The organism is Streptomyces sp. NPDC048604 (assembly GCF_043199435.1).
Classification (GTDB): domain Bacteria; phylum Actinomycetota; class Actinomycetes; order Streptomycetales; family Streptomycetaceae; genus Streptomyces.
This window is the reverse complement of the sequence record NZ_JBICVX010000014.1, coordinates 1-54,362: the sequence shown is the minus strand read 5'-3', so window position 1 is coordinate 54,362 and position 54,362 is coordinate 1. Positions and strand designations below refer to the sequence as shown.

The window sequence follows — 54,362 nt, the reverse complement described above, 5'->3', positions numbered from 1 at the left end:
TGAAGGGGCTCATGCGGACGGCCTCCCGTGGTGCGGGCGAGCGTGCGAGGGCGGACTCCGTCCTGAGCGTATCACTCGGCCGTGACTGTCGTCACGATCACGCGATACTGCGGCTCGGGCCGGCCGCCTCCGAGGCCGCGAAGTACCCCCGGTAAGGTTGAAAACAGGACGTCCTGGACGGCGAAGTCACGGCCGGAGGAGACGCCCCTCGCGCACCCGCCCCCGGCGCGCCCCCCACCCGGCCCGAACGGATCCGTCATGGACGCAAGCGCCCCGCCCCCCACCTGGCGGTTCGAGCTGCCGCACACCACCGCGGCCGTCCCCATGGCCCGGTGTCTGGTCCGCACCGCCCTCGCCTCGCTCGACACCGGCCCCTGCGAGGACACGGCGGAGCTGCTGACCGCCGAGCTCGTGGCCAACGCCGTCGAGCACACGGCCGGCACGGGCCCGCTCGAGCTGGTCCTGGAGCTGCGCGAGACCGGCTGTCACGTCGAGGTGCACGATCCCCTGCCCGCACGGCCGGGCGAGCTGATCGCCCCGGGGCCGGTCGAGCCGCCGGACCCGTGGCAGGAGCACGGCCGGGGGCTGATGCTGATCCGTACGCTCAGTGCGGCCTGCGGACACCGGCCGACCGACCGGGGCAAGGCGGTCTGGTTCCGGCTGCCCCGGGTGCCGGCGCAGCGGCGGCGTACGGCGGTCTGAAGCCTGGCCGTGCGGCTCAGGCGGTCGGGCCGGCCATCGTGGCGACCAGGACGGCCTTGATCGTGTGCATCCGGTTCTCGGCCTCGTCGAAGACCACGGAGTGGGCGGACTCGAAGACCTCGTCGGTGACCTCCAGCTCGGCCAGGCCGTGCCGCTCGTGGATCTCCCGGCCGACGGCCGTGCCCAGGTCGTGGAAGGCCGGCAGACAGTGCAGGAACTTCACGTCCGGGTTGCCGGTGGCGCGCAGCACGTCCATGGTCACCGCGTACGGCGCGAGCGCCGCGATCCGCTCGTCCCAGACCTCCTTGGGCTCCCCCATGGACACCCACACGTCGGTGGCCACGAAGTCCGCGCCGCGCACGCCCTCCGCGACGTCCTCGGTCAGCGTGATCCGCGCGCCGCTGGCCTCGGCCAGCCCCTGCGCCCGCTCGACGATCTCGTCCGTCGGCCAGTACGCCTGCGGGGCCACGATCCGCACGTCCATGCCGAGCAGCGCGCCGGTCACCAGGTACGAGTTGCCCATGTTGAAGCGGGCGTCGCCGAGGTACGCGAAGGTCAGCTCGGAGAGCGGCTTCTCGGAGTGCTCGGTCATCGTGAGCACGTCGGCGAGCATCTGGGTGGGGTGCCAGTCGTCGGTGAGCCCGTTGAAGACCGGGACGCCCGCGTACGCGGCCAGGTCCTCGACGGCGGTCTGGCTGTCGCCCCGGTACTCGATCCCGTCGAACATCCGGCCGAGGACCCGGGCGGTGTCCTTCACCGACTCCTTGTGCCCCATCTGGGAGGCCGCGGGGTCGAGGTAGGTGGTGAACGCACCCTGGTCGGCGGCGGCGACCTCGAAGGCGCAGCGGGTGCGGGTCGAGGTCTTCTCGAAGATCAGCGCGATGTTCTTGCCCCGCAGCCGCGGGACCTCCGTCCCGGCCTTCTTGGCCGCCTTCAGCTCGGCGGCGAGCGCGATCAGGCCGCGGAACTCCTCGGCGGTGAAGTCCAGCTCCTTGAGGAAGTGGCGGCCGATGAGGTTCGTGGCCATGGTGGCGCTCCTGGTTTCCGATGACGGGACCATGGAATTCTATACATGACTCAGCATTCTTATACGGTGAGCTGCGCTACACCTTCCTCTCCCCTCCGGCCGTCCCTTTCTCCCCCGCTACACCGCGTCCCGCTCCACCGGACAGCTCATGCAGCGCGGGCCGCCGCGGCCCCGGCCCAGCTCGCTGCCGGGGATCTCGATCACCTCGATGCCCTGCTTGCGCAGGTGGGTGTTGGTGGTGACGTTCCGCTCGTACGCCACGACCACGCCCGGCTCCACGGCCAGCACGTTGCAGCCGTCGTCCCACTGCTCGCGCTCGGCGGAGTGCACGTCCTGCGTCGGCGTCAGCACCCGGATCCCGGTGAGCCCGAGAGCGGCCGCGATCGCGCTGTGCATCTGCTCCGGCGGATGGTCGCTGACCTGCAGCGTCTGCGCGCCCGCGCCCGGCTCGATGGTGTACGAGCGGAGCATGCCGAGGCCCTCGTACTGGGTGAAGGTGTCCTTGTCGACCATCGTCATGACCGTGTCCAGGTGCATGAACGCCCGCCGCTTCGGCATGTCGAGGGCCACGATCGTCCGGGCGGAGCCGGCCGCGAACATCCCGCGGGCCAGCATCTCGACGGCCTGCGGGGTGGTGCGCTCGCTCATGCCGATGAGCACCGCGCCGTTGCCGATGACCAGGACGTCGCCGCCCTCGATGGTGGACGGGTAGTCGGCCTGGCCCTCCGTCCAGTGGTGGAACGGCCCGGCCTCGGGGCCGGTGAACAGCGGATGGTGCTTGTAGATCGCCTCGAAGTGCACGGTCTCGCGCTGCCGGGCGGGCAGCCGCATCGCGTTGATGGCCACGCCGTCGTAGATCCAAGCGGATGTGTCCCGGGTGAAGAGGTGGTTGGGCAGCGGGCCGAGGAGGAAGTCGTCCAGGTCCATCACATGGAAGCGGACGGAGCTGGGCTCGGTGTGCCCGGCCAGGAACTCCCGCTTCGTCATGCCGCCGATCAGCGCCTCGACGAGCTCCTGGGTGTCCATCGCGTCGAACACGGCACGCAGATGCTCGGTGGCGAGCGGGCCGTACTGCTTCTCGTCGAACACCCGGTCAAGGACGAGAGCGCGCGCCTCGGGGATCTCCAGGGTCTCGCGCAGCAGGTCGCCGAAGAGGTGCACGGCGACGCCCCGGTCCCGCAGGACGTCCGCGAACCCGTCGTGCTCCTGGCGGGCCCGGCGGACCCAGAGCACGTCGTCGAAGAGCAGGGCGTCCTTGTTGGACGGAGTGAGCCGCTTCAGCTCAAGGTCCGGGCGGTGCAGGATGACGCGGCGCAGCCGCCCGGTCTCGGAATCGACGTGGAATCCCATGCGCCCATCCTGGCCGAGCCGGGCGGCGAACCGCTATCGCACCGCGATCAGAACGATGACGAGCAGGAAGACGAGAAGCAGCCCGCCCACCAGGGCGAACACCAGGTTTCGGTCATGTCGGGGCAGAGGATCGGCTGGATAGCGAGGTGGGGCCGCCGGAGCCGGGGGGCACCGCCGGCGGGTCGTACCCCTGGGCGTGAGGTGGCGGTGGGCCGTCCCCCGTCGACGGTCCACCGCCGGTCTCGGACCCCGCGTGCAGCACCGCGCCGTGCTCGTCGAGCGGGGGCGCGGGCCGGCGGGGGATGTGGAACCAGGCGTTCTCGTCGGTCTCCCCGGAACGCACCCGGGCCGGCCGGTAATGGCCCGGTTCCACGTAGCGGCCGCCCTCGACGACCACGTTGTCGTACAGCCGGCCGGAGACCACGACGAGCAGGTCCGCCGTCGGGTCGGCGGTCATGATCTCCTGGGCGGTGGGGCAGTCGCACAGCCGGCAGGCCAGGTCCACGGCGCGGCCGACGAGTCCGCGGCCGTCGTCGAGGACGAGTCCGGCGTGCATGCCGACGCGCAGCCTGAGCCGCTGCTCGCGGCCGGCGTTGTACGCGCGCAGGCATTCGTAGAGCGTGTCGATCCAGCGGCCGACCATGAGGGTGGGCGGCATGTCGGGGCGGAGCGCGCCGAGGATGCCGTCGCCGCGGTCCTCCTGGCGGACGGCGCCGGGTTCGAGGCCGACGGCGGCGTACGCCTCGCCGAACGCCTCGTACATGGCCGGGCGCAGCCGCCTCCTGGCGTCCGTGCCCGGCGTCCCGGAGCCCACGGCCTCCCCGAAGACGACGAGTCTGTGGAGGGCTCCGGCGCCGGCTTCCGTATCCGTGATGACTCCCGCACTGCTCACTCGGATCTCTCCCTGCTGCTCCGGACAGAGCGCGGCCACGGGTGTCTCGTGTGCGTGTGGTCCCACCTCGGTCGCCGTGCGCAGTCACCGTGTTGACGCTGCGTCACGCAGTGGGGTGAAGAACGCTAGGCGGTGGCGATGATCCGCGCAACGAGCACGAGGGGCGCAGGGGAGCGCCGTGATCGGCGTCCCTGCGCCCCCCGTGGGACGTGGTGCTTCAGAGCCTCGGATCGACCGGTTCGGACTCCAGTGCCAGTACGGCGAACACGGCTTCGTGGATCCGCCAGAGCGGCTCGCCGGCGGCGAGCCGGTCCAGCGCCTCCAGGCCCAGGGCGTACTCGCGCAGGGCGAGCGAACGCTTGTGCCCGAGCGAGCGGTTGCGCAGCCGCTCCAGGTTCTCCGGACGGGTGTACTCCGGTCCGTAGATGATCCGCAGGTACTCCCGGCCGCGCACCTTGACGCCCGGCTGCACGAGCCCGCCCTTCTCGTCCCGGACCAGGGCCGCGAGCGGCTTGACGACCATGCCCTCGCCGCCGGCCGCGGTCAGCTCCTGCCACCAGTCGACGCCGGCCCGCAGGGAGGCCTCGTTGCCGGTGTCGACGACGAGCCGGCGGGTGACCTGGAGCAGACCCGTCGGGTCGTGCTCGACGAGCCGGTCCAGCCAGGCCAGCTGCTCGTCGTGCGGACGGTCGGCCAGCGAGCGGCCGCGGACGGCGAGCAGCTGGAACGGCGCGAAGCGCACACCGTCGAGCCCCTCCGTGGGCCAGCAGTAGCGCCGGTACGCCTCCGTGAACGCGGCCGCGTCCGCGGCCCGTTCGCGCTGCCGGTCCGCGAGGGCGGCGGTGTCCGCGCCGCGGGCTGCGGCGGCCTCCAGGGCGGCGAGCGCACCGGGGAACACCGCGCCCGCGGCGGCGCCGACGGCCGCGTACTGGTTGCGCAGCAGCCCGCCGGCCTTCAGCGACCAGGGCATCAGCTCGCCGTCGAGCAGCAGCCAGTCCGTGTCCAGCTCCTCCCAGAGCCCGGCGGCGGTCACGGCGGCGCGCAACCGCTCCAGGACCTGCTCGGTCACGGCCGGATCGTCGAAGAACGGCCGTCCGGTCCGGGTGTGCAGCGCGCCGGTCGGGCCGTCGTCGCCCACGCCGAAGCGTTCGCGGGCGGTGGCGGCGTCCTTGCAGACCAGGGCGACGGCCCGGGAGCCCATGTGCTTCTCCTCGCACACGACCCTTCCGACGCCGCCCGCGCGGTACTGCGCGAACGCCTCGGCCGGGTGCTCCAGGTAGCCGTCCTCCTTCGAGGTGGCCGTGGGCGCCATGGTCGGCGGCAGGTAGGCGAGCAGCCTCGGATCGACGGCGAACCGGCTCATGACCTCGAGCGCGGCCGCCGCGTTCTCCTCGCGGACGTTGACGTTGCCGAGCTGCCGGGTCTCGACGATCCGGCGGCCGTGCACGTCGGCCAGGTCCAGCGGCCGGCCCTGGTGGCCGCCGGGGGCCTCGACGGCCAGCGGGCGGGCGGGCTCGTACCAGACCTTCTCGGCGGGCACGTCGACGAGTTCGCGCTCCGGCCAGCGCAGCGCGGTCATCCTGCCGCCGAACACGGCTCCGGTGTCCAGGCAGATGGTGTTGTTGATCCAGGACGTGCTGGGCACCGGTGTGTGGCCGTACACCACCGTGGCGCGGCCGCGGTACTCCTCCGCCCACGGGTAGCGCACGGGCAGCCCGAACTCGTCGGTCTCGCCGGTGGTGTCGCCGTACAGGGCGTGCGAGCGGACCCGGCCGGAGGTGCGGCCGTGGTACTTCTCCGGCAGTCCGGCGTGGCAGACCACCAGCCGGCCCTCGTCGAGGACGTAGTGGCTGACGAGCCCGTCGATGAACGCGGCCACCTCGGCCCGGAACTCCTCGCTCTCCCGGCCGAGCTGCTCGATGGTCTCGGCGAGGCCGTGGGTCTCCTGGACCTTGCGGCCCTTGAGCCAGCGCCCCAGCTTGTTCTCGTGGTTGCCGGGCACACAGAGCGCGTCGCCGGCGGCGACCATGGACATCACGCGGCGCAGCACGCCGGGGCTGTCGGGGCCGCGGTCGACGAGGTCGCCGACGAAAACGGCGGTGCGGCCCTCGGGGTGGTGTCCGTCCACATAGCCGAGCTTCGCGAGCAGGGTCTCCAGCTCGGAGCGGCAGCCGTGGATGTCGCCGATGACGTCGAACGGCCCGGTGAGGTGGCGCAGGTCGTTGAACCGCTTCTCCAGGACGACCTCGGCGGCCTCGGCCTCCTCGACGGTGCGCAGCACGTGCACCTTGCGGAAGCCCTCGCGCTCCAGGCCGCGCAGCGAGCGGTGCAGTTCGCGGCGGTGCCGCTGCACGACCTGCCGGGGCAGGTGGGCGCGGTCGGGCCGGGCGGCGTTGCGCTCGACGCACACGGACTCGGGCATGTCGAGGACGATCGCGATGGGCAGCACGTCGTGCTCGCGGGCGAGCTGGACCAGCTGCCGGCGGGCCTCCTTCTGCACGCTGGTGGCGTCGACGACGGTGAGCCGGCCGGCCGCGAGCCGCTTGCCGGCGATGTAGTGCAGGACGTCGAAGGCGTCGCGGCTGGCGCTCTGGTCGTTCTCGTCGTCGGCGACGAGCCCGCGGCAGAAGTCGGAGGAGATGACCTCGGTGGGCTTGAAGTGCTTGCGGGCGAAGGTCGACTTGCCGGAGCCGCTGGCGCCGACGAGCACGACGAGGGACAGGTCGGTGACGGGCAGGACGCGGCCGTCCGGAACGTCGGCGTCGGTCGTATCGGTCGTGGTGGTCATGCGACTCGGTCCTCCTTCTTCGTGTCGTCGTTCCGGCCCGCGTTCAGGGTGAACACGGCCATCTGGGTCGGCGGTCCGACCTCCGGGTCGTCGGGCCCGACGGGCACGAACCCGACCTGGTAGCCGTGCTGTCCGGCGACGCGGTCGGCCCAGGCGCGGAACTCCTCGCGGGTCCACTCGAAGCGGTGGTCGCCGTGCCGGACGTGTCCGGCGGGCAGCGACTCCCAGCGCACGTTGTACTCGACGTTCGGCGTGGTCACGAGCACCGTCCGGGGCCGTGCCGAGCCGAACACCGCGTACTCCAGGGCGGGCAGCCGCGGCAGGTCGACGTGCTCGATCACCTCGCTGAGCACGGCCGCGTCATAGCCGGTGAGCCGCTTGTCGGTGTACGCGAGCGAGCCCTGCATCAGCTTGACGCGCGCGGCCTGCCGCTCGCCCATCCGCTCCAGGCGGAGCCGGCGGGCGGCGATCGCCAGCGCCCGGGCGGACACGTCGAGACCGACGATCTCGGTGAACCGGACGTCCTTGAGCAGCGCCTGCACCAACTGACCCTGCCCGCAGCCGAGATCGAGCACCCGCCCGGCCTCCGCCGTGCGCAGCGCGGCCAGGATCGCCTCCCGGCGCTGCTCGGCCAGCGGCACCGGCTGCTCCTCGGTGTCCGTGGTCTCGTCCACCGCGTTGTCGACGTCCTCGACCTCGAGGTCGTCGGCCTCGGCGAGCCGGACCAGTTCCAGTCGCTCCATCGCCTGCCGGGTCAGGCCCCAGCGCCGCGACAGATAGCGGCTGGTGATCAGCTTCTGCTCGGGGTGGCCGGCGAGCCAGCCGTCCCCGGCGCGCAGCAGCTTGTCCACCTCGTCGGGGGCGACCCAGTAGTGCTTGGCGTCGTCCAGGACCGGCAGCAGCACGTACAGCTGGCGCAGCGCCTCGGAGAGCCGCAGCTCCCCTTCCAGGACGAGCCGGACGTACCGGGAGTCGCCCCACTCGGGGAACGCGCCGTCCAGCGGCACCGGTTCGGCCGTGACCGTGCTCCAGCCCAGCGGCGCGAACAGCCGCCGCACCAGCTCCGCACCGCCGCGGGCCGGCAGCGCCGGCACCTCGATGCGCAGCGGCAGCGGCTCCGCCGCCCGCTCCGGGCGCTGCTCGCACGTGCCGCGCAGCGCGGTCTTGAAGACCGAGCTGAGCGCGACCGCCAGCAGCGACGAGGCGGCGTAGGGCCGGTCGTTCACGTACTGCGCGAGCGCCGCGTCCGGGGCGCCGCCCCGGCCCTTGCCGCGGCCGGCGCGGACCAGGGCCACCGGGTCGACCTCCAGGAGCAGTGCGGCCGTGCACCGCTCCACGGTCGCCTCGGGGTACAGCACATGAGCGGTGCCGTGCGCGGTGGAGAACCGCTGGGCCTTGTCGGGATGCTTGTGCAGCAGAAAGCCGAGGTCGGTCGCGGGTCGCTCTGAAGTACCGGTGGTACTGATCGTCAGGAACACACGTCCGAGTATTGCCCTCCTTCCCTAAGGCGACCAGGGGTTTTCCGCCACGGTGGCCAGTTCGGCGATCCGGTCGGGCCCGACCCGGCAGCAGCCGCCGATGAGCCGCGCCCCGGCCGCCGCCCACTGCCCGGCCCGCCGGGGGTCGAACGTCCCAGCGCCCCGCCATGCGCGCTCCCGCGCGTCCCACACCTCCCCACTGTTCGGATAGACCACGACCGGTTTCCCGGTCGCCCGCGCGGCGAGTTCCACCGCCGGCCCGACGTCGGCCGGTTCGCAGCAGTTCACCCCGACCGCCGTCACCTCTTCCACGCCCGCGGCAAGCGCGAACGCCTCCGCGAGGTCCTGCCCCGCCCGGGTCCGCCCGCCCGCAACGGTGTACGTCAGCCACACCGGCACCCCGCACCCGGCCGCGGCCCGCAGCAGCGCCTCCGCCTCGTCGGCGTCCGGCACCGTCTCCAGCGCCAGCACGTCCGGCCCGGCGGCCGCCAGCGCCTCGATCCGCGGCCGGTGGAACCGCTCCAGCTCCCGCACGCTCAGCCCGTACCGCCCGCGGTACTCGCTGCCGTCCGCGAGCATCGCCCCGTACGGCCCGACCGACCCGGCCACCCACACCTCCCCGGCGGCCCGGTCGCCGGCCGCCCGGGCCAGCTCCACGCTCCGCGCCAGCAGCCGGGCCGCCTCCGGCCGGCCGATCCCCCGGTGCGCGAAGCCCTCGAAGGTGGCCTGGTAGCTGGCCGTGATCAGAACCCGCGCTCCGGCCCTGACATAGGCCGTGTGCGCGGCCTCGATCTGCTCCGGCCCGTCGGCGAGCAGCCGCGCGGACCACAGCTCGTCGGACAGGTCGCAGCCCTGCGCCTCCAACTGGTTGGAGAGTCCGCCGTCGAGGGTGAGGACCTCCCCGGCGAGCGCGTCGGCCAGTGCACGGACGGGACGCATCGGCTCAGCCCAGCTGGGACTGGACCTGACCGGAGATCAGCTCCAGTTGGTCCAGGTCGGACAGGTCCAGGACCTGGAGGTAGATCCGGGACGAGCCGATCGCGCCGTACCGGCCGATCTTGTCCACGACCTCGGCGGGCGTGCCCGCGAGCCCGTTCGCCTTCAGCTCCTCCACCTCGCGCCCGATCGCCGCGGCCCGCCGGGCGACCTCAGCGTCGTCCTTGCCGACGCAGACCACCAGGGCGTTGGAGTACACCAGGTCGTCCGCGGAGCGGCCCGCTTCCTGCGCCGCCGCCCGCACCCGTCCGAACTGCCGCTCGCTGTCCTCGACCGAGCCGAAGGGGATGTTGAACTCGTCCGCGTACCGGGCGGCGAGCCGCGGGGTGCGGCTGGCGCCGTGGCCGCCGATGAGCACCGGAACCTTCGCCTGCGCCGGCTTGGGCAGCGCCGGCGAGTCGGTGAGCCGGTAGTACGCACCCTCGTACGAGAACGTCTTGCCGACCTCGGTCTCCCACAGCCCGGTGACGATCGCCAGCTGCTCCTCCAGCCGGCCGATCTTCTCCTTGGGGAACGGGATGCCGTACGCGTGGTGCTCCTCCTCGAACCAGCCCGCGCCCAGGCCCAGTTCGATCCGGCCGCCGGACATCCGGTCCACCTGCGCGACCTGGATGGCCAGGACGCCGGGGAGCCGGAAGGTGCCGGCGGTCATCAGGGTGCCGAGCCGGATCCGCTTGGTCTCCCGGGCCAGTCCGGCCAGGGTGATCCAGGCGTCGGTCGGACCGGGCAGCCCGTCGCCGGAGCCCATCCGGAGGTAGTGATCCGAGCGGAAGAAGGCGTCGAAGCCGAGGTCCTCGGTGGCCTTGGCGACGGCGAGAAGGGTGTCGTAGTCGGCCCCCTGCTGGGGCTCGGTGAAAATCCGAAGATCCATACCTCCATCCTGCACGTGTCCGCCCCGTGCCGCCGTCGTCGCCGCGGGGCGCGTCAACCTCTGCGTCAGCGGCCGGCCCGCCGCTGCCCGGTCGAGTGAATATCCGACCACCTGGCGGGCCGCGTCCGGCCCGGCCAGTGACCCTCCGCAGTCGCCCGTCGTTGGCTCGGGCGGAGCCGGACCGCCCGGCCCGCGTGCCGGCGGCCGCTGCCGACGCGTCGTACGTTCCTGTGGCCTTCCCGCTGGTGGGAGGGCCTGCGCCGAGGAGGCAGCCATGTCCCAGGAAGCCGCGCCCGATCGGGCGACGCCACAGCACCCGGTGCAGCGGACCGTGCAGCAGTCGATGCAGCAGTCCGTGCCCGAGCAGAAGAGCGGCGGCGCCCCCAAGGGTCTGCTGCAGCAGATGGAGGAGCTGATGGCAGCGCTCAACGCCGACCTGAACCAGCTCGACGCCGAGCTGCAGTCCTCGGCCGAGCGCTCCCCGTCCCCCGCCGACGACGACGGCCGCTGACCGGCACGGCGCCGCCGCCCCGGTCATGACGGTCCCGCCGGCGAGTCCGCCGGGTCGGCGCGGCCCCGTGCCGCATCGGGCGGCCTGCCGCGCTCGCGCACGGTGAGCCGACGCAGCATGCCGCGCACCCGGTCGTTGGACTCGTCGGCGGCGTCGATCGCCTCGATGCACTGCCAGTAGAGCCCTTCCTCGTCGGTGTCGCAGGCGACCCCCACGAGGGCGATGCCGACCTCTCCGAGCAGCGCGCTCAGCGCGTTCAACGCCGTGCGCACATCCGTCACTTCCGACAGCCGGTCGGCACGCGGCACTCCGGTGCGCAGCACCGCGTGGTCCAGGACTCCCCATCCGCCGCCGATCTCGCTCAGCGCCCGTGCCTCGCCGCGCAGCTCCAGCGGTCCGCGGACCGCGAGATGACTGCCGATCGCCTGGGCGAGTGCCTGGGCCTGCCAGGCCTCCGCCACGATGTCCAGGGCCGCACGGCTCTGCGCCAGTGCGTGCCGTCCCGCCGCGATCAGTCGCTCCGCTTCCATGTACGCCGCCCCCGTTCGTACGACTTACTGCTCACTGAGTCCACTACCCAGCGTGAGGGCGTACGAGCACAAAAGCCAGAGGAATTCGGAAATCTGTGGACAGGAGGCTCGATCGGCAAAAGCGGCTCACTCCGAAGAGTGACTGCCCTCCCCCGTGACGGGGCGTGCGCCCCCTCCCGAGCGCCGTCCGGCCGGGAAGCGCACCTCGTTCCGGTCGATCTTCGCCGCCAGCGCGGCCAGCACGTCGACGCCCAACACCTCGCAGAACTGCAGCAGATAGGCCAGCACATCGGCGACCTCGTCCTCCACGCGATGCGCCGAGTCCGGGTCCTCCATCACCCGCGCCGCCTGCTCCGGTGTCAGCCACTGGAAGATCTCCAGGAGTTCGGCCGCCTCCACGCTCAGCGCCGCCGCCAGGTTCTTCGGCGTGTGGTACGGCTCCCAACCCCGCGCCCGCGCGAACTCGGCCAGCCTCCGTTGCAGTCCCGCCACATCCAGTTCCGTCACGCCTCCAGGTCTACCACCGTGACGCCCGGCAGCTCCCGCGCCCGGGCCGCCGTGGCCGCCCCGGCCGTCCCCACCAGCCGCAGATGACCGCCGGCGCAGATCTCGGCGGCCAGTGCGAGCAGTTCGCCGGACTGCCGCGGATCCAGCCCGCGGTCGAAGCCGTCCGCGAGCACGGTCAGACTCTGCAGCGCGTCCGGCACTTCGGCCACCTGGTCCACCGCGAGCACCCCCGGCCCCGTCAACAGGACCAACGCGAGAGCCAGGTACCGGAGTTCCCCCTCGCCGAGCCGCTCCAGCGGCGTGCCCACGGCGCCCCGGCCGTCCCGGGCGAGCACCGCCCGCACCCGCCCGTCGGCCAGTTCCTCGACGTCGAGCCCGGCCACCGGCCCGGCGCAGCCGCCGCGCGCCACGGCCGCGAGCCGGGCGTGCCGCATCCGGCATCCGGTCCGGGTCCGGTGCAGTACCTCCGCCAGGTTGTCGCAGCCGCGCCGCAGCCTGCCCTCGCCGCGCGCCGCGGGAACGCGCATCCGGTGCGGCTGCGGGTCGCAGGCGAAGACGGAACGCAGCCCGACGACGACCTGTTCGGCGGCGGCCAGCACCTGCCGCTGCCCCTCCGTCTTCCCCGCGACCCGCAGCGGCAGCAGGGCGGTGCCGAGCACGTCGTCCGGGAACGGGGCGCGGGTCACGGGCACCGCGCCAGCCGTGTGCCACTCGGCCTGCACGCTGCTGCGCCCCGGATCCCGCAGCGCGGTCGTCAGCAGCGTCCGGTCGCCGAGCGTCAACCGCTCGCCGACGACGCGGAGTTCCGGCTCCGCCTGGATTGCGAGTTCGAGCCGGGCCGGGCCGGCCGGACCGTCGACCGTGCAGCCGATGCGGAAGCCGCGCCGCCCCTGCGCGTCCGGCCCTGCGCTCTCGGGGACGCAGCCGGCCGGATCCGGGAAGATCCGTCCGAGCTCGTCGCCCGCGCCGAGCCTGGCCAGCGCCTCGTACGCCTGGAGCACGCCGGACTTGCCACTGCCGCTCGCCCCCGCGAACAGCGTCACCGGCCCGATCGGAAAGACCGCCGAGCGATGCGCCTTGAAGGCGGACAGCCGCACTTCGGTGACGGTGGGACGGGAGATGGGCAAGGGGCGGGTGGCGTCCATGGACACGGACCGTAGGGCGGCCGCCGCACGCCGAACCGTTCCACCGTGCCCACCTTCCACCGTACGAGGGACGAGATCCCGCTGGGCCTCCCCCTACGAGTCCCCTACGCCTCCTCCTACGCCCCCTACGCCTCCGCCGCGCCCTCGACCTCGGTGCCGGCCGGGGCGAGCAGGAAGACGTTGCGGTCCACCCGGTGCATCCCGCTGCCCAGGCCGAAGACGACGCCGCTGCTGAAGTCGAGGATCCGCTTGGCCACGTCCGGGTCCGCGCTCGTCAGGTCGAGCAGCACGGGGATCTGGGCGATGAGGTAGTCCGCGACCTCGCGGGCGTCGGCGAAGACCTGGACGCGGAGCACCACCATCCGGCGCTGCTCGACCGTCTCGTAGCGGTCGGGGATCATGTCGTGGTCGACCCTGGACGGCCATTCGTCACGTCCGCGCAGCGGCAGGACCTGGGCGAGGCCCTCCCACTGCTCGTCGGTGACGTCGTACCTCTCGTACCTACTCATGCGCCCATCCTCGCGTCCCTCACCCGTTCGGCCCAACAGCGACACGACCCCGCCGCCGGCCGAAACAAGATCATCGCGCCTGGTGCCGCACGCCCTCCGCCGTCACCCCCGGTGAACTATCTTGGGCAGAAGCGTGACACAGAGGGAGGCACCCCGTGCCATCAGATCAGCAGGCGCGCGCGCAGGCCGCCGCGATCACCCCGGGCAGACGTCCGGGCGGACGACCACCCGCGTCCGAGTCGGAAGCGGCCCCCGCGGACCGGGTCCGGGCCCTGTTCGGCGGCCACCGCCTGTCCCCGGGCCAGCGGCGCATCGCGCAGTACATGACGGACCACCTCACCGAGGCGGCTTTCCTGTCGATCACGGATCTCGCGGAGCGGGTGGGCGTGAGCCAGCCCTCGGTGACGCGGTTCGCGACCTCGCTGGGCTTCAGCGGCTTCCCGGCGCTGCGCGAGGCGCTGCAGCCGATCGCGCTGAGCGCGGTGGCCGCCGCGCCCGAGGCCGCCGATCTGCGGACGGACCGCGGCAACGAGCTGCAGGCCGCCGTGGACGCGGAGATCGACAACCTGGAGTCGCTGCGCCGGGTCCTCGCGGACACCGACCAGGTGCTCGACGTCGGCCGTGAGCTGGCGCGCTCGATGCCGCTGACGGTGCTCGGCCTGCGGATCTCGGTGTCGCTCGCGGAGTACTTCGCGTACGCGGCCCGGCGCATCCACCCCGATGTGCGGGTGGTGACACGGGGCGGCAGCGTCTCGTACGACACGCTGCTGCAGTCCCGGGAGGCGGGCGGCAGCTGGGTGCTGGCGTTCGCGATGCCGCGGCACGCGCAGGAGACGCTGGCGGCGCTGCGGGCGGCGCGGCGGATAGGGCTGAAGATCGCGCTGATCACCGATCTGGCGCACGGTCCACTGGTGGAGGAGGCCGACGCGGTCTTCACGGCGGCCACGGGGTCGAGGCTGGTGTTCGACTCGTACGCGGCGCCGCAGCTGGTGGCGGCCTCGCTGCTTCAGGCGATGGCGGACGCCGATCCGGAACGGACCCAGCGACGCCTGGAGGGATACGAGCAGGCCGCGGAGCAGCACAGCTTCTTCCTGGACGACTGAACGACTGGACGACTGAGGGCCGGAACCGGCGGGACGGACGCGGGGTTCACGGCCCATATTCAGACTCTCGAACAGAATGAAATTTTTCATTCCCTTGCTTACTCGACAGTATATATATTTACTGTCCAGGACACCGGGCCTCTACCGACCCCCCTCCTCATCCGTCGGACCCCTGGTGTCCTCCGCGGCGGCCCTGGCCAACCCCTGGGCCGGGCCGCCGCGCCCCTCCCGTACCCCGTCGGAAACGGACAACGATGTCCCCGAACTTCTTCGCCGTCGGCGACGCCGACTGGCCCTCGCAGGTCCGGCCCCCCGGCAACCGCGACTGGGAGCGCACCGCCACCCGCTGGCTGCGCGAACTCCTGCCGGCCCGCTACGCCGGCTACTCCCCGCTCTCCCGCCACCCCGTCCTGCTCGCGCGGCACGCGCAGCTCCAGATCCAGCAGGAGATCCGGACGGTGCGGGTGGCCCTGCAGACCTCGCGGGCGGAACTGCCCGCGCTCGGTGTGCCGGTCCCCGTGATCGAGAACGCGATCCAGATGTACGCAATCGAGCTCGACCATCTCGGACGGCTGGCCCGCAGCGTCCGCCTCGTGACCGAGGCGCTGCGCACGGGCGGCACAGGCGGCACGGCCCGGGACGGCGGGCCGGCGCGTGTCGAGGTCAGGCCGCGAGCGACAGTTCCTGACGCAGCACGATCGCGTTGAGGCGCAGCCCGAACGGCACCACGTCCGTCAGCTCCAGGGCCTCGGCCCGGGCCCGGTCCACGCCCAGCGTCACGTCGATGCAGAACGCGATGGCGTACAGGTGCCGGCCGGTCTCCTCGTCCTGGAGGGCGAAGAACAGATCCCGGTAGTAACTCGTGCGGTCGGGGCCCTCGTCGTAGTACGCGAGCCCCGGCCCGCCCTGCTGCGCGGCGAGGCCGGTGAACGCCGTCACGAGCTCCTGCTCGACGGTCTCCCAGAAGCCCGCCTCGGCGAACTCCTGCGGCAGGGCCTGCCGGACGGCCTCCTTCAGCGACATCACCATCACCATGACGGGGGCGTTCTCCTGGAGTCCCCAGCCCCGGACCATCCGCACGATCTCGCTGTCGGGGACGGCGGCGGCCGCCTCCCTGATGTGCTCGAAGTCGAAGTTGACGGTCGCCGGGGCGATCGCCTCCTGGAACAACCGGTCGACGGCGCGGGCCTGTTCGAGGTGCTCCTCGCCCACCTCGATGACGGTCCTGAAACTCGCGGCCATGCTTCCTCCTGCGGGTACGACTGCGGGTGCAGCGGTGATCGGGAGCGGTCAGTATGCCGATCACCGCGGCCGAGGAGCAGTGCCGTCCCGCGTGGCGGACGCCCGCCGCAGGAGCAGGTCAGGTGACCAGGTGTTCGCCGTTGACCCAGGCGCTCGCGTAGGCGAACAAGCCGTACGAGACCATGCGAACCGGGCCGGCGTAGTAGCGGTAGTTGCCGTCGTCCTGATGGCTGAGCCCGCCGTCGGCCCGGACGATCTGGACGGCGGTGGGCAGGTAGACACCCCAGTACGCGTCGGTGTGATAGACGATCGCGCAGTAGTTGGCGCCCTCTTTGTACAGTCGCAGCTTGCCCTTGTTCCCCGTGGCGGAGGCGAAGAGCGTCCCGCCGCATTCCCCCGCCGCCTGCGCCGTCCCCGTGGCCGCCGTCGTGAGCCCGGCGGTCATCAGCAGCGCGGCGAGCGTCGCCGCCGCTCGTCTCGTCCTCATGCCACGTCCCCCTGTGAGTCGGTGTCGGTCTCGGTGGGGCACCGGTCTACCGCCTGCCGCCGGCGAAGCGAATCGTTCCGCCCGGGCATGGCCGGAACGACGCTCAGGAGCGTCCTGGAAGCATCGGGAAGTGACGCTCCGTCATATGGCCGGGTGCAGCGTCGCCTCGCCCGTGACCGTGATGCCGACGCGGTCGCCCGGCCGGGCCGGGATCGGGCCCGGGGACCGTACCGTCAGCGGTTCCGCGAGGCCGTCGACCGAGACGGCCAGGAGCGCGTCGTGCCCGAGGAAGCGGACGTCCGTCACCGTGCCCTTGGCGGGGGCCGCGTCCACGGCGGTGACCTGGAGCTGCTCGGGGCGCAGCAGGACCGTGCCCAACGTGAGCCCGGCGGGCGCCGAGTCGAGCGGGATGGTGCCGAGGGCGGTACGGACCGCGTCCCGCTCGGCCTCGCCGGGCAGGAAGACGGCGTCGCCGACGAAGGAGGCCACCCACGGGTCGGCCGGCCGGCGGTACAGCTCCTCCGGCGCCGCGCACTGGGCGACCCGGCCCTCGCGGAGCACGGCGACCAGGTCGGCGGTGGACAGCGCCTCCTGCTGGTCGTGGGTGACCAGCACCGCGGTCGCTTCGGTGGCCCGGAGCACGGCGCGGACATCGGCCCGTACGGCCTCGCGCAGCCCGGTGTCCAGCGCGCTGAACGGCTCGTCGAGCAGCACGAGGTGGGGTTCGGGGGCGAGCGCGCGGGCCAGCGAGACGCGCTGCTGCTGGCCGCCGGAGAGCTCGTGCGGCATGCGGTCGCCGTAGCCGGCGAGGCCGACCAGGTCCAGCATGTCCGACACCCTGGAGCGCTTCACGGCCCGGTCGGCTCCGGTGAGGCCGAAGGCGATGTTGCGGGCCACGCTCAGGTGCGGGAAGAGCGCGCCCTCCTGCGGCACGATGCCGATCCGCCGCCGCTCGGGCGGCAGGTGGACGCCGGGGCCGCCGAGCGTCCGCCCGGCGACCGTCACGGTCCCCTCGTCGGCGCGCAGGAAGCCGGCGACGACCCGCAGCAGCGTCGTCTTGCCGCAGCCGGAGGGCCCGAGGACGGCGGTGAGCGCGCCGCCCGGCACGGTCAGGTCGAGCCCGTCGAGGACCGGCGCGGCGCCCGGGCCGTACGCCTTGACCACGCCGGCCACCTGAAGGTCGTTCATGAGCGGTGCCTTCCGAGGAGGTAGGAGGGGATGGCGGCCAGCAGGATCAGCGCGGCGGCGTACGGGGCCGCGGCGGCGAACGAGCCGGTGCCGGTCTCCGTCCAGAGCCGGGTGGCCAGGGTGTCCATGCCGGTGGGGCGCAGCAGCAGGGTGGCGGGGAGTTCCTTCATGCAGACGACGAAGGTGAGCGCCGCCCCGGCCGCGATGCCGGGCGCGGCGAGCGGCACGGTCACCTCGCGGAGCACGCCGAAGGGCGTACGGCCGAGGGCGCGGGCGACGTCGTCGAGGACGGGCGGCGCCTGGAGCACCGCGGCCCGGGTGGCGGCCACCGCGACGGGCAGGAAGAGCACCGCGTACGCGCAGATCAGCAGCGGCGTCTCCTGGTAGAGCGGACGCGCGTACCGCACGGCGAAGAACACCATCGCGAGCGCGACGGTGATCCCGGGCACCGCGTGGCCCGCGTACGCGGCCTGTTCGAGCAGGTGGGCGAGGCGGCCGCGGTGGCGGGCGGCGATCACGCCGACCGGCAGCGCGAGCGCCGTGGTCAGCGCCGCGCCGCCGGCGGCGACGCCGAGGGTGGTGAGCGCGGCGGAGGTGAGGCCGGCCGGGTCCCAGGTGGCGGAGGTGCCGACGACGAGCCAGTAGCCGAGGACGGTGAGCGGGAAGCCGACGGCCGCGGCGACGAGGCCGCCGCACCAGCCGAGCGCGACCGCCCGCCACCGGCCGAGGGCGGCCGGCACGGCCCGGCGCGCGGTGCCGGTTCCGGTGCGGGCGTAGTCGGCGCGGCCGCGGGTGCGGGTCTCGGCGTAGACCAGCGCGACGGTCATGACGACGAGGACGGCGCTGAGCGCGGCGGCCGGGGTGCGGTCGAAGCTGGCCCGGTACGAGGTGTAGATGCCGAGGGTGAAGGTGTCGTACCGCATGAGCGAGACGGCGCCGAAGTCGGAGAGCACGTACAGCGCGACGAGCAGTCCGCCGCCCGCGGCGGCGGGCCGCAGCTGCGGCAGGGTGACGCGCAGGAAGGTGCGCAGCGGGCCGTGGCCGAGGGACCGGGCGACCTCCTCGTGCCCGGGGTCGGTGCCGCGCAGTGCGGCGGCGACCGGCAGGTACACGTACGGGAAGCTGGCCAGGGTGAGCGCGAGCGCGGAGCCGGTGTAGCCGGCCAGCGACGGCGCGGCGGACAGCCAGGCGAAGGCGGTCACGTAACTGGGCACCGCCAGCGGCAGGGTGACGAGCACGGACCAGGCGCGGGCGCCGGGCAGGGCGGTGCGGACCGTGAGCCAGGCCAGCGAGACGCCGATGACCAGGCAGGCCGCGACGACGGTCACCGTCAGGGCGAGGCTGCGCAGCAGGAGTTCGGCGGTGCGGTCGTCGGCGACGACGTCCCAGGCGTACGCCGGGCCGTGTTCGAGCGCGCGGACGGCCAGATAGCCCAGCGGCAGCACGGCGAGCAGGGCGGCCGCCACGGCGGGCACGATCAGGATCCAGCCGGGCCGGCTTCCGGCGCGCCGCCGCCCGGCGGGCGCGGGTGCGCTCGCCGGGCGGGGGTCGCGACGGGCCGGGGCGGAACGCTCCGGTGAGGTCACGTCAGACCAGTCCGACTTCCTGGAGCATGGCCAGGGTCTGCTTGAGGGAGTCCAGCCTGCCGAGGTCGATCTTCGGCGGCTGGAGGCTCTCCAGCGGCGGAACGCCCTCGGCGGTCTTCACGCCGGCGGCCAGCGGGTACTCCTTGGTCTCCTGCGCGAAGTACTCCTGCGCCTCGGCGGAGAGGAAGTAGTCGACGGCCTTCTGGGCGAACGCGGCCTGCTTCTTGTCCGCGCCCTTGAGGATGCCGACTCCGGCGACGTTGACGAGGCCGCCCGGGTCGCCCTTGGGCAGGTAGTGGACCTTGGCCTTGAGCTTGTCCGCGCCCTTCTCGGCGGCCTGCTCGTACCAGTAGTAGTGGTTGATCAGACCGAGCGAGACCTCGCCCTTGTCGACCGCCTCGAGGACCTTGAGGTTGTTCTCGTACTTCTTCGGCTCGTTGGCCTTCAGGCCCTTGAGCCAGGTGCGGGCGGCGTCCTCGCCCTCCAGGACGCGCATGCCGGTGACGAAGGCCTGGAAGGAGGCGTTGGTCGGGACGAAGCCGATCTTGCCCTTCCACTCCGGCTTCACCAGCTCGTGGACGCTGTTCGGCGGGGTGGGGACCTGGCCCGGGTTGTAGGCGAGGACGCGGACACGGCCGCTGACGCCGGTCCAGTCGCCGGCGGCGCCGCGGTGGGCCGGTGCGACCTTGTTCAGCGTGGCCTGCGGCAGCGGGGCGAGGCGCTGCTCCGTGGAGAGCGCGCCGAGGGCTCCGGCGTCCTGGGAGAGGAAGAGTCCCGCCTCGGTCTTGTCGCCCTCTTCGAGGAGCTGGGCGGAGAGCTCGGCGCTGTCGCCGTAGCGGACCTCGACGTTGGCGCCGAGGTGCTTCTCCAGCTTCTCGATCAGCGGCTTCACGAGGTTCTCGTTGCGGCCGGAGTAGATGACCAGGTCGGCCGGTTCGTCGCTGCCGCAGGCGGCGAGGGTCGGACCGAGCAGGACGGCCGCGGCGAGCGCGGTGAGCGTGCGGGCCAGGGGGCGGCGCATGGAGTCGGGTTGCCTTCCTGCGGAACCAACGGATACGGAATTAATAAGGTAAAGCTAACCTAAGGGTCAAGCCACCTGTGATAACGAACCTGTCGCGATCACCCAACCGGAATGGACTCCCCCTCTTCTCGATTAGGAAAGGCTTACCTACTATCCGCCTGTGACGCTCCTCCCCTCGCCGCCCGCCCGCGGCAGCCTGCTCCCCCTCGCCGCCGGCCTCGCGCTGCACGGCGACCGCACCGCCCTGGTCACCGCCGACGGCTCCCTCACCTACCGTGAGCTGGCCGAACGCGTCGACCGGACAGCGGCCCGGCTCGGCGCCGGCCGCCGGCTCGTGCTGCTCCCCGGAGCCAACGACGTGGCGGCGCTCGTCGTCCACCTGGCCGCGCTCTCCGCGGGACACCCGGTGCTCCTCGTGCCGGGCGACCACCCCGAGGCCGTGGCCGCGCTGATCGAGGCGTACGACCCGGACGTCGTCGTCCGCCCGGAGCCCGGCGAATGGCGCATCGAGGAGCGGCGCACCGGATCCGCCCATGTCTTCCACCCGGACCTCGCGCTCCTGCTGAGCACCTCCGGCTCCACCGGCTCCCCCAAGCTGGTCCGGCTGTCGTACGAGAACCTGCAGGCCAACGCCGAGTCGATCGCCGCGTACCTGGGCATCCGCGAGACCGACCGGGCCGCGACGACCCTGCCGATGCACTACTGCTACGGCCTGTCGGTGCTGCACAGCCATCTGCTGCGCGGCGCGGGCCTGGTCCTGACGGGCCTTTCGGTCGCCGACGCCTGCTTCTGGGACCTGTTCCGGTCCGCCCGCGGCACCGCGCTCGCCGGCGTGCCGTACACCTTCGACCTGCTCGACCGGGTCGGCTTCGCCGACATGGACCTGCCCCATCTGCGGTACGTCACCCAGGCCGGCGGCCGGCTCGCGCCCGAACGCGTCGTCCACTACGCCGAACTGGGGCAGCGGCGCGGCTGGGACCTTTACGTGATGTACGGCCAGACCGAGGCGACCGCGCGGATGGCGTACCTGCCGCCGGAGCGGGCCGTCACCTGTCCCGGGGCGATCGGGATACCGGTCCCCGGCGGCTCGTTCACGCTCGAACCGCTGCCGGACGAGGAGACGGCGGCCGGGGTCGGCGAGCTGGTCTACGCGGGCCCCAACGTCATGCTCGGCTACGCCCACACTGCCGACGACCTCGCGCTCGGCCGCACCGTCGACGTGCTGCGCACCGGCGACCTGGCCCGGCGCACCGACGACGGGCTGTACGAGATCGTCGGCCGGCGCTCCCGCTTCCTCAAGATCCTCGGCCTGCGCATCGACCCGCAGCAGGTGGAGGCGATGCTCGACCGGCACGGGGTGCGGGCGCTGTGCGCAGGCGACGACGAGCGGATCGCCGTCGCGGCGGCCCGCCGGCCCGGCTGGGACGTACGGCGGATCCGGCGCCGGGTCACGCAGGAGTGCGGGCTGCCGGCCCGGGCCGTGGACGTGCGGCTCGTCGACGAACTGCCCCGGCTGGCGAACGGGAAGCCGGACTACACGGCGGTACGGGACGTGCCGCGCGCCCCGGCCCCGGTCGCGGACTCCGGCGGCGCGTCCACCGAGGACCTCTGCGCGCTGTACGCCCGGGTCCTGGACCGCACCGACGTCACCCCGGACAGCTCGTTCGTGGGCCTGGGCGGCGACTCGCTCTCGTACGTGGAGATGTCCGTCCAGCTGGAGGAACGCCTCGGCCATCTACCCCCGGGCTGGCACACCGCCCCGATCCGCGAACTGAAGCGCTCCGCACGCCGCCGGCGCGCCATGGAGACCAGCGTCGCGCTGCGCGCCCTCGCCATCGTGGCCGTCGTCGGCACCCACATCCGGCTCTTCGAGATCCGGGGCGGCGCCCATCTGCTGCTCGCCGTCGCCGGGTTCAACTTCGCCCGCTTCCTGCTCACCTCCGCCGAACGCCGCGACCGGCTGCGCCGCACCGGCCGCGGCATCGCGCGGATCGCCCTGCCCTCCATGGCGTGGACCGCCTTCGCTCTCCTGGTGAGCGACGACTACGACCTCGGCAACCTGCTGCTCCTGCACAATCTGCTCAATCCGCAGGACATGGGGTCGGGCATCCATCTGTGGTTCGTCGAGGCACTCGTCTACATCCTGCTGACGATGGTGCTGCTGTTCGCCGTCCCGGCCGTCGACCGGGCGGAGCGGCGCTTCCCGTACGGGCTTCCGCTCGCCCTCGTCGGGCTCGGCCTGCTCACCCGCTACGAGCTGATCGGCCTGCCCGACCGCACCCAGATCACCGACGCGGTCACCGTGTTCTGGCTGTTCGCCCTCGGCTGGGCGGCGGCGCGGAGCCGCACGCAGTGGCAGCGGCTCCTGGTCACGTGCGCCGGCCTCGCGACCGTACCGGGCTTCTTCCCGGACGAACCGCGGCGCGAGGCCTTCGTGATGGCCGGGTTCGCGCTCCTGGTCTGGCTCCCGACGCTGCCGAGCACCCGGCGGCTCAACCAGCTCGCCGGGCTGCTCGCGGGCAGTTCGCTCTCCATCTACCTGACGCACTGGCAGATCTACCCGCTCTTCGACCAGATCTCGGAGCCGCTGGCCCTGGTGATGTCCCTGGTCTTCGGCGTCGCGTACGCGTGGGCCGTGGCGGGGCTGATCCGGCGCTTCCCGGAGTTCGTCGCGTCCGTCAGACGCGGGTCAGGGTCGCTGCTCCGAAGGAGACGTCGAAGCGGTCGCACCAGATGCTGACGCTGCGGTAGTCGGACCAGTCGACGCCGGCGGGGAGCGGGTAGTTCTGGTCGCCCTTGTTGCCCTTGAGCTCGGCGAGGTCGGTGTGGCGCCCGTCGTCGAAGACGCGCCAGCCGGCCACGCCCTTCTTGACCGGCGCGTCGCTCAGGAAGACGTGCAGGTCGGGCCCGTTGCTGGTGTCGAGCCCCTCGATCCGCAGCGTGTGACTGCCGTCGGCGAGCCGGACGACCTTGGCGGTGCCCTCGGTCCGGTGCTCGTGACTGACGAAGGCGCCCTGGGCGACGGTGACCGGACCCATGGCCGGGGCGCTCGGGGCGTTCGGGGCGTTCGGGGCCTTCGGGGCGGGCCGGGCCGCCGGGGCGCTCGCGGTGGGCAGCGCCTCGTCGACGGTCTCGTCGACGAACAACGCCCACGGCTGGAACCACACCAGCCCGCCGGCCACGACCACCGCCGCCGCCACGGCGACCCACCACCACTTCTTGGCAACGCGCCCCACGACGCACCTCCCGACTTCGCTGTGCTGACTTCCGCTGTGCTGTCTGTTCCTACGGCCATCCAACGCGACGCGGGGCGGGGACGGGAGGTCCGGCGGGATGACGGAAGTGTTACGGCGGCGGGCCGACCGGACTCGGGCAGTCTCCCGTCAGCCCGCCGCCGTCGGCAGCGTGACCTCGAAGCGGCAGCCGCCGGTGACGTTGCGGACCTCCGCCCGGCCCGCGTGGGCCTCGACGATGCCCCGGACGATGGCGAGGCCGAGACCCGCCCCGGCCGGAGGCGTACGGGCCTGCGTACCGCGCCAGCCGGTGTCGAAGACGCGCGGCAGGTCCTCGTCGGGGATGCCGCCGCAGCCGTCGGTGACGGACAGCACGACCGCGTCGGCGCGGCGTTCGGCGGCTACGGCGACCGTGCCGTCGGCCGGGGTGTGCCGGATCGCGTTGACGAGGAGGTTCGCGAGGACCCGCGTCATCTCCCGGCCGTCCACCTCAACCGGCACCGCCTCGACCTCCTCCCCCACCAGCCGCACCCCGTGCTCGCGGGCCAGCGGATCGGCCCCGCTCAGGGCGTCGCCGACCAGGTCGTACACGGACACCCGGCTCGGGGTGAGGGCGAGCGCGCCGGCGTGGATGCGGGAGAGCTCGAAGAGGTCGGTGACCATGGCGGTGAGCCGTTCGACCTCGGTGCGGATCTGCCGGTGGTACCGGGCGGGATCGGCGGCCACCCCGTCCTCCAGGGCCTCCGCCATGGCCCGCAGCCCGGCCAGCGGGGTGCGCAGATCGTGCGAGATCCAGGCGACGAGCTCGCGGCGGGAGGCTTCGAGGGAGCGCTCGCGTTCCCGCGACGCGTCCAGTTTCGCGCTGGTGGCGGCCAGTTCGCGGGTGAGCGCGGCGAGTTCGGCGGTGGTGGCCGCGCCGTCCGGGGCGGAGAAGCTGCCGTCCTCGCCGAAGTCGCGGGCGGCGACGGCGAGGGCGCGGCTGCGCGCCACCACCCAGCGGCCGAGGACGAGCGCGGTGCCGAGCGAGACGAGCGCCGCCATGGCGACGACGACGGTCACCACCCACAGGTCGTGCGCGGACAGGAACATCGCCCGGGCGACGGCGAGCGTGCCGGCGAGCATCGCGGTCACGGTGACCGCCGCGACCACGGTCAGCGAGACGGCGACGGAGCGGTGGCGGACCAGACGCAGCACGACGGCTCCGGCGAGCCCCGCGCAGACCGCGCCGCCGAGCGCGAACAGGGCGATGAGCAGAAGATCCGTCACCGCACGTCCTCCCCGGTCGGGTGCAGACCCTCCGGTTCGAAGCGGTAGCCCACCCCCCACACCGTCCGGATGAGCCGGGGGCGGGCCGGATCGTCCTCGATCTTGGCGCGCAGCCGCCGTACGTGGACGGTCACGGTCGACAGGTCGCCGAAGTCCCAGCCCCAGACCCGCCGCATCAGGTCCTCCCGGGTGTGCGCGGCACCCGGCTGCTCCATGAAGTGCGCGAGGAGGTCGAACTCCCGGAGAGTGAGGGCGAGTTCGCGGCCGGCGCGAGTGGCCCGGCGGGTCGCCGGCTCGACGACGAGGTCCCCGGCGCGCAGCGCGGGACGGCCGACGGGCTGCGCCGCCCGCCGGGTGCGGCGCAGGACGGACCCGACCCGCAGCACCAGCTCGCGCGGGCTGAAGGGCTTGGTCACGTAGTCGTCCGCGCCGACTTCGAGGCCGGTGATCCGGTCCTCCTCGTCGCCCCGCGCGGTCAGCATGATCACCGGTACGGGCCCGGACTCGCGCAGCCGGCGGCACACTTCGAGCCCGTCCAGGCCGGGCAGCATCAGGTCCAGAACGACCAGATCCGGCCACCGCTCGCCGGCGCGCCGCAGCGCCTCGTGCCCGTCCCCGGCCCGCTCGACGGCGAAGCCGTCCCGCTCCAGGTACTGGGCGACCACCTCGGCCACCGTCGGATCGTCGTCCACGACCAGGACCCGGGCCGTCCGCTCGGGCGCATCGTGCTCACTCATGCCGCACAGGGTCGCATGCGGTGTCGACCGCGGTGCGGGGTGGAAGGGACGCTCCATGCGCCGACGACTGCTGACTGACGCCTACCGCACGCTCGTACCGCCCCGGGACGACCCGCACGGCCCCCTGCCTCCCCTGATGCTCACCCTCACCGTCGTGACCGGGCTGGTCGACGCGGTCAGCTATCTGGCCCTCGGGCATGTCTTCGTCGCCAACATGACGGGAAACGTGGTCTTCCTGGGTTTCGCCCTGGCGGGAGACACGAGTCTGTCGGCGTCGGCCTCCCTGGTCGCGCTGGCGTCGTTCCTGGCGGGCGCGGTCGGCGGCGGCCGGTTCGGCACACGGTTCGCGGAGCACCGTGGCCGGCTGCTGGCCGCCGCCACGGCGGTGCAGGCGGTGCTGGTCGCGGTCACGGTGGCCGTCGCCGCAGCCGCCGGCGGGGAGGCGTCGACGGCGGTCCGGTACACCCTGATCGTGTTCCTCGGCCTCGCGATGGGCCTGCAGAACGCGGCGGCCCGGCGCCTCGGCGTCCCCGACCTGACCACGACCGTGCTCACCCAGACCCTGACCGGCCTCGCAGCGGATTCCGCAGCCGCCCGCCCCGGCCGCCCCGCCCGCCGGCTGCTGTCGGTCCTGGCGATGTTCCTCGGCGCCCTGGCCGGCGCCGCACTCCTCTTGCACGGCCGCCTCGAACTCGTCCTGGGCCTGGCCCTGCTGCTGGTGACGTTCACGTCCGTACTGACCCGGCGCCTCTCCGCGCGGGAGGGGGCACACTGGTCCCGCCCACCGTCGTGACCCTGGTGCAGGAGTCCCCATGTCCAAGCCCCGTTTCGCCGTCCTCGGAGCCGGAAGCATCGGCTGTCATCTCGGCGGCCGGCTCGCCGCGGCGGGGTACGAGGTGGCGTTCATCGGCCGCCCCGCCGCCATGGAGGTCCTGCGGGACCGGGGCCTGACCCTCACCGGCTCCGCCCGCGAACCGATCCACCTTCCCCCGGACCGCCTGACCCTGGCGACATCTCCCGAAGCGGCCGTGGACGCGGACTACGTCCTGGTCACCGTGAAGACCGCCGGCACGGAGCCCGCCGCCGCGTCTCTGGCCCCGCACCTCGGCCCGGACGCCACGGTGGTCAGCTTCCAGAACGGACTGCACAACCCCGCCACCCTGCGCACCGCGCTGCCCGGCCACAGGGTCCTGGCCGGGATGGTCCCCTACAACGTGGTCCAGTCCGAGCCGGGCACCGTGCACCAGGGCATGCCCGGCAGGCTCATGACGGAACCGGACGACACCCTGCACACCGCCCTCCGCACCGCGGGCCTCGCGGCCGAGGCCCGCACGGACATGGCCGAAGTGCAGCACGCCAAGCTGCTGATGAACCTCAACAACGCGATCAACGCCCTCTCCGGGCTCCCGCTCCGCGACCAGCTCGGCCAACGGGCCTACCGCCGCTGCCTCGCCCTCTGCCAGCGCGAGGCCCTCGCCGCGTACCGCGCCGCCGGCATCACCCCCGCCCGCCTCGGCCCCACGGCCCCGGGCGTCACCCCGTACGTCCTGTCCCTGCCCGACGCCCTGTTCCGCCGCGTGGCGGCCGCCGCCCTCCGCATCGACGCCCACGCGCGCTCGTCGATGTGGGAGGACCTCCAGCGCGGCCGCCCCACCGAGATCGACTCCCTCCAGGGCGAGATCGTCACCCTGGCCGCGGCCCACGGCCTCCCGGCCCCCGCCAACACCCGCCTGACCGCCCTCGTCCGCGAGGCGGAATCCGCCCCGCGAACCTGGACCGGGCCGGACCTCCTCGCCGAACTGCGCGCGGCTCGCTGATCGGTCTCAGCCCATAGCCCTCAGCCGAGGAAGTGGAACCCGGGCCTGGGGTGCATGAGGAAGTCGTGGTGGGAGATGTTCCAGGCGTACGCGCCGGCGAGGGCGAACGCCACGCGGTCACCCGCGCGCAGGCCCGGTGCCGGAACCTGCCGGGCCAGCAGGTCCTTGGGGGTGCACAGCTGCCCCGTCAGGGTGACCGGGCCGGTTCCGGCGGCGGGGCGGGGCCACGGGTGGGGCCAGGCGTCCACGGGCAGGACCGAGCAGGGCTGGTCGTGCCCCTTGGTCGCCGGGGTGCGCAGGTGGTGGGTGCCTCCGCGCACGACGGCGAACTCCTCGCCGTGGCTGCGCTTCACGTCCAGGACCTCGGTGGCGTACCAGCCGCAGTAGGCGGTGAGCGCCCGGCCCGGCTCGATGCGCAGGGTGAGGTCCGGATGGTCCTCCGCGAGCCGGGCGAGTCCCTTGCCGTAGGTGGACCAGTCGTACCGGCGGTCGGGGGTGGTGTAGTCGACGTGCATACCGCCGCCGACGTTGACCTCGGTGAGCCGGACGCGGTGGCGGGCGGCGAGCCCGGTGGCCCAGTGGACCACGGACTCGGCGACGCCGAGCTCCTCCTCCGCCTCCAGGCCGCTGGCCAGATGGGCGTGGACGCCCAGGAGCCGCAGGTGCGGAAGCGTGCCGCCGGTCAGCAGGGCGAAGGCGGCGTCGGCGTCGGCGGGATCGAGGCCGAACGGCGTCGGCCGGCCGCCCATGGCGAGGGAGCTGCCCTCCAGGGAGGCCGCGGACAGCGGCAGGTTGAACCTGAGAAGGACGCCGACGGGCGTGTCGGGGTCCCGGCGGGCGGCCAGGTCGGCGAGGACGTGCAGCTCGTGAAGGCTCTCGACGTGGAAGCGTTCCACTCCGAGGTCCAGGGCCGCTGCGATCTCGGCCGGCGTCTTGCCGGGCCCGCCGAACGCCAGGGGCCGGCCGGGCACGGCGCGACCCACGTGGGCGAGTTCGCCGCCCGAGGAGACCTCGAATCCGTCGACGTACGGCGAGAGCGCGCCGAGCAGTTCCGGTTCCGGGTTGGCCTTGGCCGCGTAGTACAGCTCGACGCACTCGGGCAGCGCGTCCCGTGCGGCGGCGGCGTGCTCGCGCAGCGCCGCCAGGTCGTAGACGTAGGCGGGCAGGGCGTCGGAGGGCAGGTCGAGGATGTGCTCGCGCACCGCGCGGGACGGGACGTTCATCGGGCGTGGCTCCACGAGTCGTCGGACGCTCCGGACAGGACGTCCTCGGCGAAAGGGGAGGGAAGACGGACGTACCCCGCTTCCCGGTCGGCCTTGCGCTCCCAGCGGGTGAGCAGGTTGGCCTTGGCCGGCAGCGGCACGCCGGCGAGGAGCGCGGCGAGCCGGGGCGGGCAGCCGTGGTGGTCGGCGTACGCCTGCAGGGTCGCGCGGACCTCCGCCCACAACGCGGGCTCGGTCTCGGGGTGCAGGTCGGCGACCGCGGCCAGCACTTCGGCGATGTGGTTGACGAACAGGCAGTACACGACGCGGTCCCAGCCGCGCTCCGCGTCGTACGTCATCGGGCCGGCCACGTCGGCGGGCAGCGCGGCCAGGGTGTCGGCGTGGTGCTCGGGCACCAGTTTGGTGCCCTCCAGGTCCCGGAAGAGCACCTGGGCGGGCATGCCGTCGTCGTCGACGCAGACGACCACGTTCTGCAGATGGGGCTCCAGGACCAGGCCGTGGTCGAAGTAGGCGGCCAGGACCGGCGGGACGAGGAGCCTGAGGTACGCGGCCCACCAGTCGACCGCGCAGCCGGGGCCCGCGCCGTCGAGGAGGCGGGAGAGATGGCCGGGGCCGCTCGGGTACTCGTCGGCGACGGCGGCGGCGAGCAGCGGGGTGGTCCCGGGCAGCATCCGCTGGGCGAGCCCCTCGCGGACGATCACGCCGAAGCCTTCGAGCAGACCGCGGTCCGGGCCGCCGTCGGGGCCGGGGAGGGCGAGGCTGCGGTACGCGGGCTCGCGGAGCATGGCACTGCCGGGGAAGCGCTCGGTGAGTTCGTCGAGCACGGGCGCCAGGAGCCGGGTCAGGGCGACGGCGCCGCTCAGCTCGTAACTCGCGTTCTTCCGAAGACAGTTGGTGATGCGGATGTTCAGACTGAACTTGAGGAAGGTGGCGCCGTCGTACAGGGTGCGGACCGAGGCCGTGGCGGCGAAGGGGTCTCCCCCGGTGCCGAGGTCCAGGATGTCGCCGCGGTCGAGGGCGGCGCGCAGGGCGGGGTGGCCGCTGAGCATCTCGTACTGCCAGGGGTGCGCGGGCAGCAGCCGGTAGCCCTCCGGCACCCGGTCGTCGGCGAGAGCGTCGAGGGGTGCGGTGGCCGCGCGTTCGACGGCCTCCTCGACGATCAGGCTCTCCCGGACGGCGAGAAGGCGCAGCGCGAAGGCGGCGCCGGCCTCGGGGGCGTACGCGAGCCAGGAGTCGGCGTCGCCGGTGCGGGCCTTCGGGGTGGGGTGGAAGCGGTGGCCGAAGAGCAGGGACTGCTCGGAGGCGAGGTAGACGTCCGGAACGGAGGGCGCTGCCGTCCCGTGCGGAACGGAGGGGGCGGCAGTCCCCGACGCGCGGACGGCGAGCGCGGCCGACACGGCCTGGTGGCTGGAGGCGATCTGGTCGCGGAACTCCTCGTTGCGCACGCCGGTCCGCAACGACAGTTCCACCTGGACGTGCTCGGCGAGGCGTCGCCAGTCGATGCGCTCCCACCCGCCGCCGCGCTGCTCGTGGACGGGGCCGGTGAAGCGGTGCGCGCCGAGCAGGGACGTACGGCGCAGTGCCACGCGCAGCAGCACCCCTCGGCGGGGCAGCCGCAGCAGGAGGTGGCCGTCGCTCGCGGCCGTCTGGTGCTCCGGTCCGGAGACCTCGCGCAGCAGGCAGTTGAGGAGGGTGTGCGCCACGACGGTGTCCGCGTCGGGCAGTTCGGCGGGACCGGCGGGGCGGGGGGCAGTGCCCTGGGTGCGGGGCAGCGACATCAACGGCTCCAGCGAGTGCGGAGGGGGTTCACAAGGGGAAAGACGGTGGGAACGATCGTGGCCAGGGCCACGGCGGTGCCCGTCAGGACCGGGGCGGCCGGTCCGAAGAAGCCGTTGCCGGCCGCGGCGGCGACGCCCGCCGCGACCGCACCGGCCTTCGAGAAGAACTCGAGCGAGCCGAACATGCCGCCCGGCGCCCGGCCCTTGGCGCAGTCGGCGGCCAGCACGGACAGGCAGACGAGCCCGAGGGTCAGACCGGCGCCGAGGACGAGCCGCACGGCGGTGAGCGCGGGCAGCGAGTCGGCCACGCCGTGGCCGGCGAGCCCGAGCGCGATGCAGAGGAAGCCGAGGGCGAGCCCGGGCCGGGGGCGGTGGTGGAACGCCCGGTGCACGGCCAGCGCCGTGACCAGGTAGCACAGGTGCGGCAGCGCGAACAGCACGCCGGAGACGGCGGGAGAGGTGCCGGGGAGCCGCTCCTCGATCAGCGAGACGAGGTACGGGAAGGAGATGACGGTGGAGAAGACGAAGGCGAACTCGAGGGCGTAGAGGGCCCGTAGAGAGGCGGTCGGGGCAGTCGCCGTCTCCTGCGCCGCCGCCTCCGGCCCCTGTACCGCCGGCTCCTGCGCCGCCGTCTTCTCCGGCGTCTCCCGCACCGCCGGCGTCCCGGCGTGCCCGCCCCGCGACTCCGGCAGCGCGCAGATCAGCAGGGCGGCGGTGAGCGGGAGCACGGCCAGCAGGGCGTACTGACGGTGGGGCGAAAGCCAGGGCGACAGGGAGCCGACGACGATCGGCGCGACGACCAGCGCGGCGCGCGCCGCGCCTTGCATCAGGGTGAGCGCCTTCGACAGGGCGTTGCCCTCCAGCGCCGCACCGAGATAGCCGTTGGATGCGGCGAACGTGCCGCCGAGGATGCCCTGCAGGACGAGCGCCGCGGTGAAGGCCGCGATCGAGTCGGCCCAGCCGGCGAGCAGGAACGACACGGCGAGTCCGAGCTGGGCGCGTAACAGCAGCCGCTTGCGGCCGTAGCGGTCCGCGAGCCGGCCCCACAAGGGCGCGCCGACGGCCCCGAACACGGTCGGGACGATGTAGAGCACCCCGGCCCAGCGGGCGGTCGGGTCGCCCAGCTCGGGCAGGATCTCGGTGAGGAAGGGGGGCAGGCCGAGGGCCGCGAAGGACGCCACGAAGTAGCAGCCGGCCACGGCGTGCACCTGCCGGCGCGCGAGCGCGGGATCCGTGGCGGCTGCGACGGGGGTGAGGGCGCCGTGCGGGGCGGCGGCGGTGGCGCTCATCGTCCGGCCGCCCTCAGGTAGTTGGGACCGGTGGTGTAGTGCTTGTTGATGTCGGCGGCGCCCGACCGCTCCTTGGACAGCAGTGTTCCGGCGGTGACCATGGCCTTGACCGGGAGTTCCGGCGCGTCCAGGACCGCGGCGCGAAGCACGGCACCGAGCTCGCCGGAACCGGTGCCGAGCCGCTCGACGGCCTCGGCGAGCCGGTCCCGCACCAGGTCCAGGAGGGTGGTGAGGGGGGCGCGGCTGTGACGGGCCAGGCCGAAGGCGTAGGCGCCCGCGCACAGGTGCACGGTGATGGTGGAGAACAGGTCGGTCAGGGGCCGGTCGTCGTCGCCGAAGATGCGCGCGTCGTCGAACGCGGCCGGGCCGGGGGCGTCGGCGCCCAGAGTGTCGTACAGGCGTCGGGTGTTGATGCGCGGGCCGTCGTTGTCCTTCAGCAGCAGCCGGAGCCGGGTGCCGCCCCCGTCCTGCCGGTCGAGGACGAGCGAGATGTTCTGCTGGTGCGACTCCAGCGCGATGCCGTGGCCGAACAGCGTGGTCTGCCAGTCGAACAGCAGGGTGAGCACGGCGTCGAGCAGCGCCACCGGGTCCGATGCGTAGAACCGGTCCGCGAGGTGGTCGATCACCAGCCGGTTCCCGGGGGCCTCGGCCAGCAGCGCCGCCATGGGAACGACGACCGCGTCGTCGAGCCCGGCCGGGTAGCGGCGGCACAGGACGGCGAGGAGCTCGTGCCCGGCGTGCGCGTACACGGTCTCGTCGGCGTGCAGGATCGTTTCGCGGAACCGCGGTTCCCGGGCGATCACGGCCTCGACGAGCCGCTGCCCCGCCGCGCCGTCCACGAGCGTCCCGGGCTTGATGGTGCGCCGGTTGCGCAGGCCCAGGGTGGCGGTGGCGAGCGGCAGTTTGAGGTGCAGGGACGGGTCGTCGGCCAGCGCGACGGTACGCATCGACAGCGTCGGCACGGCCTCCAGGTACGGGCGCGGGGCGCGTACCGCGTCACCGTCGAGACCGGCAGCACGCAGGGCATCCGTCAGAGGTTGATGTGCCATCAGCGGGTGGACGGGCAGGGCGAGATGGGTCCGGGAGAGTTCCGGCAGCCCCAGGTCGGCCGGCGAGGGCCAGAGGGCGGGCAGGCTCGCGGAGCAGCCCGGGACGGTGACGGCCTCGTGCGGCACGGCGACCCAGTGCAGGGCGATGCAGGGATGGAACTCGGGCGCGTACGACCGCACCTGGTCGTCGTCCAGGCCCGAGCGTCCCCGGGCGGTGGGGTACACGGGGTGGTCGAGTCGCGCGGCGAGCGTGTCGTGTGCGAGTCCGCCGGAGTAGCCGGTCCAGCGGGCCGGGTCGTCCCCGTACGCGGAGACGAGCCGCGCGGCGGTCTCCTCGCGGGTGCGCTCGTGGAGCCGCATGGTGGCGAGGGTCTGCCGGCACTCCTCCGCGTAGGCGTCGAAGCCGGCGTGGTCGACCGGCTCGGCCAGCACCTTGAGGGCGCCGACGATCTCGTCGTACGTGGTGAGCGGCGCGCCGTCCGACTCCCGGACGAGGAGCGGCAGTCGGGCCGCGTACGCGCTCTGGAAGCCGTCCTCGGCGACCGGCAGCAGCATTGCTTCTCCGTCGCCGTCGGGGCGCCGCAGCCAGGTGCCGTCCGTCCGCTCGACGAGGGTGCTCCGGCTGCGCAGCCCCACGACGTCCTCGCGGAGCAGCGCGGACAGGACCCGCAGGAGAAGGTCCCGCTCCGTGCCGCTGGCACTCCGGCCGTACGCCGTCTCCGTCACGGCCGTCACGGGGCGATCTCCCAGCGCTCGGCGGCCAGGAAGTCCTCCACGGCCCGGTCGACGGCGGCCTGGTCGGTGCCGGTGGCGCGCAGGACGCCGAGGTAGTCGCGGTTGGTGTGGTGGAGTTCGTGCCGTTCGCCGAGCTCGCGCAGCGGACGGTACGCCAGCGTGACGCCGTCGGTGACGCGGTCGATGGGGCCCGGCGCGGAGACGAGCGTTCCGGCGGTCTCGGCGCAGGGGTACTCCAGGCGGGCGGCGCCGTCGGTGCGGGCGCCGAGGTCCGCGGGGAGCGGTTCGCCGAGGTGGGCACGGAGGATGTGCTCGAAGAGCGGGATGCCCAGGAGCTGGGCGAGCAGCAGGTCGCACTGGTCGCCGATGGCCCGGTAGTTGACCTCGATGATGCGGGCCCGGCCCTCGTGGACGACGAACTCGGTGTGGCAGGCGCCGAGGCCGACGCCGAGGGCGTCGAGCTGGGCGAGGATCTGTCCGACCACGGGCTCGGGGTGCGCGGGGACGAAGGTCAGACGCTCCTCGATGAAGTACGGGGGCGGCGACAGCTCGGTGTGGAAGCCGCCGAGGACGTGCCGGACGCGTCCGTCGCCGAGCGTCTCCAGGGTGTACAGCTCACCGGCCAGGAACTCCTCCACGACCAGCGCGGCCCCGGGCCGGCGGGCCTGTATCTCCTTGCAGCGCAGGAGCAGTTCCGCCGCGTTCGCGGCCAGGACGACGTCCTCGCTGGCGACCCCCTCGCGAGGCTTGACCACGCAGGGGTAGGGCACGTCGAGCTCGGCGAGCCCGGACGGATCCTGGCCGGCGGGGAGTTCGGTGGACCAGACGGTGTCGGCGCCGGTCAGGGCCAGGTGGCGGCGCAGGTGCGCCTTGTCCTTGGCGCGCAGCGCGGCCCGCCAGTCCTTGGCGGGCAGGCCGAAGTACTCGGCGGCCAGCGCGGCCTGCGTCTGGAGGTGGTCGCTGTTGGTGAAGACCGCGTCGGGCCGGTGGTGGGTGGAGATCCGGGTGATGACGGCGCGGAAGTCCCGCACGTCGCACTCCAGGACCTCGATGTCCGGGTGGGTCCGGCGGTGGGGGCCGGGCTTGTCCGTCAGGACCGTGACGTCGAGACCGAGCCGGGCCGCCGCGGGGAGGAACCCCTCGGTGACCGAGTCGGTGGGATTCAGGGCGAGCAGGTACAGCCGCATGGGGATGCCGGGGCCTTCCGGAGGGGGGACGTGGGGCGACGGGGCAGGCGGGCACGGCGGTGCCCACGCGGCACCGCAACGGAGAGTTTAGGTTAGGCAACCCTAAGGAATCAACCAGGCCTCGAAGGCCAACTGCCTTACAGGCAGGGCCTGATGGGGGTGTCGATCTTGCCCACGGCAGCTTACCGCTAAGGTAAGCCTGACCTCACTTACTTGCGTGAAGGAGCTCCGATGAGCAAGGGCCCGGGGTCGTGGTCCGCCGCTGCGGACACGGCCGGGCGCGTCGCCCTCGGGGAGGCGTCCACCCTCACCGACACCTACCGACGCGTCATCGCCTGCTGCGACGCGCTCGACGCACGGATCGTCGAGGCGGGCGCGCCGGACGAACCCACCGCCCTGTGGCCCGACGGCGCCCTCCTGGCCGACGACCAGGGCGTACTGGACTCCTTCGTCGACGCCTCGGCGGCCCGCATCACCGCACGGCACGGCCGCACCCCGCGCAGGGACGTGGCCGCCTCCCGGGCGCTGCACGACTACCTCTGGTCCGTCGGCCTGCTGATGAGCGGGGCCTGGTACCTGGACCGGCGCGTGCCGCGCCTCGCGCCGCGCGACATTCGCGTGGACCTGGCGACGGGCACGATCGGCATCACTCCCGCGCAGCACTTCGCCTGCCTGCCGGACGACCCCGCGGCGGGCGGCGCCGACGCCCGGATCGTGGGGCACGAGGAAGCGCTGCGGGCCGAGTTGCGGGCCGCGGTGGTCCACCACATGGGTCCGCTGCTGACAGCGATCGGCCCGACCGTCCGGCGCGGGCCGCGGGCCCTGTGGGGCATGGTGGCCGACGACCTGATCTCCGGCGTCTGGTACCTCGGCCGGATGCTCGGCCAGGAGGAGCGATCGGTGCGGGCGGCGACCGAGCTGCTTCCGACCGCGGTCCCGCCGTTCCCCGGAGGGGCCGATTTCCGTCGCCTCACAGCGCGGGACGGCCGCCGGCACCCGACCCGTACCCGCCTCGGCTGTTGCCTGTACTACACGATCGAGCCGGACCGGGCGTGCCTGACCTGCCCGAGGACCTGCGACGCCGAGCGGCTGCGGCGGCTCGAGGACGAGGCCTGAGCGCACACGGCGACGGGCCGACGCCGGCGGTCGTACGCTCGCGTACGCCGCCGGGCGCCGGCCCGTCGTGGGTCACTTCACCGGGCTGCTTCGCCCGGTTACTTCGCCGGGTTACTTCGCCGGGTTACTTCGCCGGGTCGACCTTGAAGAGCTTCGCCATGTCGTCGAGCACCAGATCGGCGCCCTGGAGCGAGACGGAGGTCATCCACGTCGCGTCCTCGACCTCGTGGACGTTGCCCTTCTGAACGGCGTTCAGGCGCTTCCACAGCGGGTTGGCGAGGAACTTCTTCTTGCGCTCCTCACCGCCCGAGAAGGTCGTCATGAAGATGTGGTCGGCGTCCGCCTGCGCGATCTGCTCCTCGCTGATCTCGATGTTGAACTCCTTCTGGTCCTGCTGGTTGGCAGGCCGGGCGAGTCCCATGTCGGTGAGGATGATGCCGCTGAAGGTCTTCGGCAGGTAGATGCGGGTCGGGCCGTCGAGGAACCGGACCAGGGAGTACGTCTGCTTGGGGCTCTTGGCGTTGATCGCGGCGCCGATCTTCTTGGCGCGCGTCTCGTAGGCGGTCAGCTTCGCCTTCGCCTTCTCCTCCTCGCCCAGCACCTGGCCGAGGAACGTGACGTTCTCCTTCCAGATCGGGCCGGTGGTCTTCACGAAGACGGTCGGGGCGATCTTGTTCAGCTGCTCGTACAGGTCTTCGTGACGCACCGTCGCCGACACGATGAGGTCCGGCTTGAGGGCGGCGATCGCCTCCAGGTTCGGGCTGTCCATCGGCCCGACGTCCTTGGTGTCCTTCACGGCGTCACCGAGGTACGGGGGGAAGCCCTTCTGGTCGCGGTACGAGCCGATGCCGCCCACCAGCGGAGCGTCCAGCGCGACGATCGCCTCGACGAGGCTGTTGTCCAGCGCCACGACGCGCTGGGGCTTCTTCTTGATCTCGGCCTTGCCCTTGTCGTGGGCGATCGTGCGCGGGAAGCCCTTCTCGGAGGCGGCGGCCGGCTTGTCGGCGGCGGGCTTGTCGGCGCCGCCCCCACCGCCGCAGGCGGCCACGGAGAAGGCCAGAGCGGCGGTGAGCAGGGCAGCGGCGAACCGGCCGGGCCGGCGGCGCTGAACGAGGGTGTTCATGGATCTCCCCAATACGGAGTGTCGCTTAGGCAAGGCTTACCTTTGACGGCGCTGCGAGGATAGCGTCTCTCCGTGACCGGATCCACACGGTCCGGCACTCCTGTACAGAGTCGTTAAGGCATGCCTTACCTTGTGCAGGTGTCTGTGAAGCCCGTCGCCGAAGGGGCGGCCGCCCCGCCACTGCCCGCCGCACCACCTCCGCAAAGCCCGCGAGTTGGGGCGCGCACCCTCGTCGCGGCGCTCCTCACGGCCGCGCTGTTCGCCGCCGTCTGCGCCTCGTTGGCCATCGGCACGAAGTCCGTCCCGCTCTCCGACGTCCTGCACGCGATGGTCGGCGGCACGGACGGCGACGCCGTCGTGATCCGTGAACTGCGCATGCCCCGCACCTTCCTGGGCCTGCTCGTCGGCCTCGCGCTCGGCGCCGCCGGAGCCGTCGCCCAGGACATCACCCGCAATCCGCTGGGCGACCCCGGCCTCATCGGCATCAGCGCGGGCGGCTCGTTCGCGGTGGCCGCGGGCATCGGCGCGTTCGGGCTGACCAGTTCGTACCAGTACATCTGGTTCGCCTTCCTCGGCGGCGCGCTCGCGGGCCTGCTCGCGTACGCGGTCGGCGGCACCGGCTACGGCGGTGCCACGCCCGCCAAGCTGGCCCTGGCGGGCGCCGCCGTCACCGTGCTCCTCGACGCCGGCACCAACACGCTGGTCCTGCTCGACGTCCGCACCCTGGACCAGTACCGGTTCTGGGCCGTCGGCTCCCTGGCCGGACGGGACGCCCAACTCGGCGTCGAATTGCTGCCGTTCGTCGCCGTGGGCCTGCTGCTCGCGATCGGGCTGAGCGGCCGGCTCAACGCCCTCGCCCTCGGCGACGACCTCGCCACCACCCTCGGCACCAAGGTCCGCTCCACCCGCGCGCTCGGCGCCGTCGCGGTCATCCTGCTCACCGGCGCCGCGGTGGCCGCGGCCGGTCCCGTCACCTTCGTCGGCCTGGTCGTCCCGCACGTCGTCCGCGCGTTCACCGGGCCCGACGCCCGCTGGCTGGTGCCCTGTTCGGCGCTCGGCGGGGCCACGCTGATGCTCGCCGCCGACGTCGTCGGACGCATGGTCGCGCGCCCCGGTGAACTGGAGGCGGGCGTGGTCACCGCGATGCTCGGCGCCCCGTTCCTCGCCCTGCTGGTCAAGCGGGGCAAGCTCAAGGAGCACACCCGATGAGCATCCTCCGCCTCGAACTCGGCCCGTTCGGCGCGGCCCTGCGCCTCCGGGTGGCCCTCACCGTCCTCACGCTGGTCCTGGTGGGCTTCGCGGGCCTGGTGGCCTCGGTGTCGCTCGGCACGTACGCGATCCCCGTCGACGAGGTCCTGAACGCGGTCCTCGGCACCGGCGACGGCGCCGCCGACCTGATCATCCACGAACTGCGGCTGCCCCGCGCCCTCACGGCCCTGCTCGTCGGGGCCGCGTTCGGCCTGGCCGGCGCGGTCTACCAGGCCGTGACCCGGAACCCGCTGGCGAGCCCCGACCTCATCGGCATCTCGGCCGGCGCCGGAGTCGGCGCGGTGGGCGCCATCCTGATCGGCGGGGTCACCGCCGCCGGCGCGGGCACCTTCGCCGCGGTTCCGTTCGGCGCACTCGTCGGCGCGCTGACCACCTCGGCCGCGATCTACCTCCTGGCCTTCCGGGACGGCACGATCACCGGCTACCGGTTCGTACTCGTCGGCATCGCCGCGAACGGCGCGCTCGTCGCCCTCACGCGGTGGATGCTCGCCCGCGCCGACATCGACCAGGCCTCCCGGGCGATGGTGTGGCTCACCGGCAGCCTCAACGGCCGTGGCTACGAGCACGTCCAGTGGGCGGGCCTCGCCCTCGCGGTGCTGCTCCCGCTGACCGTCGCCCTGGCCCGCCCGTACCAACTCCTCCAGTACGACGACGACACCGCGCGCAGCCTCGGCGTCCCGCTGCGGCACGCCCGGATCGCGCTGCTCGTCCTCGCCACCTGCCTGACCGCCCTGGCGACCTCCGCCGCCGGCCCGATCGCGTTCATCGCCCTCGGCGCCCCGCAGATCGCCCGCCGGCTCGCGGGAACCTCCGGCATCCCGATGCTGTGCAGCGCGCTCACCGGCGCCGTGCTGCTGATCCTCGCCGACCTCGCCGCGCGGACCGCGCTGGCCCCGACCGAACTGCCCGTCGGAGTGCTCACCGGCGCCGTCGGCGCCCCGTACCTACTGCTGCTCCTCGCCCGCACCAACCGGGCCGGAAAGGGAGGCTGACATGACGGCCGACACGACCTCACAGCCCAAGCTCGCCGAAGCCGCGGCCGCCGCCCTGACCGGCACCGGCCTGCGCCTCGGCTACGGCGACCGCGTCGTCTCCCAGGACCTGGACCTGACCGTCCCCGCCGGGAAGGTCACCGCGCTCGTCGGCCCCAACGCCTGCGGCAAGTCCACCGCCCTGCGCGCCCTCGCCCGGCTCCTCAAGCCCTCCGACGGCGCCGTCCACCTGAACGGCGACGACATCGCCGGCCTGTCCGCGCGCGAGTTCGCCCTGCGGCTCGCCCTGCTGCCCCAGACGCCCAGCGCCCCCGACGGCATCACCGTCCGCGACCTCGTGGCCCGCGGCCGCACCCCGCACCAGCGCTGGTGGCGCCAGTGGTCGTCCGCCGACGAGGCCGCCGTCGACGCCGCCCTGACGGCGACCGGGGCCGCGGACCTGGCGACCCGTTCCATCGACGAGCTCTCCGGGGGCCAGCGCCAGCGCGTCTGGATCGCGATGGCCCTGGCCCAGGACACCCCGGTGCTCCTGCTCGACGAGCCGACGACGTACCTGGACCTGGCCCACCAGGTCGACGTCCTCGAACTCGTCGCCGAACTCAACCGCACCGACGGGCGCACGGTGGTGATGGTCCTTCACGAACTGAACCTCGCCTGCCGCTACGCCGACCACCTGATCGCCATGCGCGACGGCGACGTGGTGGCCGCGGGCGCACCCTCGGAGGTCGTCACACCCGACCTGGTCCAGGACGTCTTCGGCCTGCGCACCACGGTCATCCCCTGCCCCGTCGCCGGCACCCCCCTGGTCGTCCCGGAGGGAGGCCGCCGGACGGAACGGGTCTGACGGGGCCCTTGGTGCGCGGGCCGTGGCTGACGGACGGTCAGTCGAGAGCCGTGGCGGAGTAGCCGGCCGTGGCGATGGCGGCGGTGATCAGCTCGGCCGGGACGGGGCGGTCGAGTTCGACCACCGTGCGTTCGGCGCGCACGTCCGTGGTGCTGCTCGTGACGCCCGGGAGTTCTTCGATCTCGTCGTCGATGAGCAGGCCGCAGCTGTTGCAGTGCATGCCGGTGACGGCGAATTCGAGGCCCTCGGCGGGTCAGCCGCCGATCTGGAGGGTGGTCGGGGCGGCGCAGCAGCCACCGCCGTCATCGGCTACCTGCGCGGCCTCGGGCCGGTCGAAGAGGCCGGCGCCGCCGCAGGCCCCGGTCTCCGGCAGGACCAGCTCGACTCGCTCCGCGGACTCGCGGTCGCCGGCGATCGCGGCGACGACGGAGCGGACCTGCTCGTATCCGGTGAGGGCGAGGAAGGTCGGGGCCCGGCCGTAGGACTTCATGCCGACGAGGTAGACCCGGGGCTCGGGGTGGGAGAGCTCCTTCACGCCGTGGGGCTGGACGGTGCCGCAGGAGTGCTGGTTCGGGTCGATCAGCGGAGCGAGCCCGACCGGGGCCTGGAGGCGTTCGTCGAGGCCCAGGCGGAGCTCGCCGAGGAAGGAGAGGTCGGGACGGAAGCCGGTCAGGACGACGACCTCGTCGACCGGGTCGAGCCGCCGGCCGTCCTCGGCCACGAGGACCGGGCGGCCGTCGCCGTCGCACTCGACCGCCTCCGTACGGAAGCCGGTGACGGCGTCCGCGTACCCCTCGTCGAGGGCGGCCTTCGCGGCGAGGCCGAGGGCGCCGCGCGCCGGCAGCTGGTCGGCGGCGCCGCCGAAGGTGGATCCGGAGATGCCGCGGCGCAGGATCCAGGCGGCGTGCGTGCCGGCGCCCTCCTCGGTCTTCGCGAGATCGGCGAGGGAAGCGAGCGCGGTGAAGGCGGAGGCGCCGGAGCCGAGCACAGCGGTCCGCTTCCCGGCGTAACGGGCCCGTGCGGCGGGGTCCTCGAGGTCGGGGACGCGATAGGAGATCCGGGCGGCCGCCGCGCGCTCGCCGAGCGCCGGGAGCCCGTCGCCGCCGGCCGGGCTCGGGACGGCCCACGTACCGGAGGCGTCGATGACGGCGCGGGCGAGGATCCGCTCCTCGCGGCCGTCGGCGTACCGCACGTGGACGGTGAAGGGCTGGTTCTCGCGGTCGGCGTCGACGACGCGGTCCCGGCCCGAGCGGGAGACGCCGACGACCCGGGCGTCCACGCGCACCTTGTCACCGAGGACGTCCGCGAGCGGCTGGAGGTACTTCTCCGCCCAGTCGCCGCCGGTCGGGTACGTCCCCGCCTCCGGCTTCATTCAGCCGGTCGGGGCGAGGAGCTTCTCGGCGGCCGCGTCGGTGACCTCGCCCCACGGCGAGAAGAGCCGTACGTGCGCCCACTCGCGCACCGCCGCGCCCGCTCGGGAGCCCGCCTCCAGGACCAGCGGCTCCAGGCCGCGGTCCACGAGATGGGCGGCGGCGGCCAGGCCGACGGGCCCGGCCCCGATGACCACGACGGGAAGGTGCGAGGTGGCACTGATGCTCATGACGATTCCCTCGTGTTTCGATGTCCGTCGATGTCCTGGCTCCCAGCATGACCCCTGCTTCGACGGCCGGCAACATAGACACTCATCTATTCGATATGTGCCAACATAGACGTATGTCGATTACGAAGGCGTTGCCGCTGCTGGAGTCGGAAGCCGCCGCACCGCCCTGCTGCCCGCCGCTGAACGAGCGGCCGCTGACGGCCGAGGAGGCCGAGCGAACCGCCGTCATGTTCAAGGCGCTCGGTGACCCGGTCCGGCTGCGGCTCTTCTCCTCCGTCGCCTCGCACGAGGGCGGCGAGGCCTGCGTCTGCGACATCTCCGACGTCGGCGTCTCGCAGCCCACCGTCTCCCACCACCTGAAGAAGCTGAAGGAGGCCGGACTGCTCTCCTCCGAGCGGCGGGGCACCTGGGTCTACTACCGCGTCGAGCCCGCCGTCCTCGCGGCCATGGGGCAGCTGCTGAGCAAGGCCGCCACGGCGTAGTCCGAGGAGAGTTCTTTCGACGGAAGGGAACCCCGATGAGTACCTGGGTACCGGACTCCTGCACCCTGCCCACGAGCGAGCAGCCGCTGCGGGTGGCCGAGTTCGACGCCTTGTTCGCCGAGCGTCTGACGGACCTGTCCCGGCCGGACCGGCTCCGGCTGCGGCTGGTGCTCGCCGGTGGTGACGATGTGGAGGAGGCGGTGCGCGACCTGGTCGCGCGTGAGAGCGGCTGCTGCTCGTTCTTCACCTTCGCCGTCAGCCCCGGCCCGGAGCGGATCCAGCTGGACGTCTCCGTCGACGGCGCGCACGAGGCCGTGCTGGACGCGCTCCAGGAGCGGGCCGCCGCAGGACGTCACCCGGCCCGCTGAGGAGCAGCGGTACGGGCCGCCAGTAGGCTCACGCATCATGACCGTCGCACGTTCCGTCGCCCTGTTCGTCCTCGCCGCCCTCTTCGAGATCGGCGGCGCCTGGCTCGTCTGGCAGGGCATCCGCGAGCACAAGGGCTGGATCTGGGTCGGCGCCGGAGTCATCGCGCTCGGCCTGTACGGAGTGGTCGCGACCTGGCAGCACGACGAGAACTTCGGCCGCATCCTCGCCGCCTACGGCGGCATCTTCGTGGCGGGGTCCATCGCCTGGGGCATGGTCGCCGACGGCTACCGCCCCGACCGCTACGACGTCATCGGCGCCCTGGTCTGCCTCGCCGGCATGGCCGTCATCATGTACGCGCCCCGCAGCCACTGACCTTCGCCATGGCGCGAACGCAGTCAGGCGCCTCAACCACCCGCGCCGAGGGTGAGCTGACGATGGTGGAAGTCGAAGTGCCGGGTGGGGTACCGGTAGAGGTCCGCGAGGGTCATGAACTCCTGGAAGAACGGGTCCCACCGCACCGGAAAGTGCATGCCCCGCGCCAGATCGCGCTCGGACTCCCTCGCGAGCCGCCGCTGCAGCGACCCGGTGATCCGGTCGAAGGCGACGCCCATCCGTCGGGGCCCGAAGACCTTCACCGCCCCGCACGGCCCGAGGTAGTTGATGGCGTCGAACGGTCGCGTCCCCGCGTTCAGCACCCCGGCGAAGCCCTCGCTCGCGCTCCGCGGCAGCCGGCTGAAGCCGCGTACGAGGCCCAGCAGGACCCGGGTGACGAGGTAGCCGAAGAGCATGTGCCACAGCAGCTGCCCGTTGGTCCACCGGGTGCCGCTGGTCGGGCGGGCGAGGTCGGCCGCCGTCGCCCCGTCCAGGAGCGCGTGGAAAGTCCGGCGCGCCCCGGCGTACTCGTCGAGGACGGCCTGCCGGTCCCAGCCCCACTCTGAACGCTCGCCCATCATCACTCCACTCCGGGCCTGGATGATTCCCGCCCGGATGCACCGTGGAACCCGATGCTCTCGTTCAGCCCTCGGCGAGCAGCGGTCCGAAGGTCTGTGTCGCGAGGGCGACGGCCTCGGCCTGGCCGGTGATGCGGCCGGGGATACCGGGGTGGCGGCGCGCCCACGTCTCGGCGGTGGCACGGTCGGCGAAGAAGTTCAGGGCGTCGCAGCACACATCGGCCGCCGGGCCTTGACCCGGTCGCCGGCCGACGAAGACGACCGCGTCCTCGGGCTCCCACCGTGCCGTGCCGCCGGTGAAGGAGACCGTGACCGGGTGGCCGCTGACGGGGTCGGCCGAGGCGACCCGGATGTCCTGGCCGAGCATCGCGGCGATGCCGAGGGCGTCGATCGCGCACATCGACCACGCTTCCACCCCGTCGCCGAGCGTGACCCGGTGCGGCGTCTCGACCGCGGAGAAGGGGTACGCGGCTCGCACCCCGCCTTCGGCGTCGAGGACGAGGAAGTCCTCGGCGTCCAGCTCGGCAAGGACGTCGCGGGCGTTGCGGCCGGCCTCGGCGGCGACCGCTTCGAGATCGGACGCGTTCGGCGCGGCGCCGGTCGTGGCGAAGTGCCGCAGCACGGCCTGGTGGACGGCGCGCATCCCGCGCTCGGCGGGGGCGCGCCGGCCACGTCCCGCCCGCCCGATCGGATCAAGGAGCTCGTCGTCGCAGCACTCCTCCGCACCGGCGAGCACCCTCCGCAGCGCTCCGACGCCGGGCGCCCCGGCGGCCCGGCCCTCCTCGTCCCGGTACAGACGGCAGGAGACACTGGCCGGCGCGCCCGGCACGGCGAACGGGTCGGCGCCGTCGACGAGGACGGTCGGCGACCCGGTCATCCCCCACCGCGCGGCCTCCGCCTCGTCCCGTACCTCCACCAGCTCCACCTCCGCCTCGCGGCCGTCCAGCGCGGCGGTGATCCGCTCCAGTACGAGGGGGGCGTGGGGGCAGTCCGGGACGGTCAGCACGGTGATCCTCGGGGCGTTCATACGGCGACCGTAGACCTTCCAGTGCACTGGAAGGTCAAGTCGTACGCTGACGGTATGCGCATCGGAGAGCTCGCCGCGAAGGCGGGGCTGTCGACCAAGACGATCCGCTTCTACGAGCAGGCGGGCCTGCTGCCCAAGCCCCCGCGCACGTCCGGCGGCTACCGGGACTACCCGGAGCAGGCCGCCGGCCGGCTCCACTTCGTCCGCGACGCCCAGACCGCCGGGCTCACCCTCGCCGAGATCCGCTCGGTCCTCGCCCTGCGCGACAGCGGCCAGGCCCCGTGCGCCCAGGTCGGCACGCTCATCGACCAGCACCTCGCCGCGATCGAACTCCGCCTGACCGAGCTGCGCGAGGCCCGCGCCGCCCTGCGTGAGCTGGCCCGCCGGGCCGCCGTGACCGACCCGGACACATGCACGGACGGCGACATCTGCACCATCCTCACGCGCCCCGCCGGCTCACTCGGCGGTCTCGGCGGCCGTCGTCCTGCCGCTGCCGCGCACGAAGATGACGGCGACGAGGGCCAGGCCCACGGCCGTGCCGATCAGCTGCATGCCGATGAAGGCGGGGACGGAGGCGGGGGCGATGCCGGCGAAGGTGTCGGTGAAGGCGCGTCCGATCGTCACCGCCGGGTTGGCGAAGGACGTGGATGAGGTGAACCAGTAGGCGGCGCCGATGTACGAGGCGACGGCGACGGGCGCGAAACGGAGGCGGTCCGTACGGGTCAGGCCGAAGATCAGCAGGATCAGACCGGCGGTCGCCACGACCTCACCGAGCAGGAGGTTCCCGGCGGAACGGTCGTGCGCCGACCACTCCACCAGCGGCTCGCCGAACATCGCGTCCGCGAGCACCGCTCCGGCGACGGCGCCGACGATCTGGGAGGGGACGTGGACGGCGAGCTCGCGGGCGTTCACGCCCGCACCGCCGCGGCGGGCGGTCCACCACTCGGCCAAGGTGACGGCCGGATTGAAGTGCGCGCCGGACACCGGCCCGAACAAGACGATCAGGACGCCGAGGCCGAAGACGGTGGCGGTGGAATTGGCGAGGAGTTGCAGCGCGACGTCGTCGGTCAGCCGGGTGGCCTGGATGCCCGAGCCGACGACGATCGCCACCAGGGCGGCGGTCCCGACGAACTCGGCGGCGGCGCGGGCGATCAGGGGCGTACGGGGCGGGGTGGCGCCGGGCGCGGGCTGCGGGAGCACGTCGGCGGCTACGGCCTCGCTCGCGGCGGGCTCGGTGGCGGTCACGGGCAGGCTCTCTTGGCGTCGGCGTTGGCGCGGGCGGTGGCCGCCAGGTCGGCGAACTGGCCGGCGAGCGTGTCGATGACGTCCGGCTTGAGCCGGTAGTAGGTGAACCGGCCGCAGGGCTCCGTCTCCACGACCCCCGCCTCGCGCAGCACCTTCAGGTGGTTGGAGAGGTTGGTCTGCTTGGCACCGGTCTCCTCCACGAGATGGGTGGTGCACAGCGTCTCGCGGGCGAGCAGGGTCACGATCTGGAGGCGCAGGGGGTCACCCAGTACGCGAATCAGATCAGTATCGACTGACGTCATCATGGGCTGATACTGTCACATCATCCGGCGCTGATACCAGCCTGGGCTGACCTCGTTGAATCCAGGGAAGACCGAGGAACCGATGACCGCTCCGCTCGCCTCCGTGCTCTTCGTCTGCGTCCACAACGCCGGCCGCTCCCAGATGGCCGCCGGGTTCCTCGGCCACCTGGCCGGCGACCGGATCGAGGTCCGCTCCGCCGGCTCGCTCCCGGGCGACCGGGTCAACCCGGCCGCCGTCGAGGCCATGGCCGAGGTCGGCGTCGACATCTCCGGCCGGAAGCCGAAGGTCCTGACCACCGAGGCCGTCCAGGCGTCCGACTACGTCATCACCATGGGCTGCGGCGACGCCTGCCCGGTCTTCCCCGGCAAGAAGTACCTCGACTGGGCCCTCGAAGACCCGGCCGGCCAGGGCGTCGAGGCCGTCCGCCCGATCCGCGACCAGATCAGGGTCCTCATCGAGGGCCTCATCGCCGAGATCGACGCGGCTCGCTGACCCGCCTGACCGGGCACGCCGCTCATACGTCTCGCGACCGCAGCATCGCGCCGCCGGCCGCCAGCGCGCCGGTGGCCCACAGGGCCACCACGCCGAGGCCTTCCCAGGGACCGATCGGGAGCCGGTCGACACCGACCGTCGTCTGGACGGACAGCCCGGCGGTCATGGGGGCGATCTGCTGGAGGAGCCGCTGCCAGTCCGGGTCCGTGATCACCTGGGTGAGGATCGGGAAGAAGAAGAGCAGCCCCAGAACGATCCCGATCGCCGTCGCCGAGTTCCGCACGATCAGAGCGATGCCGAGGCCGAGCAGCCCGATCAGAGCGAGGTAGAGGACGGATCCCACGGCGGCGCGCAGCGTCTCCGGGTCGGCCGGCGACATCGGCGCGTACCCGTGCGCCTCGGTGAAGCCCCGGCCCGGCTGCACCAACCCGCCGACCAGCAGCGATCCGAGGACACCGACGACGCCGGTCACCAGCGTCACCGCGCTGAGGACGGCGGCCTTCGAGAAGAGGACGGTCAGCCGTCGCGGTACCGCAGCGACCGTGGTGTGCATCATGCCGGTGCTGTACTCGTTGCCGACCATCAGCACCGCGACGATCGCGACGACGACCTGACCGACCATGACACCGGTGAGGCTGAGCTTCGTGGCGTCCTCTCCACAGCCGAGGGCATCGCACCGGGCGGTCATCGCCACCGCGGCACCGACGGCCAGGGTCAGGGCCACGACGCCGAGCAGCAGCCAGCCGTTGCCGGGATCCGTCCGCAGCTTCACCCACTCCGCGCGGCCCGCGTACTTCAGACCCGCGGACCTCACTGCCGCGGACCTCAGTCCCGCGTACCTCATGCGTCCCTCCGGCGGATCAGGGCCAGGGCGCAGGCGAACGCAACGGCGGCGTAGGCGCACAGGACGGCGAAGCCCTCCCACGGCGCCAGCGGGAAGTAGCCGTGCGCCGGCGAATAGACGGTGACGACCTGGTCGTAGTGGGTGACGGTCTGCTGGACGGCGAACCCGGCGGCCGGTGTGACCGTCAGAAGCCAGTCCGCGGCCGCGGGGGGCAGGACGGATGCGGTGGCGAGCAGGTACGGCAGCACCATGCCGACGACCACGACGGTGACGGTCACGGCGCTGCGCCGCAGGATCGCTCCGACCGCCAGGGCGAACACGCCGGCGGCCGCGAGCAGCAGCCCCGTTCCGACGACGACCCGCAGCTCGGTCGACGCCGGCACCGTCAGGACGGGAAAGCCGTTCGCGAGAGACCGTGCTCCACCGAAGGGCAGCATGACGGCGGCTGCGAGCGTTCCGGCGAGGAAGGCCGCGCAGCCCACCACGAGGGCCTTCGCCACCAGCACACGGCCTCGGCGCGGACTGGCCGCGAAGGTGACGCCGATCAGGCCTCGCCGGTACTCGACGGTCACGTAGCCCGCGGCCACGACGACCATCACGATCAGTCCCGCGAACGCGCCGACGAGGAAGTTCGAGGGGATGCGCACGCCGCTCGCGGCAGGTCCGCCGACCACCGGTGCGATGTCACCGGCGCCGGTGAGGCGGTAGCCCGTGCCGGACGGCAACGGCATCACCTCGCCCTTCGTCGACCGGCTGTAGCTGCCGTTCGTGCCGGCGCCGTCGCCGACCTGCCGGTCCTGCCAGGCGTCGCCGCTCCACCCGCCGCTCAGGACGGGGGCGCTGAACGAACCGGTGGCGACGGCGGGGTTGAACCCTGTCCCCGTACCGGTCTCCTCCGTGGCCGACGGCGAGGTCACGAACAGTCCGACCTGCGGCGCATCCGAGAGTCCGGAGAGGCGGGCGGTGCCCACCTCGTCCCACGTGCTGCCGTCCGTCGACTGATATCCGGTGACGGTCTCGCCGGAGCGCTCCAGCCGCAGCCAGCGCGGCGCGTCCGCCGACACCGGGCCGGGCAGCCCCGCCGTGTCGTGCGTGTAGTCGTACTGCATCCGCACGCCGTGGTCGCCGGTGACCATCATCGCCGCGTACGACGACCCCGGTTCGAGGGAGTCCTTCACGATGATCCCGGCCTTGGCCCAGGGCGCGAGACCGGGCTTGTTCTCCGTGGGCGTCGCCGCGACCAGACCGGTCAGCGACGACACGGACACCGTGATGACGCCGTCGCCCTTCAGCGGCTGGTGCATGAAGAAGAAGGCGTCGTTGACCGCCTCACCGGAGGGACCGACGGGCAGCTTCGACGCGGTGCCGCCTCCGTCGTTGCGCTGGGCCGTCGCGAGCAGACCGACCAGGCAGATGACGACCAGCGCGGCGAAGGTGCCGAGCGCCCAGCCGCGCACGGTCCGGAACTTGGTCCACTCCGCGTGCAGTACGCGTCCGAAACCGCCCACGACGCTCGCGCCGCCGCCCGACGCCGTCGTCTTCATCGTCACCGTCATCGTCCGGGCTCCTCGGTGACGACCCCGCGGTATTGCACGGAGTCCCGGGTAAGTTCCATGTACGCCTCTTCCAAGGACGCACGGTACGAGGAAACTTCGGAGAACGGCACCGCGTTCGCGCCGAGCACGGACACGGCGTCCGCGGCCGCCAGGCCGGTGACGCTGAGCGTGTCACCGCCCGTGGAGCTCACCGTCGCACCGGCCCGCGCGAGCACGGCCATCGCCTGCGTGAGAGCCGGCGTGCGCAGGGTGACGCGTCCCTCGGACACCGAGGCGAGCAGCTCGCGCACGCTCATGTCGGCGACGACCTTGCCCCGCCCGACGACGATCACGTGATCGGCGGAGTCCTGGAGTTCGCTCATCAGGTGACTGGACACCAGCACGGCGCGGCCCTGTTCGGCGAGCGACGCCAGGAAGCCCCGCATCCACATGAAGCCCTCGGGGTCCAGGCCGTTGAACGGCTCGTCCAGCATGAGCATCGGCGGGTCGCCGAGCAGCGCGGCCGCGATGCCCAGCCGTTGCCGCATCCCCAGGGAGAAGCCGCCCGCCTTGCGGCCCGCCACGTCCTGGAGGCCGACCCTCCGTATCGCCTCGTCCACCGCGGCGGCGCCGAGCCCCTGCGAGTGGGCCAGCCACAGCAGATGATGGCGGGCGGACCGGCTCGGCTGCACGGCAGCCGCGTCGAGCAGCGCGCCCACGCTCTTGAGGGGAGCGCGCAGCGCCCGGTACGGCCGCCCACCGACCAGCGCGCTGCCCCTGTCCGGCCTGTCCAGGCCGAGGATGACCCGCATCGTCGTGGACTTCCCGGCCCCGTTCGGCCCGACAAAGCCGGTGATCCGCCCCGGCCTGACGGAGAACGACATTCCGTCCAGCGCCTGAGTGCCGCCGAAGCGCTTGTAGACGTCCCTGACCTCGATCACGGCTTGTGCCTCATCGATTGTCTTCTCCATGGAAGCGAGGCTAGGGAAGGAAGTCGACGCGGGTCGTCACGGCAAGGAGCGAAGGTCCACGGTGCACGCGCGAGGGGCAAGGAGCCCGCCCCTCCCCCGTACGAGCCAGGCGCGGCCTCCTACCTGAGGATGAGCCCGCCCAAGGTTTGCAAGGGGATCGCGGGCCCTAGTCGGTCCTGCGGGATCCCGGGACGACGAGTCCCGTTTCGTACGCCGCGATCACGGCCTGGGTGCGGTCCCGGAGGCCCAGTTTGGTCAGTGTGCGGCTGACATGGGACTTCACCGTCTCCTCGGTGACGAAGAGGCGGGCGGCGATCTCGCCGTTGGACATGCCTTCGGCGACGAGCAGCAGTACCTCGGTCTCGCGCGCCGTGAGCGCCGTGAGGGCGGCCGACGGCTGGGACGGGGTCCTGGCGGGCAGTTGGGTGAACTCGCTGATCAGCCGGCGGGTGACCCCGGGGTCGAGCAGGGCGTCTCCGGCGGCGACGACGCGCACGGCGTCGAAGAGCCGCTCGGCGGTGGCGTCCTTGAGCAGAAAGCCGCTGGCTCCGGCGCGCAGGGCGTCGTAGACGTACTCGTCCAGGTCGAACGTCGTCAGGATGAGGACGCGTGGCGTCTTCGCTCCGTCGGGCGCGTCGCCGAGGAGCCGGCGGGTGGCCTCTATGCCGTCCATCTCCGGCATGCGGATGTCCATGAGGACGACGTCCGGGGACACCTCGCGGCAGACACGGACCGCGTCGACGCCGGTGGTGGCGGTCTCGACGATGGTGAATTCCGGCTGGGAGTCGAGGAGTGCGGCGAATCCGGTGCGGACGACCAGGTGGTCGTCCGCGATGACGACGCGGATCGGTGTCGGCGGGGAGCTCATATGGTCCGTTCCGGTTTGGCGGGGAAACTGGCCTCGACGAGGAATCCACCGGAGTTCGCCGGACCGGTGCGGATCAGCCCTCCGACCGCGGTGACCCGTTCCCGCATGCCGAGCAGGCCGTAGCCACCGTCCGGAGTCGCGGCCGGCGCTCCGGGGCCGTTGTCACGGACGCTGAGGTGCAGGGCGTCGTGGGCGTAGTGGAGTTCGACGTCGACCGGTGCGCCCACGGCGTGCTTGCGGGCGTTGGTGAGGGATTCCTGGACGACGCGGTAGGCGGCCAGTTCGATTCCTGGACTCATGGGGCGCGGGTATCCGCTGAGGATGATGCGGATCGTGGCGGTGGAGGCTTTGCGGGCCTCGTCGAGCAGGTCGTTGAGCTGGGTGAGGTCCGGTTGCGGCCTGCGTTCGCCACCGGTGGCGGGCTCGTTGTCGTCGCGCAGTACGCCGAGCAGGCGGCGCATCTCCGTGAGGGCCGCGCGGGCGGTGTCGCCTATGCCGAGCAGCCGCTCGCCGCCTGCGGCGGGCATGCCGGGGGTGGCCACGCGGGCCGTCTCGGCCTGCACGGCGATCATGGAGACGTGGTGGCCGACGACGTCGTGCAGTTCTCGGACGATACGGGCGCGCTCCTCGCGGGCGGCGTTCTCCCACTGACTGCCCGCCATGACTTCGCGCATGGCTTCGTGTTCGCGGTCTCGTTGTTGTGCGCGTCGGGCGAGGCCGGCGAAAGCGGCCATCGGGGCCAGCGAGACGAGGAGAAGCGTGCGCACCCGGTGGTCGGCATCCGCGGATCCGGCCAACTCCAGTGCGAGGAACGGCATGCTGAAGAGCATCGCCGCCAGGACGTGTCCACAACGGCCGAGCCGGTACTGGGCGATCAGCTGGGCGGCGAAGCCCGCCAGCGTCACCGTATGGAAGATCGCGAGCGAGCCGAAGCTCGCAACGGTCACCGTGAATCCGGCGAGAACGGGCCGCAGAAGAGCCAACGGCAGCCCGGTACACAGGCACAACAGCCCGATGACCATGGCAAGTTGAACACCCCCGACACTTCCCCTCCCGGAAGCGTCCTGAGCGGCTTCCGCGAACATCCAGGGGATCGACCCGCGGACGGCGACCAACTCGGCAAGCGATTCGGCGATCGCGAGCACACACAGCGCCGAGATGAACACGGCGCTGCGCGGAAGTGACAAGACCCGCCGCAGACTTCCGGTCCAGCGGTCACGCCAGGCGGTCGCACGGTTCACGCCGGTCATTATGGCAGCGGGCCCTCTGCGCAGCCGTCCCTCCGAGCAGTGATCACGTACTCCCTCGCGCGAGGGGCAGAGGCATCACTCGCGCGAGGGAGAACGAACGTCGTCGACCGAGCGTCAGGTCAACGGCTCTTGTCGGCGGGCTCCAGAATCGCCACGCACTCCACGTGATGCGTCATCGGGCTCTCCGCCGGTGGTGAGCAGGGTGCGCAGGGAGCGGCCGGCGGCCAGGTCGTCGAGGGCGGCCTGGGCCTCGTCGAGGGGGCGGCGGGCGGAGATCATGGAGTCCAGGTCGAGCCGGCCGTCCATGTAGAGGTCGACCAGGTGCGGGATGTCCTGCTGGGGGTCGACGGATCCGTAGTTGGAGCCGAGGACACCCTGGTTGGCCTCGGCCAGGGCCAGCGGGTCGAAGCGGGCGGTGAAGCCGGCCGGGGGCAGGCCGACGATCACGGCGGCGCCGCCCTGCCCGAGCGAGGCGATGGCCTGTTCGGTGGTGGTGATCTTGCCGATGGCGTCGAAGACGTAGTCCAGCCCTTCCGGAACGGCGGCCTTGAGCGCCCGGACGGCGTTCACCCGCGAGGCGTCGACCGTGTCGGTCGCACCCAGGTGGCGGGCCGTGCGCAGCTTCGCACTGTCGATGTCGACGGCGACGATCCGCGAGGCGCCGGCCAGGCGGGCGCCCTGCACACAGGACAGGCCCACACCGCCGCAGCCGATCACCGCGACGGTCGCGCCCACCTCCACCCCTGCGGTGTTACGGACGGCTCCGACACCGGTGGCGACCGCGCAGCCCACCAGGGCGACGGCGTCCAGCGGGGCGTCGCGCCGGATCCGTACCGCCCCGGATGCGGGGACCACCACGCGCTCGGCGAAGGACGAGACGCCCAGGTAGTGGTGGAGCATGGCGCCGTCACGGCTCCAGCGGCTGGTGCCGTCGAGCAGGACGCCGCCGGGGGCGACGACGGTGGCGACCGTTTCACACTGCCACGGGCGGCCGAGCCGGCATTGGCGGCACGTTCCGCAGCTCGGGACCCACGAGAGCACGACGTGGTCGCCGACCTCCAGGCCGGTAACGCCCGCACCGAGGGCGGTGACGACACCGGCGCCCTCGTGACCCAGCACCGCCGGCACGGGGACGTCCCACTCCCCCTTCAGCACGTGCAGGTCGGAGTGGCAGACACCGGCGGCGGCGATCGCCACCTCGACCTCCCCCGTGCCGGGGGCGGCCAGCTGGACGTCGGTGATCTCGACGGGTGCTCCCGGGCGGGTGAAGACCGCGGCACGCACGGTTCGGCCGGGGCGGATGGAGGGTGTGCTCATGTCGTTCTCCAGGATTCGGCCGTTGCCGGGAGGTTCGGAACGAGGCTGGGAAGTGAACCGGCACAGGACGGCGGCATGGGTGAGGCAAGACGCCTCGCGGTTTAGTAGCACTAAACTTCCCTCGTAATGTTTTACACCGCTAAACTCGATCGAGGGAAGACCCCACCCGCCTCACCGCGCCCGGAACGGGTCGCCAGCAGGAAGCGAGTCACCGTGACGCCCTCCCCCGCGCAGCCCCAGGACGCGGCGCAGGACAGCTCTGACCCCCGCATGTCCCGGCTCGGCCCCAAGCTGCGCGCTCTCCGGCAGCAACGGAGGCTCACCCTCCAGGCGGTGGCGGACAGCGCCGCCGTCACCAAGGGCTTCCTGAGTCTCGTGGAGCGCGGGCGCACCACGATCTCGGTGCCGACCCTGCTGCGCGTCTGCGAGGCCCTCAGCATCTCGGTCGGCTCGTTGTTCGACTACCCCGACGAGGCCGTGGTCCGCAGCGGCCTCGGGGCTCCGCTGGAGATGGGCGGCGAGGGGATCCACGAGTACCTCCTCACACCCGCCACCGAACAGCACGTCCAGGTGATGCGCACCGTCCTCGATCCGGGCGGTGGCTCCGGCGGCGCCTACACCCTGGACTCCGAGACGGTGTTCGTGGTCGTCGTTCGCGGCAGCCTCCACCTGGCCGTCGACGGCCAGGACATCCAGCTGGAGGCGGGGGACTCCCACACCTTCTCCGCCCGCTCGGCGCACGCCTGGGACAACCCGGCGGCCGTCGAGGCCGAGGTGCTGTGGTCCATCGCCCCGCCCATCCCCCGCGAGCAGTCGCAGCGCGTCCACGACGCCTCCTGAGGCCAGGGGCGGAACTCGCCGCAGCCCTCTCGTACCTCCACCGCACCCACAACCGATCCGTCCACTTCACAACCTGACACAGCCTCGGCACAGGGCAGGCAGTCACCCCGACCGCCGCTGCCCGGTCCTGCCATGGCTCGTGCCGGTCAAGGCCTACCCCTCACCGGTCGCCGGACCCGGCGTCCGGAGCCTCGATTGAAGGAGCAGATGCCCGATGAGCGAGCTCAAGATCCTGCGCAACCACGTCAACGGCGCGTTCACCGACGCGGCCGACGGCCGCACCACCTCCGTCCTCGACCCGACGACCGGCGACGCTTACGCCACCGCCCCGCTGTCGGCCCAGGCCGACGTCGACGCGGCCATGGCCGCCGCCGCTGCCGCGTTCGAGACGTGGCGGGACACCACCCCGTCGCAGCGCCAGCTCGCCCTGCTCCGGATCGCCGACGCGATCGAGACCCGCGCGGACGAACTCGTGGCGGTCGAGTCCAGGAACACCGGAAAGCCCCTCGCGCTCACTGCCGCGGACGAGGTCCCGGCCATGGTGGACCAGATCCGCTTCTTCGCGGGCGCCGCCCGGCTGCTGGAGGGCAAGTCCGCCGGCGAGTACATGGAGGGCATGACCTCGATCGTCCGCCGCGAGCCGGTCGGCGTCTGCGCCCAGGTCGCGCCGTGGAACTA

At 72.9% G+C, this 54,362-nt stretch carries 53 protein-coding genes and 3 pseudogenes (1 of these 56 running past the window's edge); 18 read left to right on the top strand and 38 right to left on the bottom strand.

The window, feature by feature from the left end:
- Positions 1-13, bottom strand: the 5' end (the start) of a protein-coding gene (locus tag ACGFMM_RS26910; protein WP_393649028.1) for an enoyl-CoA hydratase family protein. It extends 815 nt beyond the left edge of the window; only the first 13 of its 828 coding nucleotides appear in the window; it begins with the start codon at positions 11-13; its stop codon lies off the left edge, out of view.
- 245 nt (positions 14-258) lie between these two features.
- Between ACGFMM_RS26910 and ACGFMM_RS26905 the strand changes: the two genes are divergently transcribed.
- The gene (locus ACGFMM_RS26905; protein ID WP_393649027.1) at positions 259-702 is read left to right on the top strand and encodes an ATP-binding protein; all 444 of its coding nucleotides are present in this window, start codon (positions 259-261) and stop codon (positions 700-702) included.
- 16 nt (positions 703-718) lie between these two features.
- Here ACGFMM_RS26905 and argF read toward each other — a convergent pair whose 3' ends face one another.
- The 7 genes from argF to ACGFMM_RS26870 all read right to left on the bottom strand — a co-directional run bounded on the left by argF (position 719) and on the right by ACGFMM_RS26870 (position 10,104).
- The gene (gene argF / locus ACGFMM_RS26900; RefSeq protein WP_393649026.1) at positions 719-1,729 is read right to left on the bottom strand and encodes an ornithine carbamoyltransferase; all 1,011 of its coding nucleotides are present in this window, start codon (positions 1,727-1,729) and stop codon (positions 719-721) included.
- Between the two features lie 117 nt (positions 1,730-1,846).
- On the bottom strand, positions 1,847-3,079 hold the full coding sequence (locus ACGFMM_RS26895; RefSeq protein WP_393649025.1) for an arginine deiminase: 1,233 nt from the start codon (positions 3,077-3,079) through the stop codon (positions 1,847-1,849).
- A gap of 112 nt (positions 3,080-3,191) precedes the next feature.
- Complete coding sequence (locus ACGFMM_RS26890) at positions 3,192-3,971, bottom strand: hypothetical protein (RefSeq protein WP_393649024.1); 780 nt, start codon at positions 3,969-3,971, stop codon at positions 3,192-3,194.
- Positions 3,972-4,188: 217 nt separating this feature from the next.
- Positions 4,189-6,759 carry a polynucleotide kinase-phosphatase gene (locus ACGFMM_RS26885; RefSeq protein ID WP_393649023.1) on the bottom strand — a complete coding sequence of 857 codons (2,571 nt, stop codon included), beginning with the start codon at positions 6,757-6,759 and terminating at the stop codon, positions 4,189-4,191.
- Complete coding sequence (locus ACGFMM_RS26880; RefSeq protein WP_393649022.1) at positions 6,756-8,237, bottom strand: 3' terminal RNA ribose 2'-O-methyltransferase Hen1; 1,482 nt, start codon at positions 8,235-8,237, stop codon at positions 6,756-6,758. The genes ACGFMM_RS26885 and ACGFMM_RS26880 overlap by 4 nt, the downstream gene beginning before the upstream one ends.
- A gap of 24 nt (positions 8,238-8,261) precedes the next feature.
- Positions 8,262-9,176: a homocysteine S-methyltransferase gene (gene mmuM / locus ACGFMM_RS26875; RefSeq protein ID WP_393649021.1), complete on the bottom strand. Its 915-nt coding sequence runs from the start codon at positions 9,174-9,176 to the stop codon at positions 8,262-8,264.
- Between the two features lie 4 nt (positions 9,177-9,180).
- Entirely contained in the window at positions 9,181-10,104 is a 924-nt protein-coding gene (locus ACGFMM_RS26870; RefSeq protein WP_393649020.1) for an LLM class F420-dependent oxidoreductase, read from the bottom strand.
- A 274-nt stretch (positions 10,105-10,378) separates the two neighbouring features.
- On the opposite strand from ACGFMM_RS26870, the gene ACGFMM_RS26865 reads away from it, so the two are divergent.
- A complete protein-coding gene (locus tag ACGFMM_RS26865) occupies positions 10,379-10,615 on the top strand; it encodes a hypothetical protein (protein WP_393649019.1) in 237 nt (78 codons plus the stop codon).
- Positions 10,616-10,638: 23 nt separating this feature from the next.
- Here the strand turns inward: ACGFMM_RS26865 and ACGFMM_RS26860 are convergent, their stop codons facing one another.
- From ACGFMM_RS26860 to ACGFMM_RS26845, 4 genes are all read right to left on the bottom strand, one after another.
- On the bottom strand, positions 10,639-11,145 hold the full coding sequence (locus ACGFMM_RS26860) for a DUF6099 family protein (RefSeq protein ID WP_393649018.1): 507 nt from the start codon (positions 11,143-11,145) through the stop codon (positions 10,639-10,641).
- Positions 11,146-11,271: 126 nt separating this feature from the next.
- Entirely contained in the window at positions 11,272-11,652 is a 381-nt protein-coding gene (locus tag ACGFMM_RS26855) for a nucleotide pyrophosphohydrolase (RefSeq protein WP_393649017.1), read from the bottom strand.
- Positions 11,649-12,797 carry an ATP-binding protein gene (locus ACGFMM_RS26850; protein ID WP_393649016.1) on the bottom strand — a complete coding sequence of 383 codons (1,149 nt, stop codon included), beginning with the start codon at positions 12,795-12,797 and terminating at the stop codon, positions 11,649-11,651. The genes ACGFMM_RS26855 and ACGFMM_RS26850 overlap by 4 nt, the downstream gene beginning before the upstream one ends.
- A gap of 125 nt (positions 12,798-12,922) precedes the next feature.
- Entirely contained in the window at positions 12,923-13,306 is a 384-nt protein-coding gene (locus ACGFMM_RS26845; RefSeq protein WP_393649015.1) for a cell division protein SepF, read from the bottom strand.
- Positions 13,307-13,461: 155 nt separating this feature from the next.
- Here ACGFMM_RS26845 and ACGFMM_RS26840 point away from each other — a divergent pair, with 155 nt between their 5' ends.
- Positions 13,462-14,409: a MurR/RpiR family transcriptional regulator gene (locus tag ACGFMM_RS26840; RefSeq protein ID WP_393649014.1), complete on the top strand. Its 948-nt coding sequence runs from the start codon at positions 13,462-13,464 to the stop codon at positions 14,407-14,409.
- A 254-nt stretch (positions 14,410-14,663) separates the two neighbouring features.
- Positions 14,664-15,116 (top strand): hypothetical protein, encoded by a 453-nt coding sequence (locus ACGFMM_RS26835; RefSeq protein WP_393649013.1) that lies wholly within the window; start codon positions 14,664-14,666, stop codon positions 15,114-15,116.
- On the opposite strand, the gene ACGFMM_RS26830 is transcribed toward ACGFMM_RS26835, so the two are convergent.
- The 5 genes from ACGFMM_RS26830 to ACGFMM_RS26810 all read right to left on the bottom strand — a co-directional run bounded on the left by ACGFMM_RS26830 (position 15,073) and on the right by ACGFMM_RS26810 (position 19,933).
- Positions 15,073-15,651 (bottom strand): Type-2Aa cytolytic delta-endotoxin, encoded by a 579-nt coding sequence (locus ACGFMM_RS26830; protein ID WP_393649012.1) that lies wholly within the window; start codon positions 15,649-15,651, stop codon positions 15,073-15,075. The genes ACGFMM_RS26835 and ACGFMM_RS26830 overlap by 44 nt on opposite strands.
- Positions 15,652-15,769: 118 nt before the next feature.
- On the bottom strand, positions 15,770-16,138 hold the full coding sequence (locus ACGFMM_RS26825; protein ID WP_393649011.1) for a hypothetical protein: 369 nt from the start codon (positions 16,136-16,138) through the stop codon (positions 15,770-15,772).
- 141 nt (positions 16,139-16,279) lie between these two features.
- Positions 16,280-17,326, bottom strand: a complete 1,047-nt coding sequence (locus ACGFMM_RS26820) for an ABC transporter ATP-binding protein (RefSeq protein ID WP_393649010.1) — start codon at positions 17,324-17,326, stop codon at positions 16,280-16,282.
- On the bottom strand, positions 17,323-18,912 hold the full coding sequence (locus tag ACGFMM_RS26815) for an ABC transporter permease (protein ID WP_393649009.1): 1,590 nt from the start codon (positions 18,910-18,912) through the stop codon (positions 17,323-17,325). Before ACGFMM_RS26815 ends, ACGFMM_RS26820 begins: the two co-directional genes overlap by 4 nt.
- Before the next feature lies 1 nt (position 18,913).
- The gene (locus tag ACGFMM_RS26810) at positions 18,914-19,933 is read right to left on the bottom strand and encodes an iron ABC transporter substrate-binding protein (RefSeq protein WP_393649008.1); all 1,020 of its coding nucleotides are present in this window, start codon (positions 19,931-19,933) and stop codon (positions 18,914-18,916) included.
- Positions 19,934-20,093: 160 nt separating this feature from the next.
- On the opposite strand from ACGFMM_RS26810, the gene ACGFMM_RS26805 reads away from it, so the two are divergent.
- Positions 20,094-22,673 (top strand): AMP-binding protein, encoded by a 2,580-nt coding sequence (locus ACGFMM_RS26805; RefSeq protein ID WP_393649007.1) that lies wholly within the window; start codon positions 20,094-20,096, stop codon positions 22,671-22,673.
- Here the strand turns inward: ACGFMM_RS26805 and ACGFMM_RS26800 are convergent.
- From ACGFMM_RS26800 to ACGFMM_RS26790, 3 genes are all read right to left on the bottom strand, one after another.
- Positions 22,612-23,169, bottom strand: a complete 558-nt coding sequence (locus tag ACGFMM_RS26800) for a DM13 domain-containing protein (protein ID WP_393649006.1) — start codon at positions 23,167-23,169, stop codon at positions 22,612-22,614. The two genes, ACGFMM_RS26805 and ACGFMM_RS26800, sit on opposite strands and share 62 nt — an antisense overlap.
- Positions 23,170-23,316: 147 nt before the next feature.
- Positions 23,317-24,432 carry a sensor histidine kinase gene (locus ACGFMM_RS26795; RefSeq protein WP_393649005.1) on the bottom strand — a complete coding sequence of 372 codons (1,116 nt, stop codon included), beginning with the start codon at positions 24,430-24,432 and terminating at the stop codon, positions 23,317-23,319.
- On the bottom strand, positions 24,429-25,169 hold the full coding sequence (locus ACGFMM_RS26790) for a response regulator transcription factor (protein WP_393649004.1): 741 nt from the start codon (positions 25,167-25,169) through the stop codon (positions 24,429-24,431). Before ACGFMM_RS26790 ends, ACGFMM_RS26795 begins: the two co-directional genes overlap by 4 nt.
- A gap of 55 nt (positions 25,170-25,224) precedes the next feature.
- Here ACGFMM_RS26790 and ACGFMM_RS26785 point away from each other — a divergent pair, with 55 nt between their 5' ends.
- Entirely contained in the window at positions 25,225-25,962 is a 738-nt protein-coding gene (locus ACGFMM_RS26785) for a YoaK family protein (RefSeq protein ID WP_393649003.1), read from the top strand.
- A gap of 19 nt (positions 25,963-25,981) precedes the next feature.
- Positions 25,982-26,986: a 2-dehydropantoate 2-reductase gene (locus ACGFMM_RS26780; protein WP_393649002.1), complete on the top strand. Its 1,005-nt coding sequence runs from the start codon at positions 25,982-25,984 to the stop codon at positions 26,984-26,986.
- Between the two features lie 20 nt (positions 26,987-27,006).
- Here the strand turns inward: ACGFMM_RS26780 and ACGFMM_RS26775 are convergent, their stop codons facing one another.
- From ACGFMM_RS26775 to ACGFMM_RS26755, 5 genes are read right to left on the bottom strand one after another with little or no spacing between them, the layout of a single operon-like run.
- The gene (locus ACGFMM_RS26775) at positions 27,007-28,209 is read right to left on the bottom strand and encodes a type III PLP-dependent enzyme (protein ID WP_393649001.1); all 1,203 of its coding nucleotides are present in this window, start codon (positions 28,207-28,209) and stop codon (positions 27,007-27,009) included.
- Positions 28,206-29,987 (bottom strand): IucA/IucC family protein, encoded by a 1,782-nt coding sequence (locus ACGFMM_RS26770; protein WP_393649000.1) that lies wholly within the window; start codon positions 29,985-29,987, stop codon positions 28,206-28,208. Before ACGFMM_RS26770 ends, ACGFMM_RS26775 begins: the two co-directional genes overlap by 4 nt.
- Positions 29,987-31,276, bottom strand: a complete 1,290-nt coding sequence (locus ACGFMM_RS26765) for an MFS transporter (RefSeq protein ID WP_393648999.1) — start codon at positions 31,274-31,276, stop codon at positions 29,987-29,989. The genes ACGFMM_RS26770 and ACGFMM_RS26765 overlap by 1 nt, the downstream gene beginning before the upstream one ends.
- On the bottom strand, positions 31,273-33,060 hold the full coding sequence (locus ACGFMM_RS26760; protein WP_393648998.1) for an IucA/IucC family protein: 1,788 nt from the start codon (positions 33,058-33,060) through the stop codon (positions 31,273-31,275). Before ACGFMM_RS26760 ends, ACGFMM_RS26765 begins: the two co-directional genes overlap by 4 nt.
- On the bottom strand, positions 33,057-34,247 hold the full coding sequence (locus ACGFMM_RS26755) for an acetyl-CoA carboxylase biotin carboxylase subunit family protein (protein WP_393648997.1): 1,191 nt from the start codon (positions 34,245-34,247) through the stop codon (positions 33,057-33,059). Before ACGFMM_RS26755 ends, ACGFMM_RS26760 begins: the two co-directional genes overlap by 4 nt.
- A 231-nt stretch (positions 34,248-34,478) precedes the next feature.
- Between ACGFMM_RS26755 and ACGFMM_RS26750 the strand changes: the two genes are divergently transcribed.
- Positions 34,479-35,363, top strand: coding sequence for a (2Fe-2S)-binding protein (locus ACGFMM_RS26750; RefSeq protein WP_393648996.1), 885 nt, complete (start codon positions 34,479-34,481; stop codon positions 35,361-35,363).
- Positions 35,364-35,487: 124 nt separating this feature from the next.
- Here the strand turns inward: ACGFMM_RS26750 and ACGFMM_RS26745 are convergent, their stop codons facing one another.
- Positions 35,488-36,486, bottom strand: a complete 999-nt coding sequence (locus ACGFMM_RS26745) for an ABC transporter substrate-binding protein (RefSeq protein ID WP_393648995.1) — start codon at positions 36,484-36,486, stop codon at positions 35,488-35,490.
- Between the two features lie 138 nt (positions 36,487-36,624).
- On the opposite strand from ACGFMM_RS26745, the gene ACGFMM_RS26740 reads away from it, so the two are divergent.
- From ACGFMM_RS26740 to ACGFMM_RS26730, 3 genes are read left to right on the top strand one after another with little or no spacing between them, the layout of a single operon-like run.
- Positions 36,625-37,695 carry a FecCD family ABC transporter permease gene (locus ACGFMM_RS26740; protein ID WP_393648994.1) on the top strand — a complete coding sequence of 357 codons (1,071 nt, stop codon included), beginning with the start codon at positions 36,625-36,627 and terminating at the stop codon, positions 37,693-37,695.
- Positions 37,692-38,747: a FecCD family ABC transporter permease gene (locus ACGFMM_RS26735; protein ID WP_393648993.1), complete on the top strand. Its 1,056-nt coding sequence runs from the start codon at positions 37,692-37,694 to the stop codon at positions 38,745-38,747. Before ACGFMM_RS26740 ends, ACGFMM_RS26735 begins: the two co-directional genes overlap by 4 nt.
- Position 38,748: 1 nt before the next feature.
- Positions 38,749-39,591 carry an ABC transporter ATP-binding protein gene (locus ACGFMM_RS26730; RefSeq protein WP_393648992.1) on the top strand — a complete coding sequence of 281 codons (843 nt, stop codon included), beginning with the start codon at positions 38,749-38,751 and terminating at the stop codon, positions 39,589-39,591.
- 37 nt (positions 39,592-39,628) lie between these two features.
- Here the strand turns inward: ACGFMM_RS26730 and ACGFMM_RS26725 are convergent.
- Both ACGFMM_RS26725 and ACGFMM_RS26720 read right to left on the bottom strand, forming a co-directional pair.
- Positions 39,629-39,814 (bottom strand): annotated as a pseudogene (locus ACGFMM_RS26725) (heavy metal-associated domain-containing protein); the annotation flags it as partial.
- Between the two features lie 30 nt (positions 39,815-39,844).
- Positions 39,845-41,191 (bottom strand): annotated as a pseudogene (locus ACGFMM_RS26720) (NAD(P)-binding domain-containing protein).
- 113 nt (positions 41,192-41,304) lie between these two features.
- Between ACGFMM_RS26720 and ACGFMM_RS26715 the strand changes: the two are divergent.
- Genes ACGFMM_RS26715 through ACGFMM_RS26705 form a run of 3 tightly spaced genes read left to right on the top strand, consistent with a single transcriptional unit; the run spans position 41,305 to position 42,414 of the window.
- Positions 41,305-41,673, top strand: a complete 369-nt coding sequence (locus ACGFMM_RS26715; RefSeq protein WP_393648991.1) for an ArsR/SmtB family transcription factor — start codon at positions 41,305-41,307, stop codon at positions 41,671-41,673.
- 35 nt (positions 41,674-41,708) lie between these two features.
- Complete coding sequence (locus ACGFMM_RS26710) at positions 41,709-42,041, top strand: hypothetical protein (RefSeq protein WP_393648990.1); 333 nt, start codon at positions 41,709-41,711, stop codon at positions 42,039-42,041.
- Positions 42,042-42,078: 37 nt separating this feature from the next.
- The gene (locus ACGFMM_RS26705; protein ID WP_393648989.1) at positions 42,079-42,414 is read left to right on the top strand and encodes a YnfA family protein; all 336 of its coding nucleotides are present in this window, start codon (positions 42,079-42,081) and stop codon (positions 42,412-42,414) included.
- 32 nt (positions 42,415-42,446) lie between these two features.
- Here ACGFMM_RS26705 and ACGFMM_RS26700 read toward each other — a convergent pair whose 3' ends face one another.
- Entirely contained in the window at positions 42,447-42,992 is a 546-nt protein-coding gene (locus tag ACGFMM_RS26700; RefSeq protein ID WP_393648988.1) for a DinB family protein, read from the bottom strand.
- Positions 42,993-43,056: 64 nt separating this feature from the next.
- Positions 43,057-44,019, bottom strand: a complete 963-nt coding sequence (gene merB, locus ACGFMM_RS26695; RefSeq protein WP_393648987.1) for an organomercurial lyase — start codon at positions 44,017-44,019, stop codon at positions 43,057-43,059.
- 54 nt (positions 44,020-44,073) lie between these two features.
- Between merB and ACGFMM_RS26690 the strand changes: the two are divergent.
- A pseudogene (locus ACGFMM_RS26690) lies at positions 44,074-44,385 on the top strand (heavy metal-responsive transcriptional regulator); the annotation flags it as partial.
- 90 nt (positions 44,386-44,475) lie between these two features.
- Here the strand turns inward: ACGFMM_RS26690 and ACGFMM_RS26685 are convergent.
- Both ACGFMM_RS26685 and ACGFMM_RS26680 read right to left on the bottom strand, forming a co-directional pair.
- The gene (locus ACGFMM_RS26685; protein ID WP_393648986.1) at positions 44,476-45,264 is read right to left on the bottom strand and encodes an aquaporin; all 789 of its coding nucleotides are present in this window, start codon (positions 45,262-45,264) and stop codon (positions 44,476-44,478) included.
- Positions 45,261-45,569, bottom strand: a complete 309-nt coding sequence (locus ACGFMM_RS26680; RefSeq protein ID WP_393648985.1) for an ArsR/SmtB family transcription factor — start codon at positions 45,567-45,569, stop codon at positions 45,261-45,263. Before ACGFMM_RS26680 ends, ACGFMM_RS26685 begins: the two co-directional genes overlap by 4 nt.
- A gap of 79 nt (positions 45,570-45,648) precedes the next feature.
- On the opposite strand from ACGFMM_RS26680, the gene ACGFMM_RS26675 reads away from it, so the two are divergent.
- A complete protein-coding gene (locus ACGFMM_RS26675; RefSeq protein WP_393648984.1) occupies positions 45,649-46,059 on the top strand; it encodes an arsenate reductase ArsC in 411 nt (136 codons plus the stop codon).
- 22 nt (positions 46,060-46,081) lie between these two features.
- On the opposite strand, the gene ACGFMM_RS26670 is transcribed toward ACGFMM_RS26675, so the two are convergent.
- The 6 genes from ACGFMM_RS26670 to ACGFMM_RS26645 all read right to left on the bottom strand — a co-directional run bounded on the left by ACGFMM_RS26670 (position 46,082) and on the right by ACGFMM_RS26645 (position 52,844).
- Positions 46,082-46,873, bottom strand: a complete 792-nt coding sequence (locus tag ACGFMM_RS26670; RefSeq protein WP_393648983.1) for an ABC transporter permease — start codon at positions 46,871-46,873, stop codon at positions 46,082-46,084.
- A 26-nt stretch (positions 46,874-46,899) separates the two neighbouring features.
- A complete protein-coding gene (locus tag ACGFMM_RS26665; protein WP_393648982.1) occupies positions 46,900-48,459 on the bottom strand; it encodes an ABC transporter permease subunit in 1,560 nt (519 codons plus the stop codon).
- A complete protein-coding gene (locus tag ACGFMM_RS26660; protein WP_393648981.1) occupies positions 48,456-49,409 on the bottom strand; it encodes an ABC transporter ATP-binding protein in 954 nt (317 codons plus the stop codon). Before ACGFMM_RS26660 ends, ACGFMM_RS26665 begins: the two co-directional genes overlap by 4 nt.
- 166 nt (positions 49,410-49,575) lie before the next feature.
- Positions 49,576-50,277 (bottom strand): response regulator, encoded by a 702-nt coding sequence (locus ACGFMM_RS26655; protein ID WP_393648980.1) that lies wholly within the window; start codon positions 50,275-50,277, stop codon positions 49,576-49,578.
- Positions 50,274-51,224 (bottom strand): sensor histidine kinase, encoded by a 951-nt coding sequence (locus tag ACGFMM_RS26650; RefSeq protein ID WP_393648979.1) that lies wholly within the window; start codon positions 51,222-51,224, stop codon positions 50,274-50,276. The genes ACGFMM_RS26655 and ACGFMM_RS26650 overlap by 4 nt, the downstream gene beginning before the upstream one ends.
- Before the next feature lie 417 nt (positions 51,225-51,641).
- The gene (locus ACGFMM_RS26645; RefSeq protein ID WP_393648978.1) at positions 51,642-52,844 is read right to left on the bottom strand and encodes a Zn-dependent alcohol dehydrogenase; all 1,203 of its coding nucleotides are present in this window, start codon (positions 52,842-52,844) and stop codon (positions 51,642-51,644) included.
- Positions 52,845-53,057: 213 nt separating this feature from the next.
- On the opposite strand from ACGFMM_RS26645, the gene ACGFMM_RS26640 reads away from it, so the two are divergent.
- Complete coding sequence (locus ACGFMM_RS26640; RefSeq protein WP_393648977.1) at positions 53,058-53,684, top strand: helix-turn-helix domain-containing protein; 627 nt, start codon at positions 53,058-53,060, stop codon at positions 53,682-53,684.
- A gap of 214 nt (positions 53,685-53,898) precedes the next feature.
- On the top strand, positions 53,899-54,362 hold a 464-nt coding region (locus ACGFMM_RS26635), incomplete at its 3' end, for an aldehyde dehydrogenase family protein (protein WP_393648976.1).

Excerpts from the sequence above, each read along its gene's own strand:
- mmuM (WP_393649021.1), bottom strand. The coding sequence starts at position 9,176 with ATGCGTCCCGTCCGTGCACTGGCCGACGCGCTCGCCGGGGAGGTCCTC.
- ACGFMM_RS26710 (WP_393648990.1), top strand. The coding sequence starts at position 41,709 with ATGAGTACCTGGGTACCGGACTCCTGCACCCTGCCCACGAGCGAGCAG.
- ACGFMM_RS26770 (WP_393649000.1), bottom strand. The coding sequence starts at position 29,987 with ATGTCGCTGCCCCGCACCCAGGGCACTGCCCCCCGCCCCGCCGGTCCC.
- ACGFMM_RS26885 (WP_393649023.1), bottom strand. The coding sequence starts at position 6,759 with ATGACCACCACGACCGATACGACCGACGCCGACGTTCCGGACGGCCGC.
- ACGFMM_RS26870 (WP_393649020.1), bottom strand. The coding sequence starts at position 10,104 with ATGGATCTTCGGATTTTCACCGAGCCCCAGCAGGGGGCCGACTACGAC.
- ACGFMM_RS26775 (WP_393649001.1), bottom strand. The coding sequence starts at position 28,209 with ATGAACGTCCCGTCCCGCGCGGTGCGCGAGCACATCCTCGACCTGCCC.
- ACGFMM_RS26655 (WP_393648980.1), bottom strand. The coding sequence starts at position 50,277 with ATGAGCTCCCCGCCGACACCGATCCGCGTCGTCATCGCGGACGACCAC.
- ACGFMM_RS26735 (WP_393648993.1), top strand. The coding sequence starts at position 37,692 with ATGAGCATCCTCCGCCTCGAACTCGGCCCGTTCGGCGCGGCCCTGCGC.
- argF (WP_393649026.1), bottom strand. The coding sequence starts at position 1,729 with ATGGCCACGAACCTCATCGGCCGCCACTTCCTCAAGGAGCTGGACTTC.
- ACGFMM_RS26845 (WP_393649015.1), bottom strand. The coding sequence starts at position 13,306 with ATGAGTAGGTACGAGAGGTACGACGTCACCGACGAGCAGTGGGAGGGC.
- ACGFMM_RS26715 (WP_393648991.1), top strand. The coding sequence starts at position 41,305 with ATGTCGATTACGAAGGCGTTGCCGCTGCTGGAGTCGGAAGCCGCCGCA.
- ACGFMM_RS26820 (WP_393649010.1), bottom strand. The coding sequence starts at position 17,326 with ATGAACGACCTTCAGGTGGCCGGCGTGGTCAAGGCGTACGGCCCGGGC.
- ACGFMM_RS26790 (WP_393649004.1), bottom strand. The coding sequence starts at position 25,169 with ATGAGTGAGCACGATGCGCCCGAGCGGACGGCCCGGGTCCTGGTCGTG.
- ACGFMM_RS26645 (WP_393648978.1), bottom strand. The coding sequence starts at position 52,844 with ATGAGCACACCCTCCATCCGCCCCGGCCGAACCGTGCGTGCCGCGGTC.
- ACGFMM_RS26755 (WP_393648997.1), bottom strand. The coding sequence starts at position 34,247 with ATGCGGCTGTACCTGCTCGCCCTGAATCCCACCGACTCGGTCACCGAG.
- ACGFMM_RS26730 (WP_393648992.1), top strand. The coding sequence starts at position 38,749 with ATGACGGCCGACACGACCTCACAGCCCAAGCTCGCCGAAGCCGCGGCC.
- merB (WP_393648987.1), bottom strand. The coding sequence starts at position 44,019 with ATGAACGCCCCGAGGATCACCGTGCTGACCGTCCCGGACTGCCCCCAC.
- ACGFMM_RS26680 (WP_393648985.1), bottom strand. The coding sequence starts at position 45,569 with ATGATGACGTCAGTCGATACTGATCTGATTCGCGTACTGGGTGACCCC.
- ACGFMM_RS26665 (WP_393648982.1), bottom strand. The coding sequence starts at position 48,459 with ATGACGGTGACGATGAAGACGACGGCGTCGGGCGGCGGCGCGAGCGTC.
- ACGFMM_RS26895 (WP_393649025.1), bottom strand. The coding sequence starts at position 3,079 with ATGGGATTCCACGTCGATTCCGAGACCGGGCGGCTGCGCCGCGTCATC.
- ACGFMM_RS26780 (WP_393649002.1), top strand. The coding sequence starts at position 25,982 with ATGTCCAAGCCCCGTTTCGCCGTCCTCGGAGCCGGAAGCATCGGCTGT.
- ACGFMM_RS26860 (WP_393649018.1), bottom strand. The coding sequence starts at position 11,145 with ATGGAAGCGGAGCGACTGATCGCGGCGGGACGGCACGCACTGGCGCAG.
- ACGFMM_RS26700 (WP_393648988.1), bottom strand. The coding sequence starts at position 42,992 with ATGGGCGAGCGTTCAGAGTGGGGCTGGGACCGGCAGGCCGTCCTCGAC.
- ACGFMM_RS26825 (WP_393649011.1), bottom strand. The coding sequence starts at position 16,138 with ATGAGGACGAGACGAGCGGCGGCGACGCTCGCCGCGCTGCTGATGACC.
- ACGFMM_RS26865 (WP_393649019.1), top strand. The coding sequence starts at position 10,379 with ATGTCCCAGGAAGCCGCGCCCGATCGGGCGACGCCACAGCACCCGGTG.
- ACGFMM_RS26810 (WP_393649008.1), bottom strand. The coding sequence starts at position 19,933 with ATGCGCCGCCCCCTGGCCCGCACGCTCACCGCGCTCGCCGCGGCCGTC.
- ACGFMM_RS26905 (WP_393649027.1), top strand. The coding sequence starts at position 259 with ATGGACGCAAGCGCCCCGCCCCCCACCTGGCGGTTCGAGCTGCCGCAC.
- ACGFMM_RS26835 (WP_393649013.1), top strand. The coding sequence starts at position 14,664 with ATGTCCCCGAACTTCTTCGCCGTCGGCGACGCCGACTGGCCCTCGCAG.
- ACGFMM_RS26785 (WP_393649003.1), top strand. The coding sequence starts at position 25,225 with ATGCGCCGACGACTGCTGACTGACGCCTACCGCACGCTCGTACCGCCC.
- ACGFMM_RS26745 (WP_393648995.1), bottom strand. The coding sequence starts at position 36,486 with ATGAACACCCTCGTTCAGCGCCGCCGGCCCGGCCGGTTCGCCGCTGCC.
- ACGFMM_RS26660 (WP_393648981.1), bottom strand. The coding sequence starts at position 49,409 with ATGGAGAAGACAATCGATGAGGCACAAGCCGTGATCGAGGTCAGGGAC.
- ACGFMM_RS26765 (WP_393648999.1), bottom strand. The coding sequence starts at position 31,276 with ATGAGCGCCACCGCCGCCGCCCCGCACGGCGCCCTCACCCCCGTCGCA.
- ACGFMM_RS26750 (WP_393648996.1), top strand. The coding sequence starts at position 34,479 with ATGAGCAAGGGCCCGGGGTCGTGGTCCGCCGCTGCGGACACGGCCGGG.
- ACGFMM_RS26830 (WP_393649012.1), bottom strand. The coding sequence starts at position 15,651 with ATGGCCGCGAGTTTCAGGACCGTCATCGAGGTGGGCGAGGAGCACCTC.
- ACGFMM_RS26705 (WP_393648989.1), top strand. The coding sequence starts at position 42,079 with ATGACCGTCGCACGTTCCGTCGCCCTGTTCGTCCTCGCCGCCCTCTTC.
- ACGFMM_RS26850 (WP_393649016.1), bottom strand. The coding sequence starts at position 12,797 with ATGGACGCCACCCGCCCCTTGCCCATCTCCCGTCCCACCGTCACCGAA.
- ACGFMM_RS26675 (WP_393648984.1), top strand. The coding sequence starts at position 45,649 with ATGACCGCTCCGCTCGCCTCCGTGCTCTTCGTCTGCGTCCACAACGCC.